Below are 57,671 nucleotides of genomic sequence, written 5' to 3'. Positions count from 1 at the left end.
GTACTGCCGACAGTAACGTAGACGTAGAGCGCGACCGTTTTCAGTTTGTTACCGACAAGGAAATGAACGACCCAATATGGGAAAATGATTACATAGGTATATACAGGGCAAACGTGCTTCTGGAAAACCTTGATAACATAGAATGGGGCGAAGATACTGCGCTACGCACACAATATGAGGCTGAGGCAAAATTCCTTAGGGCTTTTTACCATTTCCGCCTTGCAAGGGTATTTGGCGATATTGTTCCTTTAGACCATACACTTACTGCGGCTGAGTTTGAATCTCCACGCCAGTCAGCAGAGGTTACTTACAAGCTTATTGCAGAAGACCTTAAGTTTGCAGCGGATAACCTGGGAGACGATAACTACTCTACCCCTGCTAATGCTAACTATGGCCGTGTAACTAAATGGGCTGCTGAAGGCTTACTGGCCAAAGCGTTCCTTTTCTACACTACTTATTACGGACAGGCAGATCTTGCCGGTGTAGTAACTAAAGACCAGGCTATAACTTATGTAAATGATGTGGTAAACAACAGTGGCCACGCTCTTGTAGATGATTTTGCAAGCCTATGGCTGGCATCATCAGCATCTGAAGGCGCTACTTATGCAGGCGAAGGTAATACCGAAGCTGTGTTTGCTATCCGTTACAACGGTTCTGGTAATGCTAACTGGAACCTGCACGATGGTAACCGCTTTAAAGTAAACATCTCTGTTCGTGGTGGTGATTTTGGCCCATACGGACAAGGCTGGGGCGGTGGTACAGTAACACCAATGCTATATAATGCTTACGGTGCCGGAGATACCCGCCGTGATGCCACAATAATTGACTTTGTAGGCGAAGGACTTGGCTATGATGCCGATGCTAACGGACAACGTCAATACACTGGCTACGGATGGAAAAAAGGTGCACGTATAGCAGGAGAACAAGGTACAGGCGATATGCAGATAGACAACACAGAGGATATTTATCTTCTTCGTTTCTCTGATGTACTGCTTATGGCTGCCGAGCTTAACCTGGGCACTAACGACACTTTTGCACAAACCTGTTTAGACAGGATACGTAACCGTGCGTACGGAGTTACTGACAACTCGCACAGCGTACCGGCTACACTGGCAAACATTATGAACGAGCGTAGGCTGGAACTTGCTCTTGAAGGCGAAAGATGGTTCGATCTTATAAGACAAGGTATGACAGTGACTGCAGCTGCAGTAAATGCTACTAGCCAAGGAGGTGAATTTGCATTAACTTTCAGGCCAGAAACTCTTGGCTGGTTTGCACTTCCTCAATCTCAGGTACTGGTATCTAACGGTGCAATCACCCAAAATGCCGGTTGGTAATAAACAATAAAAACAATGAGACTCATGAAAAATATGTTTAAAATGATTGTTGCCCTACTGGCTGTAGGAACCATTGTTTCCTGCGATCCGGTAGAAGACCGCGATAGCCTACCGGCTATTACGCTTGATGCTTCGGAGATAAACATCTCTGTTACAATAGATCCTAGCGACCCTAATAAGGTAATTATGACTAACCTTACTGAGGACGTAATACCATACTGGAACTATACTAATGCTGCCGGTGACGACCTGGGCCATAGCAACCTACAAACCACCAGCACTGTATTTCCATTTGCAGGTACTTATACTGTATACTTTACAGCATATACCCGTGGTGGTGCAGTAGCAGCACAACCGGTAAACATAACCATAGCAAACAACGACGAAGATTACTTCAGCGCAGCAGAATGGGGTTACCTTACAAATGGTACTGAAGGAAAAACCTGGGTACTGGATATGGACAGCCCTATAGGCTGGTGTGGTCTTGACTACCCTGCTTCAAGCGGCGATAACTGGGCCTGGTTCCCTACTTACAACGATGCAAGCTGGGCTATGGTTAACAAAGACTGGGGCAGCATGACGTTTAACCTTGATGGTAACTATAACGTAAGCATTAGCCAAACAGCCCTTGCTACTACAGACCAGACTACAAAAACAGGTACTTTCTCTCTAAACCTTGATACAGACAGGCTGATATTTAACGGAGGCCCCGAAATGCTGTATGGCGGAGATTACTACCCTGACTGTAGTAACTGGGTAAATGTACACGTACTGGAAATTACTGAAACATCGCTGCGCCTTGCAGTAGTACGCGACCAAAGCCGTACAGGTGAAGGACAGTGCCAGATAATGTTCCACTACAAACCAGCAGAATAATTTTTCTCATAATTGGGGCCGGTAAGCATGAGGGCTTACCGGCCTTTTTTAAATAACCCGTAATGACTGCACCTTACAAACTAAATCTTATTAAAACCCTGGCGCTTGCCGGTACCATAACCCTGGTAGCTTGCGGTACCCAGGACACTACCCTGCTTGCAAACCGTAAAGTAGATTTTAATACCGGTTGGCAATTTCACCTGAATGATTCTAAAGACCACGATACCATAGGCACAGCCACACAGTGGCGCACCCTTAACCTTCCGCACGACTGGAGCATAGAAGGCAGCTTTGACGAGCACAGCCCTGCGGGAATAGGCGGCGGCGCACTAACCGGCGGCCTGGGCTGGTATAAAAAAACATTCAGCGTACCACAAGCCGACAGCGATAAAATTACCACCATAACGTTTGACGGGATATATAAGAACAGCAGCGTATGGGTAAACGGCCATTACCTGGGCAACCGCCCTAACGGATACATCGGCTTTAGCTATAACATTACCCCCTACCTTAAATTTGGCGAAGACCAAGAGAATGAAATCATTGTAAAGGCCGATAACTCGAAACAGCCTAATTCGCGCTGGTATTCGGGTTCGGGTATTTACCGCAGCGTGTGGCTTACTACCACTGCTAATGTACATGTAGCCGAATACGGTACATACATTACCACACCTAAGGTTTCGGCAGAAAAAGCTACCGTAGCACTTGAAACCACCGTAAAAAATGAAGACAAAGCGGAAAAAACCGCTACCATAACCACCACCATTTATAAAGGCGACAGTGAAATAACAGCTGTTACTGCCGAGCAAAAGATAGGTGCCAATACACAGCAGGAAGTAACGCAGCAAACCGAGATAACTAACCCGGCATTGTGGAGTACCGAAAAACCGGAACTATACCGCGCCGTTACCGAAATAAGTGTAGATGGCAAAGTGGCTGATGTGTATGAAACCACTTTTGGTATCCGTGATTTTAAATTTGACTTAGACAAGGGCTTTATCCTAAACGGGAAGCCTCTGAAAATAAAAGGTGTATGCCTGCACCACGATTTGGGTCCGCTGGGCTCAGCGTTTAATACCCGTGCTATGGAGCGCGAATTGCAGATTATGATGGAAATGGGCGTTAACGGTATCCGTACCAGCCACAACCCTCCTGCCCCGGAACTACTGGACCTGTGCGACAAAATGGGCCTTATTGTTATGGACGAAGCCTTTGACATGTGGGCACAGGCCAAAAACCCTGACGACTACAGCAAAGACTGGGACAAATGGCACAAGAAAGACCTGGAAGACCAGGTACTGCGCGACCGTAACCACCCAAGTGTGTTTATGTGGAGCATAGGGAACGAAATCCCGGAACAATGGAGTGACAAGGGTGCTGATATAGGCCGAGAACTTGCCGCCATTGTAAAAAACCTAGATAAAACAAGGCCGGTTACAGCAGCCATGAACCCACCGGTAGCGGTAGATGCCACCAAAGTAAGCATACAGTTTACAAACACTGCCGATAAGCCGAACAACCTTGCGGCATCAGGAGCGCTGGATATCATTGGCTACAACTATGCCCACCAAACCTGGCCAAAGCACCAGGTAAACTTCCCTAAGGTGCCATTTATTGCTACCGAAACTACTTCGGCACTGGAAACAAGGGGTTATTATGATGCAAAATCAGATACGATAAAAATATGGCCTAAGCGTTGGGACATACCGTTCCACGACGGTAACCCGGGCAATACGGTTTCGGCATACGACCAGGTACAGGCTCCGTGGGGTTCTACCCATGAGGAAACCTGGAAAGTGATGAAGAAATACGATTTCCTTTCGGGGATGTTCATCTGGACAGGCTTCGACTACATTGGCGAACCTACCCCTTACCTGTGGCCGAGTATCAGCTCGTACTTCGGTGTGGCCGACCTTGCCGGTTTCCCGAAAGACGTGTACTACATGTACCAAAGCGAATGGACCGATAAGGACGTGCTGCACGTTTTCCCGCACTGGAATTGGAAAGCAGGACAAGAAGTAGACGTATGGGCCTACTACAACCACGCGGACGAAGTGGAGCTGTACCTTAACGGCAAATCACTTGGCAAAAAAAGCAAGCACGGCGACGATCTCCATATTATGTGGAGGGTAAAATACGAGCCGGGTACGCTAAAAGCCGTATCGCGCAAAGGCGGTAAGGTGGTATTGGAAAAAGAAATAAAAACCGCCGGTGCGCCTGCTGCCCTGAAAGCTACTGCCGACCGCGAAACCATAACTGCCGATGGCACCGACCTAAGCTACATAACCGTAGACATTACCGATGCCAATGGTGTATTTGCCGCAACAGCCGGTAACATGATAAACTTCAGCCTGAAGGGCGACGGTAAAATAGTAGGCGTGTGCAGCGGCGACCCCGTGAGCCACGAACCGTACAAAGCCGAAAAACACAGCGCCTGGATGGGCAAATGCCTTGTAATAGTACAGGCGGGCTCTAAGGCTGGTACGCTGGAACTTACAGCGAGTTCGCCCGGGCTTAAGAGTGCTACAATAACCCTGAATACAAAATAACGGATTGCAAATAACCTCTCGCTTATAACCAAACTATAACCTCATGAACAAACAAAAACTAAGCGTACTGTCGGCCATAGCGGCGCTCTTTATGGGAGGGCACAGCATGCAGGCACAAGTGCAGAATGCCGATGTGCTGAACGGGCCTATCGACATCAGCAAGGATTTTGAGAACTACCTCAACGCCTTCTATTTTGCCGATGAGCTTGCGTCTTTTGACCCGGCTACCGGAAAAGGTACGGTAAAATACATACGCAATACCTACCAGATACGTCACGCATTCGACAACATGCTGATGAAACCGGTAGTAACCCCGCCAAATGAGTTCCCTACCACCGAGTACGAAGTATCGCCGGTACTGCCATTCAGCATACAGTTTGTTTCAGAGCGTGCCGTGAGGATAAAAATGGCTTCGGGGCCGCAGTTCCACCAGCCTACAGAATCGCTGATGCTGGTAAACGGCACGGCACCAAACCACCCTGAACTTTGGAAATACAGCAAAACAACTACCGGGCACAAGTACACCGGCAAGTACGGTTCGGTAGAGATAATAGCCAACCCATGGCACGTAAAAATATACGATGCAGCCGGTAAACTGCTTACCAGCACCATCCACGACAAGGATGTGCAGAATACCTACACCCCTATCCTGCCGTTCAGCTTCGTGCGCCGCACTGCTGATTATTCGCGCAGCATGGCACCGGTATTCAGCCTAGAGCCCGATGAAAAGATATTCGGCTGTGGTGAATCGTTTACCAACTTTAACAAGCGCGGGCAAAAGGTAATCCTGTATACAGATGATGCTAACGGTGTACAGAACGAAACCATGTACAAGCCGATACCTTTCTACATGAGCAGTCGTGGCTATGGTGTGTTTATGCATACCTCATCACCCATTACGGTAGACTTTGGTAAATATGAAGCCAACACCAACAAAATGATGATAGGCGACGACGAGGCCGACCTGTTCCTGTTTATCGGTGAGCCGAAGGACATCCTTGATGAATATACCGACCTTACAGGTAAGGCATCAATGCCGCCACTGTGGTCATTCGGGTTGTGGATGAGCCGTATTACCTATTTCTCTGAAAAAGAAGGCCGTGAGGTTGCCAAAAACCTTCGCAAGAACAAAATACCAAGTGATGTAATCCACTTTGATACCGGCTGGTTTGATACCGACTGGAGGAACAACTACCAGTTTGCCTCTAAGCGTTTTGAAGATCCTGTAAAAATGATGGTCGACCTGAAGAAAGACGGCTTTAATATATGCCTGTGGCAGCTGCCGTACTTCACGCCAAAGAATACGCTTTTTAACGAAATTGTAGACAACAACCTTGCCGTGAAAGACCGTAAGGGCAACCTTCCGTATGAAGATGCCGTGCTGGACTTTACCAACCCGGCTACTATAAAATGGTATCAGGGCAAACTGAAAAACCTGTTTGACCAGGGTGTTGCCGTATTTAAGGTAGACTTTGGGGAGGCTGCTCCGTATGACGGTATTTACAGCAACGGGCGCACCGGTTTTTACGAGCACAACCTGTACCCGCTGCGCTATAACAAGGCTGTTGCCGAAGTTACCCAACGCGAAAAAGGCTATACGCTGATATGGGCGCGCAGTACCTGGGCCGGTAGCCAGCGTTACCCGCTGCATTGGGGTGGCGATGCCGCTACCACTAATGGTGCTATGAGCGCTACTCTAAGGGGTGGGCTTTCACTGGGGCTTTCAGGATTTAGTTTCTGGAGCCACGATGTGGGCGGATTTGTTACCAAATCGCCTGAGCCATTGTACCGCAGGTGGACACCGTTCGGGATGCTTACCAGCCACGTACGCAGCCACGGCGAACCGCCTAAGGAGCCATGGCTGTACAGCAGCGACTTCCTGGAAATGTACCGTAATGCCGATAACATGCGCTACGAGCTGATGCCGTACATCTATGCCCAGGCGAAAGACTGTACCGAACGTGGCCTACCAATGATGCGTGCCTTGTTTGTGGAATACCCTAACGACCCCGGTTCTTGGCTTGTAGACAACGAATACCTTTTTGGGTCAGACATGTTAGTGGCACCGCTATTTGAGGAAGTTACCGAAAGGGATGTATACCTTCCGCCGGGACAATGGATAGATTACCAGACTAAAAAAGTATATGAAGGCGGCTGGCATAAAATCAAGGCCGGAGACCTGCCGATAGTAGTATTGGTTAAGAACGGTACTGTGCTTCCGCACATAAAACTGGCGCAAAGCACCCAGGACATGGACTGGAGCAAGCTTACGCTTAAAGTATATGCTACAGATGCTACTACTGCGGCTACTGGTAAGGTATACCTACCGGGCAGCGATGCAGTACAAACCGTAAGCACTGCCAAAAAAGGCAGCAGCTTTGAGGTAAGCCAGAATCCTTTGAATGGAAAAACCACTTTTAAAACCGAGTGGGTTAAATAATTTAAGTTACTATTTGGGTTAGTTGATTTAGGTTGCCGGGGATCTGCCGGAATCAGGTCCCCGGTTTTTTATCTGCCCATTTACAAAACCAATAATGAAATTTTTAAAACTATACATACTACTACTCATCAGTACCACGGCATTGGCACAGTACAAATACCCTTTCCAAAACCCAACGTTGGACACGGAAAAGCGTATTGACAACCTGCTACAGCTTATGACGCTGGATGAGAAGATACACGCACTAAGCACCAACCCATCAGTGCCGCGCCTGGGCATTAAAGCCGCCGGGCATGTGGAAGGCCTGCATGGACTGGCACTGGGCGGCCCCGGAGAATGGGGTGGCAAGGGCAAAGCGCCGCTGACTACAACCACGTTTCCGCAGGCGTATGGCCTTGGCGAAACCTGGGATACTGAGTTGCTACAAAAAGTGGCAGCCGTAGAAGGTTACGAAACCCGCTATGCATACCAACACTACAACCGTGGTGCACTGGTAGTACGCGCCCCGAATGCCGACCTTGCCCGCGACCCGCGTTGGGGGCGCACCGAAGAAAGCTATGGCGAAGATGCTTTTTTTAACGGTACCATGACCGTGGCTTTTGTAAAAGGGCTACAGGGCAACGATAAAAAATACTGGCAGACTGCTGCGCTGATGAAGCACTTCCTTGCCAACAGCAATGAAGACGGCCGTACCTATACCTCATCTGATTTTGATGAAAGGCTATTTAGGGAATACTATTCGCTTCCGTTTAAAATGGGTGTCGAAGAAGGCGGGAGCCGTGCCTACATGGCGGCTTACAACAAAGTGAACGGCATACCGGCTATGGTGCACCCTATGCTAAAGGACATCACAGTAAAGGAATGGGGTCAGAACGGCATTATCTGTACCGACGGCGGTGCTTTTGGCCTGCTGCTCTCTGACCATAAATATTATGCCGATAAGTTCCTTGGGGCGGCAGCGGCAGTTAAGGCAGGCATCAACCAGTTTCTGGACGATTATGCCGATGCCGTATACGGCGCTGTGGCAAACGGTTACCTTACCGAAAAGGAAATCGATGCCGTTATCCGTGGTGATTACCGCGTGATGATAAAGCTCGGACTGCTGGACAGCGAAACCAAAGCCAACCCGTTTGCAGCCATTGGCACAGAAAAAGATGTCACAGACCCGTGGGCAACCGAAGCCCATAAAAAACTGGCACTGGAAGCTACGCAGAAGTCGATTGTACTATTAAAGAACGCCCCTACTAAGCAGCTGTTGCCATTGGATAAAACCAAGATAAAACGCATAGCCGTAATAGGCCCTCGTGCCGACGAGGTATTGCTGGACTGGTACAGTGGCACACCGCCATATACCGTAACACCACTTGCAGGCATTAAGGCCAAAGCAGGAGAAAACATTGAGGTAACTTACGCCTTAGATAATAAAGATGGTAAAGCCGTAGCCCTTGCAAAAAACGCTGACGTAGCCATAGTGGTGGTGGGTAACCACCCATGGTGCAACGCCGGATGGAACCAATGCCCCGTGCCGAGCAACGGTAAGGAATCGGTAGACAGGCAGTCGCTGGAACTGGAATATGAAGACCTTGTAAAGGTGGTACAGCAGGCCAACCCGAATACCGTGGTTGTACTGATGAGCAGCTTCCCCTACTCCATTAACTGGACACAAGAGCATGTACCTGCCATAGTACACATGACGCACAACAGCCAAGAAACGGGCACGGCACTTGCCAATGTGCTTTTTGGCGATTATAACCCAGCCGGAAGACTTACGCAAACCTGGGTTAAGGACATAACCGACCTGCCGGAACTTATGGATTATAACATCCGCCACGGGAGGACATATATGTATTTTAAAGGAAAATCGCTGTATGCCTTTGGCTATGGCCTTAGCTATACTACCTTTGTATATAAGGCTTTGGAAACCAACACAACTTCGCTAAAGAAAAACGGTACGGTAACGGTTAATGTTACCCTAACCAATACAGGAAGCCGCGATGGCGAGGAAGTGGTACAGTTGTATGTGGCGCATCCGGATTCGAAAATCGAAAGGCCGGTTAAGGAGCTGAAGGCTTTTGCCCGTGTGGCGCTGAAGGCCGGCGAGACGAAAACCGTACCGCTTACACTGCGTGCAAAGGATTTTGAATACTGGAATACGCAAAAACAACGCTTTGAACTGGAACCCGGTACACTAGAACTACAGACAGGCGGAGCATCGGACAACATAGTACTTAAAAAGAATATTAAAACAGAATAGTAACCTGAACCCAAATATGAAGAACAAGTTTTTATGCCTTTCGGCAGCAATGATGCTTGTAATGGTATCTTGCAAAGAAGACAAATCAACAGACAGTACCGAAAGCGGCGCTATTGCCGCCAAGTATGAAGGTACACCTATGAGCGACGAATGGGACGCTGAAATTGACGGAATTGTTAGTAAAATGACCCTTGAGGAAAAAATCGGGCTGCTGCACGGTTACAGTATGTTTACTAACGAGGGCGTGGAGCACCTGGGCATCCCGGAAGTGCACATGGCCGACGGCCCGCTGGGTATCCGCGAAGAACTGGAGCGTATGAGCTGGGCTCCGCTGCACCTGGAAACCGATTATGCCACGTACTACCCTGCCGGTGGTGGCCTTTCGGCTACATGGAATCCTGAAATGGCACACACTTTTGGTAAAAGCATAGGCGAAGAAGCCCGTGCACGCGAAAAAGATGTATTGCTTGCCCCTGCGTTTAACATTATCCGTACTCCGCTGGGTGGCCGTACTTTTGAGTACATGACCGAGGACCCGTTCCTTAACAAAAGCCTTGTAGTACCTTATGTAGTAGGTGTACAGGAAAACAACGTAGCTGCATGTATTAAGCACTATGCCGCTAACAACCAGGAAACCAACCGTGGTACTGTAGACGTGCTTATGGACGAACGTACCCTACGCGAAATTTATCTACCTGCATTTCACGATGCTGTTACTAAAGCTAATGCGTACAGTGTAATGGGTGCGTACAACAGGTTCCGTGGCGATTACCTATGCGAAAATCCATACATGCTGCAAAACATTCTTAGGGATGAGTGGGGCTTTAAGGGTATCGTAATTTCTGACTGGGATGCCGTACATAGTACCAAGAAAGCACTTGAAGCCGGTACCGACCTTGAAATGGGTACCAACAAGCCTTCTTTTGAAGAGTTTTATTTTGCCAAGCCACTTCTTGCCGAAGTAAAAGCTGGTAAAGTAAGCGAGGCTGAAGTGGACAAACACGCAAAAAGGATACTGAAGTTGCTTTATAACCTTAAGGCTATGGGCAAAAAAGAAGGCCGTGCCAAAGGAAGCATTGCTACCGAAGCACACTTTAAAGATGCTTACAGCATAGCTTCAGAATCAATAATACTGCTTAAAAACAGCGAAAGCCTGCTTCCACTAAACACTAACGGTCTTAAGAGCGTAGCTGTTATAGGTGCTAATGCTGACAAGAAGCATGCCCAGGGTGGTTTTGGTGCCGGTGTAAAAACCAAGCACGAAATTACGCCACTTGCAGCACTTAAAGCTAAACTACCTAAATCAGTAACGATAAACTATGCTGAAGGTTATAAAACTGAATTCAAGCCTAAAAAGGAAATGAAATTTGGCGATGTAACCCAGGAAGCAAAAGAAACGGTAAACGACCTTGACCCTAAAATGCTGGCTGAGGCTGTTGAAGCCGCTAAAAAATCAGATGTAGCTATCCTTGTGGTAGGTGCTAACCGCGACTATGAAACAGAAGCTTCTGACCGTACCGACCTTACACTTCCGTTTGGCCAGCAGGCACTTATTTCTGCTGTAACTAAAGCAAATCCTAAAACCATTGTAGTATTTGTAGCCGGTTCTCCGTATGACCTGAACCAGGTGGAAAAAGAAAACTCTACAATAGTATGGAACTGGTATAACGGCTCTGAAAGCGGTAACGCACTTGTAGACGTGCTTCTTGGTAATGTTAACCCATCGGGTAAACTCCCTTGGACCATGCCTAAACGTATAGAAGACTCACCTGCTCATGCTACAAAGAGTTTCCCAGGTGGTGCTACAGAAGAATATAAAGAAGGCATACTTGTAGGTTACCGTTGGTTCGATACTAAAAATGTGGCTCCGCTTTATCCGTTTGGTTACGGACTTAGCTATACTACATTTGATTTTGCCAATGCTAAAACTGATAAAAAAGAGTATGGCAACGACGATACCATTAAAGTTACCGTAGAGGTGAAAAACACCGGTAAAAAAGATGGTAAAGAAGTAGTACAGCTGTATGCAAGTAAAGCCGAAAGCAAAGTACAGCGTGCCGCTAAAGAACTTAAGGGCTTTAACAAGGTAGCTGTAAAATCGGGCAGTAGCCAAAAAGTAACCATTGAAGTTCCGGTTAAAGAACTTGCGTACTATAATGTAGCTTCTAAAAAATGGGTTGTAGAACCGGGTACATACACCTTTAAGCTGGGTAACTCTTCAAGGGATATTAAAGCTGAAGTAAGTGTGACTGTGAAGTAATAAGCCTCACCCCAACCCCTCTCCAAAGGAGAGGGGCTAACAACACTCTTGAAAACAACTCACAGTAATTTTGTCCCTTTGCACAAGGGGATAAACCATAACATGAAAAAAAATACAATAGCAATAGTCGCTTTATTTGCTCTGGCAAGTTGTTCTACCGCTAAAAAAGGCATACCCGAAGTACGCCACTACGAGCCTACGTGGGAATCGCTGGCACAATACGATGAGTCGGCTGAGTGGTTTAAGGATGCTAAATTCGGTATCTATGCGCACTGGGGTGTGCTTTCGGTACCGGCGTATGCCAACGACTGGTACCCACGCAACATGCACGTGGTAGGCACCGACGAAAACAAACACCAGGTAGAAACCTATGGCCCGCTGAATAAATTTGGCTACCATGATTTTGTACCGATGTTTAAGGCTGAGAAATTCAACGCCGACGAATGGGCCGACCTTATGGTGAAATCGGGTGCTAAATTTGGCGGTGTGGTAGCCGAGCACCACGACGGCTGGAGCAACTGGGCCAGTAAAATAAACCCATGGAACAGCCAGGATATGGGGCCACACCGCGACCTTGTGGGTGAACTGGCAAAAGCCATACACGGCCGCGGACTGAAGTTGGTAACCAGCTTCCATAAGGACAGAAACCTACAGTTGTTCCAGGATGAAAAGGACAAGTGGCTGGATGACACCTCTTATTTTCCGTACAACCCTGATATGGCAACTTCGAGCACCGACCCAAAAATCCGTATGATGTACGGTAACATACCGAGGGAGCAGTTTTATGCCAACTGGGTGGGTGAACTGAAGGAGCTTATAGACAACTATTCGCCCGACCTGATTTACTTTGACAGTAAAATGACCAAGATACCCGAGCCGTACAAGCAGCAGTTTTTGGCACATTACTTCAACCATTCTGTAGCGGAGAAAAAGCAGATTGTGGTTACCCACAAGGAAGGTGAACTGCCAAAAACCGTAAGCCTTGAGGATTTTGAAAAAGGCCGCAACAATGCCATTACCAATGATTTTTGGCTAACGGATGAAACCGTATCGGTGGGCAGCTGGAGTTACACGAATAACCTTGGACTGAAAAGCGCTGATGAAATCATTGATCTGCTGGCGGATATAGTGAGCAAGAACGGCGCATTGATGCTGAACATCTCCCCTATGGCCGACGGTACCATACCGCAAAACCAGAAGGACATACTGCTTACTATAGGTAAATGGCTGGAAGTAAACGGCGAGGCCATATACGGCAGCCGTACCTGGAAAACCTTTGGCGAAGGCCCTACCAAAATGGGTAAGGCAGGTATGTTTGCCGATAAGGTAACCTACACCGCGCAAGACATACGCTACACACGTAAAGGCAACACCGTGTATGCCATATTCCTTGGGTGGCCGGGAAGCAATAGCGTGATAACCCTGGAAGCCTTTAGCGGTAAGGTATTTGACTTTATCCCGAAAGTGAAAAAGGTAACCGTACTGGCCTCAGGCGAAAACCTGGACTTTAGTACAGATGACAAAGGCCTGCACTTTAGCACACCTACTAAAGTGATAGACGAAAAGGCTTTTGTGGTAAAAATAGAAACAGAGTAATATTGTACTCTACTCATATTAAGATGGCTGCTGTAAAAGGCAGCCATTTTTATTTGGGTATAACCGAAATAAGAAGAAAGTATTTTCAATATATTTGGATAACAATCCAAAAGCATTTCGTAAAATGCTTTAAGCCAAAACGTAACCAATTATTTTTAAATAACTATGAAAAAGTTTTTATCCCCTTTCGTTGCACTTTTTTGTATAGCAATTGTTTCGTGCAGTAATGATAACGATACTGCTCCACAAACCACAGGCTATAATTCAACACTCAAGGCAGATGATACAGCCTTTGTGCCTGTTACCGCTGAAGATGCCAAAACATCTTGGGCTTATGGATACCCGGATGTACATGAACGCGTTTTTAACCTTACAGACCCAGCCACATCGGCTACAATACAGGTGTATATTATAGCGCACAATACTAATGCCAGTGGCACGTATAGCGCTTCTGCTTCCTACACAGAAAATGCTCTTATGGGGCAATATAAACTTGGTAATCAATCATACACATTTGGCACAAACAGTAAGGTAGTAGTAAAGGACAACGGCAATAATCATTATAAGCTTACTTTTACAAATGTAACCGCAACCGGTATGGTTAATGACGCACCGGTTACTAAAAACATTACCGGCAGCTTTGAGGGGACTTTTACAGATGACCCGTGGCTGCCGTAACAAATTATAGAAGCCCTGTTTTATCAGGGCTTTTTTATGCAGTCTGTGTTAAACAACCTATAAAGTATAATCAACTTTTTAGTAAGTGTTGTACCTTTAAGAATATCTGTGCGATATAGGCCTTAAGACAATGTTTAACTCAAAAAAACTGCACAACTATGAAAAAGGTATTATTACTATTATTATGTGTTGCCACAACATCTATGTGGGCACAAGACCAAAGTAAAGATTATGTAGAGTACATCGTAAAAGGGAAAATGGAAACGGTAACCCTGCACTTTCCGCTTAAAAGCTACGTACATATAGAAGGACACGACACCTGGATGATGGTAAACGAAAAGAAAGTTAAAATTAACGTGGCTGCCGTACCCGATTATGACAACGAAGATGCTGGGCGAAATACCCCTACCGACATCCTGAACAACTACATGATAAAAGACAAAAAACCGGGAGCCTCATTGGCTGAACTGTATACCCGAAAAACGGAAATACTGGCTACAAAAGACAATAAGATAATGGCATTTTGGTACAACGAAAATCCACAAGGACAGTTCCCTTCCGAGATAAAGGTTGCTACTGTAGCCGGGAACTCTATAATACAGTTTACACTACTGGAACCCATGCAGGATATAGTAGCCTACAAAAGGCTGCTTATAGCCATACTGAACACCGCAGATTTACAAGCTGTGGCCGTAAAATAGTAAAATAACAAAAGGGCTATCCTGAAACGGATAGCCCTTTTTGTATATAATAACCGCGCTATTATTGTGCAAATGAAACCTCACTGTTCAGTGCATATTGACTTATAGAAGCACTATTAAGCGTATAGTTGTATACCCCATAATCGCCTACGGCGTACAGTTCATCTCCCCTGATAATAATATCATTGCACTGTTTGTTTATCGTGGTAGCCAAAACAGGCTCTTCAGCATTTGTAATGTCGAATATCTTAATTACATCGTCGCAAACCAGAAGATAGTTGCCGTAAAGGCCAAGCCCCTTAGGCGATACAAGGCCGCGCTGGTGTACCAGTAAAGGCGAATTTACATCGGTAATATCATACACCATAAGGGCATTGTTATTATTACCACACCAGGTATTGGTGTGCAGGGTAACATAAGCATGGGTACCATTTGCAACCACAGGATCGCAAGCAGTAAAGTGCGATACCGCGGCCAGCATTTCAGGATCCTCGGGGTTAGTTATAGAGTACATGTACATACCGCTCTGCGAGCCCACATACAGCATATCGCCATCGGCAAACAGTGTTTCTATATCAAAAGCAATCTGTACGGTATTTACCTGTACAGGGCCTGTAGCGCTGAGTAGCGAAAATACATTAAGATTCCTGTGGTCTACCGTATACAAATAATCCCCCTTAAGGGCAAAAATAGCCGTAGAGCCACCCTGACCATCGGTACCTGGGCTGTTGCTTGTACTTTCCTGGCTGTCGCTGCTGCATGCAATGGCCAGCACAGCGATAATTATAAATAGGTATAGCTTTTTCATTATGATTTCGGTATCCAGTTAACAATTACTTCGTCTTGCGCAAGGTATTTTATACTGTTATCCGGTGCCTGTTTTTGAGGAAAAATATTGCGTACACGTCCGGTAACCGTAATAGCTGAACCGCTGTACGTAAGCGTTACAAGATCTACCGCCTGGTTTATGTACAGGTTGTTGTTCCTTATGGCTACATCGGTAGCACCGGGTACTTCTATAAAAGCTACAGGTGTGGGGTTAGCGGGGTTCTGATAATTGTATACATGGAAACCTTTATTTTTTTCCGTTATATACATCATATCATCTTTAATGTAAATTTTACCTGCATCGGTTACGGCCTGGGCAGGCTTAAGTTTTATGGAAGCTTCTAACTGGGAACGCATCATGGTTACAGCCTTGTATTGTGATGAGTGATTTACAAAATCATCATCGGTGCCGGTTCCCCAACAGCCGTACAGTAACAGGCTGGCAAGAGGTACTGCAAATAATTTAAGATATTTCATAATCAATTGGTTATTATTGGTAAAGATCCCAAGATAATAAAAAGGTTGCGTATGCACGATAAATTTTATTGGCAAAATTCGCACAGAAAAACAATAGGCATGCATACTATTTTTAGTATCTTTACTATAACAAACAAGTAAACAAACCTCATTAAAAAGATGAATTATACCGAAAAAATGCTGCGCGACGATGCCCTTACAGGCAAAGTAATAGTGGTTACGGGCGGCGGTAGTGGCCTGGGCCAAAGCATGACCAAATATTTTTTAGAACTGGGTGCAAAAGTAGCCATTACCAGCCGCGATCTGGAAAAACTACAAAACACTGCCAAAGAACTGGAAGCCGAAACCGGTGGAACCTGCCTGGCTGTGCAATGCGATGTACGCAACTATGAAGAAGTGGAAAGCATGTTGCAAACTGTTTTGACTACATTCGGTAAAGTAGATGTGCTGCTGAATAATGCTGCGGGCAACTTTATTTCGCCTACCGAGAGGCTTTCGGCACACGCCTTTGATACTATTATAGATATAGTGCTTAAGGGCAGTAAAAACTGTACGCTGGCTTTTGGTAAACACTGGATAGACACCAAACAGCAAAATACTGTAGTATTAAATATAGTAACCACATACGCCTGGACCGGTAGTGCCTATGTGGTGCCAAGTGCAACCGCAAAAGCAGGTGTACTGGCCATGACGCGCAGCCTTGCTGTAGAATGGGCCAAGTACGGCATACGCACTAATGCCATAGCACCGGGGCCCTTCCCTACCAAGGGTGCATGGGACAGGCTGCTGCCGGGTGACCTGAAAGATAAATTTGACCTGGCTAAAAAAGTACCGCTAAAGCGTGTAGGCGACCATCAGGAGTTGGCTAACCTTGCAGCCTATCTTGTTTCTGATTTTTCTGCATATGTAAATGGCGAAGTAATAACAATAGACGGCGGCGAATGGCTGAAAGGCGCCGGGCAATTTAACCTTTTGGAAGCAATTCCTGAAGAATTATGGAACCAACTGGAAGCTATGATAAAAGCCAAAAAAAATAAGTAAAAGACCTTTTTTTACTTTAATTCCCCCACTTGTCTCATTTCGTCCTGAAGAGGTAAATAAAAGATTGTAAGAGTTTTAACAAGATAAAAAACTGCCTTCTTATTATTTAAGCTCACAGATGGTCGAAATGAGACAAAATTTCACCTTCCTATTACCTCAAAAAAACAATTATTTTATTTAGACTTATTACAAATAATAATATATTTGCAACACTATTTTTATTTTTATTAAATCTAAATAAAACCATATTATGAATAAATTTTTACTTGCAGCCGGACTTTTGGGTGCGGTATTGAACATGAATGCACAGTGCGAAACCGCTGCAACTTCATTAAGCGAAGATTTTACAAACTTTACAATCGGTACGTCAAATGTATTCCCACAAAACTGCTGGAGCTCTATAGCACTGGGCTACCCTAACGGTGGAATGGTTTACACTGCACAGGCAGGCGACCCTGCTAACCAGTACGCCGTATTTTATGCCAGTACTGCAGTAAACGTAAACAGCTACCTTATTACACCGGAAATTGCTACGATAGATGGCACCCACCAATTATCGTTCAGCACGTGGAAACTTGCCCAAAACGGAACGGTACCTGCAGGTACAGTAACCATACAGGTAGGTACAATAACAGATACAGCAGATGCCGATACATTTGTAGCCGTAGGCGATGCCATTACAGTAACTACAGGTACAGCTGCAACCTTTGGTAACATGATTATCCCTGCTACAACAGGCGCGCATATTGCCTTCAGGATCAGTGCCGATACGGTACACAATGCCATAGCCATAGACGATGTGGTATGGGAAGAAGTTCCTGCTGAAGAATGTGCAGCAGTGACTGAGCTGAATGAAGACTTCAGCACCTTTACTACCGGACAAACCGAAAGTATAGCGCAAAACTGCTGGAGCGGAATAGCAAATGGAATGTATATATACCCGGACACAGACAGCCAAAACAATGCATCTGCTGTATTCTATAGCTTTATGAGCCCGAATACCGCAGCATATCTTGTAAGCCCGGCCGTAAGCAATTTAGACGGTAACCACACCCTTACTTTTGATGCATCGGCTATTGCAGCCATTACACTACAACCGGGCTACCTTACTAATGCTACAGACGCTACAACATTTGTAGCTGTAGGTGATGTTATTACACTTGGTACCACAACAGCTACCTACAGTATAGCGTATCCTGAAGTAGCCGGAATAGCTAACATAGCATTCCTGTTTACTGCACCGGGTGTGCACCAGGTGGCTTACGTAGACAATGTTGTTTGGGCTGAAACACCGGACGCGTGCCCGGCAGTGTCGTCTATAAACGAAAACTTTGACAACTACGCCACAGGACAGGCCGAAGTAATAACACAATACTGCTGGACAGCCATAAGCAATGGCATGTATGTATACCCTGCTACAGTATCGGGTAGCCCTGCAGCACAGTTCTATAGCTTTATGAGCCCTGGTGTTGCTGCTTACCTTGTATCACCAGAGGTAGACAGTTTTGACGGTAACCACACCCTTACTTTTGATGCGTCTTCATCTACAGCAGTTGCTCTGCAACCGGGTTACCTTACAAACCCAGCCGATGCCTCTACATTTGTAGCAGTAGGCGATGAAATAACCCTTGCCGCTGCTCCGGCAACAACGTATACTGTAAGCAGCTTCCCTGCTCTTGAAGCTAATGCTTATATAGCATTCAGGTTTGTAGCAGCGGGTTCACATAACACTGCCAGCGTAGACAACATTATTTGGGAAACAACGGCAGGTACAGATAACCTACAAAAAAACAACTTTACCCTATACCCTAACCCGGTTACTAACGGCATTGTAAATATTGCCAATACCAGCGGAAATGAGGGCTTAGTGAATGTTTATAATCTAACCGGCGCAAAAGTACATCAGGCAAAAGCCGCCACAGGAAACCAGCAGCTAAACCTATCCCATTTAGGTGCAGGTATGTATATTATCCAATTTAGTACAGGAAATTACGTAACCAGTCAAAAGCTTATCATTCAGTAATAATTGCGTCGTTTAGTTTTTTTCGGCCACACCTTTTTGGTGTGGCTTTTTATTTTTGCGGTGTTAACAAATTCCATTTTCAGGTACCATAAATAATTGTATTTTTACGGTTCGAAAATTTCAATCAGAAAATGGGTAAAATCATTGCTATTGCCAACCAAAAAGGCGGCGTGGGTAAAACAACCACATCAGTTAACCTGGCTGCCGCGCTGGGAGTGCTGGAAAAGAAAGTATTATTAATAGATGCCGACCCACAGGCAAATGCCAGTTCAGGCCTTGGCTTGGACGTGGAAACTGTGGAGATAGGTACCTATCAGATACTGGAACACAGCAACACTCCAGACGAAGCTACGGTAGAATGTACCGCGCCAAACGTATGGATAATACCGGCACACATAGACCTTGTGGCCATTGAGATAGAGCTTGTAGACAAGGAAAACCGCGAATACATGCTTAAAACCGCCCTTGAAAGCGTAAAGGACAAGTACGACTATATACTTATAGACTGTGCTCCATCACTGGGATTGCTTACCCTAAATGCACTTACTGCCGCTGACAGCGTGGTGATTCCTATTCAGTGCGAGTACTTTGCACTGGAAGGACTTGGTAAACTACTAAATACCATAAAAAGTGTACAAAAAATACACAACCCTAACCTGGATATAGAAGGGCTGCTGCTTACTATGTATGATTCGCGCCTGAGGCTGAGCAACCAGGTGGTAGAAGAAGTGCAAAAGCACTTTAACGACATGGTATTTGACACCATTATTCAACGTAATATTAAACTGAGTGAAGCGCCAAGTTTTGGCGAAAGCATTATAAACTATGATGCTACCAGCAAGGGAGCTACTAATTACCTTAACCTTGCCGAGGAGATCATTAAGAAAAACAGTAAAGTAGGTTTATGACAAAAGCAATAAAAAAACAAGCCCTTGGACGTGGACTGTCGGCACTTTTAAAAGACCCTGAAAACGACATTAAGTCGGCAGAGGATAAAGGTGCAGATAAGGTTGTAGGAAATATTATAGAGCTTGAAATTGAGTCGATAGAAATAAACCCTTTTCAGCCGCGTACCAGCTTTAACGAGGAAACACTACAGGAACTGAGCACCAGTATTAAAGAACTGGGTGTAATTCAGCCCATTACTGTACGCAAAACCGACTATAACAAATACCAGCTTATAAGCGGTGAGCGCAGGCTACGTGCCAGTAAGCTTGCCGGCCTAACCCATGTACCGGCTTACATTCGCCTGGCGAATGATAACGATTCGCTGGTTATGGCCCTTGTAGAAAACATACAGCGCCACGACCTTGACCCAATAGAAATAGCGATGTCGTACCAGCGCCTTATGGACGAAATACAGCTTACACAGGAGCAAGTGAGTGATCGCGTGGGTAAAAAACGTTCTACTATAGCAAACTATCTAAGGCTATTGAAACTGGATCCGGTAATACAAACCGGTATTCGCGACGGCTTTATCAGTATGGGTCATGGCCGTGCTATTATTACTATAGACGACCTTGATGCCCAGGCCGATATTTACCACAAAATAGTAAGCCAAAACCTTAGCGTTCGCGAAACCGAAGCATTGGTAAAAGAATACCACGAAGGCCCTAAAGAGGATGGTGGTACAAAACCGGCAGAAAATAAAACAAGTGGTTTTATCGTTAATGATGACGAGCGCAAAACATTTACTAACTTCTTCGGATCTAAGGTAGATGTAAAAATAGACGCTAAAGGCAAAGGTAAAATCACGATCCCGTTCCATTCTGAAGAAGATTTTAACAGGATCATTAAACTGATACAAGGTTAGTGAAAAACATATTTTTCATACTTACGGCTTTACTTGTTTTTTCGGTTCCGGCGCTTGCGCAGGATCCTAAAAAGGAACAGACCCCTAAAAAAGAAGTAAAGCCGCTTAACCAGGACTCAATAAACAAGGTACTTGCCAGCACTTATAAATATGACGCCCTTGCACCAAGCAAGGCTGCTTTTTATTCGGCTATGGTGCCCGGCCTGGGACAAATTTATAACAGAAAATACTGGAAAGCGCCTTTAGTATGGGGTGGCCTTGCCATAAGTATGTATTCCTTCAGCTGGAACAATACCCAATACAATATGTACCGCGATGCGTACAAGCAGTTATTAGCAGGACATGAACTTACCGGTAATCTGGAAGGCGTAAGTGGTGACCGCCTTATACGGGCACAAAAATTCCACCAGCGTAACCGCGACCTTTCGGCATTGGTTACCGCGGGTATTTATATCCTTAACATAGTAGATGCTAACGTAGATGCCCACTTAAGGCAGTTTAACGTTAATGAAAATCTTACCTTTACCCCAAGTTTTGAACAGAATAAGATAGACTACCAGTATAACCTGGGGGTAAGCATGACATACCGCTTTTAAATTATGAAAATAGCACTTTTAGGCTACGGCAAAATGGGCAAAGTTATAGAACGGATAGCCCAGGAAAGAGGACACGAAATTGTACTGCGAAAAACAGGCAGTAACAGCTTTGACGGTCTTACCGACGCCGATGTAGCCATAGACTTCAGTATACCCGATGCTGCTGTAGAAAACATATCAGAATGCCTTAACAACAACATTCCCGTAGTAAGCGGCACCACAGGCTGGCTGGAACACTACCACAACATAGCTGCGCTGTGCGAAGAGAAAAAAGGAGCATTTATTTATGGATCTAACTTTAGCCTTGGCGTAAATATTTTCTTTGAGCTGAACAGCCACCTTGCCAAAATGATGAGTACGCTAAAACAGTACAAGGTAACCATGGAGGAAATTCACCATACCCAGAAGTTGGATGCGCCAAGCGGTACAGCTATTTCATTGGCAAAAGACATTATAGCACATTCCGACTACGCAAGCTGGGCTATAGAAGCCCCAAAAGAAGAAGATATATTTATTGATGTAAAACGTATAGAGAACGTACCGGGTACTCATGTAATTACTTACGACTCGGAAATTGACTCTATAGAGATAAAGCACACCGCACACAGCCGCGAAGGATTTGCCCTTGGATCAGTTGTAGCTGCCGAATGGCTGGTGGGCAAAACAGGCATTTACACCATGAAAGATGTACTGGGCCTGTAACATTTTAGCTTAAACACACACATATACCAAAAACATAAGAAGATATGACTTTAGTGCAATGGTTTATATTTTTCCTGGCAGTACAGGTAGTACACTTTGCAGGAACATGGAAACTGTATGAAAAAGCAGGCCACAAACCGTGGGAAGCCGCCGTACCGGTATACAACGCCGTAGTGTTAATGAAAATTATTAACCGCCCGTGGTACTGGACCATACTGCTTTTCATTCCCGTAGTAAACGTAATAATGTTCCCGGTTATCTGGGTACAGATACTGAAAGCTTTCGGAAAAAACACCACTACTGATTATATCATAGGCATACTTACCTGTGGTTTGTACATCTACGCCCTTAACTATTCGGGCAAAGCCGATTATAAAGGCACATCAGAACATACCGAAAGCACACTAAGTTCACTATTGTTTGCCGTGGTAGTAGCTACCATAGTGCATACTTATGTAATACAACCGTTTACCATACCATCTGCTTCACTTGAAAAAACCCTGCTTATAGGCGACTTCCTGTTTGTAAGTAAAGTACACTATGGTGCGCGCGTGCCCGAAACTGCCCTTGCAGCACCTATGGTACACGATACCATTCCATTAGTGGGCGTAAAATCATACAGCAAGTGGCCGCAACTGCCGTATTTCAGGCTGCCTGGCTTTGCAAAACCTCAGAAGAATGATATTGTGGTATTTAACTGGCCAGCAGATACGGTACATAAGTTTTTTGAACAAGGGGTGCCGGGTGTAAGAAAACCTGTTGACAAAAAATCAAACTATGTAAAACGTTGTGTAGCCACTCCGGGTGATGTATTTGAACTAAAAGACGGTATTGTATACATTAATGGCTCTGAACTTAAACTATCAGACAGAGCAAAAGTTCAGTATTATTTTGACGTAGAGGCAAAACAGCCTATAGCTCAGGAATTCCTGGCTAACCGTGGATATAACGGTGGAGCCTGGCGTTTTTACAATATTGCACTATCTAAATGGGATAACAATATCATTAAAGAGCACATTAATGAGTTAAACGAACAATACAACGTATTTATAAATGAAGCTTCAAGAGACAGCGTTAATGCACAGGTATGGGGCTTTATCCCTGAGCAAATAGCAACCGAACTGCAAATGACGCCTATACAAAATCGCATGGCAGTAAACATGACCTTTGCAAATGCCGACGAGCTTCGAAAAGATCAGGGGATAACACACGTAAACAAAACTATTTACACTCCGTTTACACAACCTAAGGTATTTCCTAAAAACAATGCTAAGTGGACAGCGGACAACATGGGGCCAATTACTATACCGCAGAAAGGACAAACGGTACAGTTAACAACAGAAACTCTTCCTTTTTATAAAAGGATAATAAGTGAATATGAGAATAACGAGCTGAAAGTTACCGGTAACGAAATACGCATAAATGGTACTCCGGTCACGTCTTACACCATTAAGCAGAACTACTACTTTATGATGGGTGATAACCGCCATAACTCAGAAGACAGCCGCTACTGGGGTTTTGTACCGGAAGACCACATTGTGGGCAAACCGGTACTTATTTGGCTTAGCCTTGACCAGAACCAGCCGTGGGGCAACATCGGCAAGAAAATCCGTTGGGATCGTATGTTTACCACCGTGGGTGGCGATGGCGAGCCGGTGTCGTACTTCAGGTATTTCATCATAGCACTTATCGGCTATTTTGCACTTGATTTCTTCGTACTTAAGAAAAGGAAGGCACAGAATAGTTAATTTGTTGATTTGTGTATTTGTGTATTCGAAAAACCAGACGATTTGGTAAATTGTTGATTCGTTAAACCGAAAAACCTTATGTATACATTTTCATTTGAAAAATTGGAGGTATGGATTGACGCTAAAGAGTTTACCAAGATGATATACTTTTATACCAACAATTTTCCTGACTCAGAAAAATTTGCTCTAAGCTCTCAACTAAGGCGAGCTTCAGTATCTGTTTGCTCTAATTTGGCTGAAGGCACATCCAGGGCTACTTACAAGGATAAAGCTCACTTTACAACTATGGCTTTCAGCAGTGCTGTAGAAGTATTAAACCAGCTTATCATTTCGTATGAGCTTGGATTTCTGAATGAGCAAGCATATCAGGATTTAAAGTTTAAGCTTGAGAGCATTACTAACAAGCTCAATGCTTTGAAAAAATACCAGTTGGGTCAAACTAACAAATAAACAAATTAACGCATCCACTAAATGGATCTACTTATACACCCTACATATTTCCCTTCAATAAGCCATTTTGTGGCGATGGTAAAGGCTGACAGCATAACGTTTGAGATGGAAGACAACTTCCAGAAGCAAACGAACCGTAACCGTATGTACATTTACAGCCCAAACGGCGTACAGCTGTTAAACATACCTGTAAAACACAATCCGGTTGCAGGGCACCAGAAGTTTAAGGATGTTAAGATAGAACCGGCATTTGACTGGCAGAAACAGCATTTTAAGTCGCTTGAAGCGGCATACCGTACTTCGCCCTTCTTTGAGTATTTTGAAGACGATATACGCCCTGTATTTGAACAAAAGCATAAATACATGATGGAACTGAATTTCCAAATCATGGAAATTGTGTGCCAATGCCTTGGAATGCCTTTTGACTACAAGAAAACGGAAGAATACTTCCACGAAACACCACAATATACCGACCTGCGCCCATTGGCCAACGGTAAAAAAGACACTAACGAGTTTGAACCCTACACCCAGGTTTTTGAAGAAAAACACGGCTTTATAAACAACCTTAGCATATTGGATCTACTTTTTAATGAAGGCAGATACGCGCTGGAGTACCTGAAGAAACAGGCTATTCGTTAGTTTGTTAATTCGTGGATTTGTTTATTTGTCAATTTGGGTTATTCGGTGATGCGGTTATTTGGTTATTCGAAAATTACCTATAAATCATGAACCGTTTTAATCCCACGGGCGCTGCCCGAGGCTAATATGCGCGACCCCTTCAGGGTCATGAAACAGAAACAGACTGAGGCTCATTCTTAAATCTAAAATCTGAATTCTAAACTCCCTTACTCTTCCTCCTTCTCAAAACACAGGCGTGTCATAACCGGAAAGTGGTCAGAGTTTACAAAACTGCTAAACGTTGTATACTCTAAAACATTCAGTTTTTTATCGGTAAATACATAATCAATACGGGCAGGATAGTATTTAAAGTTATACGATTTACCAAAACCCTTGCCTGCTTCCTCAAACGAATCATTCATGGCACCCCTTATACTACGGTACACATAACTGAAGGCACTGTTGTTTAAGTCGCCGCAAATAATCATAGGGTACTTGCATTCACTTTTGTGCTTTTCCATAAGCTCGGCCTGTAGCTGTTGCTTTTGGAACGCCGCCCCAATCCGTTTAAAGATAACCTTACTCTTTTCTTCATCGATGTTATTATCATGGATATCGGGACTTATTTTTATAGATTGCAGGTGTATAGTATATACACGCAGGGTATCTTTCCCTTTTTTAATATCAGCCCAAACGGCATTGTTAGCCGAACCCGGGAACTGTATATCACCCGTATTGATAATAGGGAATTTAGAAAAAACAGCCTGCTCAGTCTGCCCCTTTTCAGAGAATATAAAACGATGCCTGTACTGACGGAATGCGGTGTCGCCTACGGCCTGTTTGCTGTATTCTTGTATACAGAGTATATCGGGATTCTTTTCTTTAACGAAAGCGCTTATTTTAGCCGGAATATCGCGGTCAGGCAGCCATTCGTAAAGATTGAACAGGCGTACATTATAACTCAGCAGTGTAAACTCTCCCTCTTCTTCGGGTTGTGTTTCGGCACTGAATTTAAACATCTTGCTAATAAACGTAATGCCCACAAGTAAAATAATACCCGAAAGCAGCATCTGCTTTTTTGCCTGGAACATCCAGTAGCAAAAGAAAAAGGCATTAAGCACCAGCATCAATGGCATTACAAGCGTAAACACAGCCAGTATGGGTGAAAGCTTAGGTGAAATAAACGGTAACAGGTACGAAAAAACCGTGAGCACCGTAAGCACGATGTTCATGAAGTACATAAACTTATTGAACCACGAAAGTTTTTTCATTTATCTGAGGGGTGCGGTTAACCAAATCTACGGATTATTTACCAACTTTAAACAAAAACTCTTTTTCCTCTTTTGTCAGGCTATCGTAACCGCTTTGGCTTATTTTATCCAGTATATGGTCTATTTGTTTTTGGGTCATATCCTGTGCCTTAGGCGCAGTAGCACGTGGCGGAGTTGAGTTTTTATGAACCTTTTTAAAAGGCGTTGCTTTTTTTGGCTTAAACAAATTAGCAAAAAAGTCGATTACCGCCGAAACACCCTTACTTAAGTCGGTGCCGTTTTGCAGCAGCTTTATGTAAATTAAACCAAACAGTGCACCTGATAAATGTGCTATATGCCCACCGCTATTAGCTACAGAAACGTTAATTAAATCGAGAACAATAAATACTCCGGCTATATGCCATAACCTCACCGTTCCTATAAGCATTAGCCTCACCTCATACTGCGGTGCATAAACAGCCGTAGCTATAAGTACTGCCATAATAGCTGCGGAAGCTCCTACCATAGACACAGTAGTACCAACTAGCATAGGTATCACCTGATAAGAGCCAATAAATATTAACCCCGCAAAAATTGCTGATAGTATATATAACCCGAAAAATTGTTTCTGTGTAAAAAAAGTCAGGAACAGCCTCCCTGCAAAGAACAGCCACAACATATTAAAAAACAAATGCAGGAAACCCTCATGCAAAAAAGCATAGGTAATTAATGTCCACGGTTTCCATAACAAATCGGCTGGATTTGACGAAATACTAAACCAATTTGACGTACCGGGAATAGTCCAATCCAATCCAGGTAATTGCACACCTCCAAGCCTAAGCAGGCTAAATAATATAAGAGGAATAGCAAACAACCCTACATTCCAAAAGATAAGGCGTTGCACAATCCCTCCTATGCGGTATTCCGTTTTAATATCGTCTATAAATCCCATAAAAATTAGTTCCAGCGAGTATGGTTAAAGCGCTTGTTCCTCCAGTACATCATTAGCAAAAAGCCTACCAAAGCACCACCAAGGTGGGCAAAATGCGCCACACCGTCGCCTTGGCCTATTACTGCCTTACCACGTAGTCCCATAATAAGGTCAAACGCTATAAGGCCGGGGACAAACCATTTTGTTTTTATAGGAATGGGGAAAAATATCATCATCATTTCCACCTCAGGGAACATAAATGCAAAAGCCACCATAACGCCATACAAAGCACCTGATGCCCCTACTGCAGTTGTGTTAAAATTCATGGCAAGATTAGCCACACCATCTGTACCAAGTACATCATACCAACGGGTATCAATCTGATTTGAACTTAGCACACTTAATATCTGGTCGTGACTAAAACCTGATGCTGTAAGAGTGTTTAGTGTTTTATAAAAAGTGTAATAATCAATACCAATATAAAAAATTGCCGACCCTACCCCGCACAGCAGGTAGAATGTAACGAACCTTTTGGCTCCCCAAAAATGTTCCAGCGGGCTGCCGAACATCCAAAGGGTTATCATATTAAACAGGATATGGGTTATACCTGCACTGCTGTCAAGTTTAGCATGCATAAACATGCTGGTAAATACCTGCCATACCTTAAAGTTAGGATTGGCCGGAAAATACAGCGATAAATATTCATAAGCCTGCGGTACAAACTGCGAGCATAAAAACACAATAACATTAATAATGATCAACTGCTTAACAGTATCGGTCATCTTCATCATAGGGCAAAACGTTTATCTAAGTCTTCCACACTCATGGTGATGAAAGTTGGTTTATTAAAAGGTGAAACATCGGGCTCTTTGCAGGCAAACAAACTGTTTACCATGGTTTCCTGCTCTTTTTCTGTGAGCATCGTACCCGTTTTTACTGCCAAACTCCGTGCCATAGATTTGGCCAGGCGGTCGCTAAGGCTAAAGCTGTTTTCGGGCACTTCCTGCTGTAGGTCGTTTATCATTTCCTCCAGCAAAATAGACACCTCACTTTCGGCTACGTTTACCGGCAGGCCGTTTACCACTATGTGGTCACTGTGCATTTCTGCAAATACAAAGCCGGTGCTTTCCAGTGAAGGCTCCATCTCTTTTACCAGCGCCATTTCGGCAGGCGTAAAATACAGCACCAACGGAAACAACAGCTGCTGGCTTGGTGCCTGTTGTACTGTAATATTACGCAAAAATTGCTCATATAGTATACGTTGGTGCGCCCTTTTCTGGTCGATAATCACCATACCCGAACGGATGGGGCTTACGATGTATTTTTTATGTATCTGGTAGGTTTTGTATACGGTGGTATCCTCTACCTCGGCATCGTTAAAAAGCGAACCCGTTACCTCTTCCGACTCAAAGCTTATTTCGGCTATCTCCTCGTTAGACGGGCTGGTACCTACATACAGGCTTTCCCAGCTGGGCTGTGTTTCCTTTTTAAACGACGGTATGCTGAAACCGCCTGATGAAGCTTTAGAAGACACACTACCACCAAGGCTGCGCCCACCACCCGAAGATGAAAATGAGCTACTAAACCCACCACCGGGACTGTCGTCGGCAAAGGGGTTATAGTTACGGTCTACCTCTACCGTAGGCATTGTAGCCGATTTACTTTCGTAATCGTACGGGGTATCAAGGTTGGCATCGCGGTCAAAATCCAGCACCGGGGCAATGTTAAACTGGCCCAGGCTGTGCTTTATTGCCGAGCGCAGTATGGCATAGAGCGCGTGCTCGTCGTCAAACTTTATCTCGGTTTTTGTAGGGTGAATGTTTATATCTATGCTGTGCGGCGGCACATCAAGGTACAGGTAGTACGCGGGCTGGCTACCGTCTTTCAGCAGGCCTTCATAAGCCGCCATAACGGCATGATGCAGGTACGGGCTTTTTATAAAACGGTTGTTTACAAAAAAGAACTGCTCGCCCCTGTTTTTCTTGGCAAACTCGGGTTTGGTTACAAAGCCGTTTATGGTAACTATTTCGGTGGTTTCGTTTACAGGAACCAACTTCTCATTGGTCTTGCCGCCAAAAACGCCCACAATACGCTGGCGCATGTTGCCCGCAGGCAGGTTAAACATTTCGCTGCCGTTATGGTACAGCATAAAACTGATGTTGGCATGTGCCATGGCCACGCGTTCAAAATCGTCTACAATATGGCGGAACTCCACCGTGTCACTTTTCAGGAAGTTGCGGCGCGCGGGTATGTTAAAAAATAAATTCTTTATAGAAAATGATGTGCCACGTGGCAATACAGCCACATCCTGGTGGGTAAATTTACTCCCCTCTATAACCAGGTGGGTACCCAGTTCGTCCTGCTCCTGGCGGGTTTTCAGCTCCACGTGGGCCACAGCGGCTATTGATGCCAGTGCCTCCCCTCGGAAACCCTTAGTATGCAACGAAAATAAATCCTCAGCATGGCGGATTTTACTGGTGGCATGGCGCTCAAAGCACAGGCGGGCATCGGTAACACCCATGCCACGGCCGTTGTCTATAACCTGTATAAGGGTTTTTCCGGCGTCTTTTACTATGAGCTTAATTTCAGTAGCACCGGCGTCTACTGCATTCTCCATGAGTTCCTTAACCACAGATGCGGGGCGCTGCACCACCTCACCGGCGGCGATTTGGTTTGCAACATGGTCTGGGAGGAGCTGGATGATACCGGACATTTGAATTTACTGTATTATTAAAAAAGGAAACCAAAGGTACGGAAATTTTGCGGGATGGGGAAAGAGCATGTTTTGTATATTTGAGCACGGACTCCACAATTCCATATTAAATTGTTAATAGATTACTTGTAAAACCAAAGCCCGGGGTCTGCTTATCTGAATTACAATTCAAACAAATCATGAAACCACTGCTATTCGCACTACTTGCAACAACTATTATTTCCTGCCATAAGGAAAAACCTGAAAGCCATATCTACAAAAAAGACTCTCTCACCTATGTAGAACCCGACTCAGTAGCGCTTGAAAAATATTTTAACTGGCAAAAAGGTAAACCCTACCGTGATATAGCCAGGGAGCCCCTTGATACACTTGCCCTGAAACATATTGAAAGCAATCGAAACGAGGTACTACTGGATGATTTCGTGGCCGCTTCAGACTCATTGAAATCAAGGTTTTATGACAACTATACCCCCGAAAAACTTAAGCAGTACCTGTATACTATAGATTTTAATGGCGATACCCTGGACGATATCATATACTACGGACCTTCGGGATCAGAGGGGAGTATCGTACATTTCTTCCTTACAACCCCCGATGGATTTGTAAATGTATTTACACAGCGACAGATACTACAAAAGCCTGTACTAAAAAACGGCAAACTGATAAGCTTTACTATTTATAACCCGGGTTGTTGTGCCGAATTTGAAGTAGCAGAATACAACTATACCATCGATTATAATAACAACACACCTGCTTTCACTCTAAAAAACACCATAGGTTACATCAATTATTATCAGAAGCCTGAAAAGATGTTTTCTAAGGAAATACCATTTTCTGTTAGAACGGCAACGACTATCCTTCGTCCGGAAGGCTATATCTTAAAAGCAGAACATCCTCTATATAGTGAAAACGGAAATGAAATAGCAACCTACCCAAAAGGGCATAAAGGTAAGGCTCTTGCCCGGTTTAGTGAACATGGCATTGACTGGCTTTATGTAAAAATGGAACCTACAAAAGCAGAGAAAGGATATCCAGATACATTTCATCAGCAGCCCACAAGCATCTATGGCTGGATTTTGAAAACTGATACCGACATGAAATGATAGTATAAAATGATGTCACCAACCCATAAATCACTAAATATTGACTACCTTTGATAGTATCAAATGATACTATCATGAAGCCGCCGTATGATATTACGCCTGAAATATTAAACCTTATAACTTCAGTTTCACAAAAGATTGGGGAGGCTAATGCATTATACCTTAACAAACAGTCGCCACAGCTTCGCAAGCAGAACCAGATAAAGACCATACATTCATCGTTACAGATTGAAGGGAATACACTTTCTGAAGAACAGATAACAGCACTTGTGGAAAACAAACGGGTGCTGGGCCCTGAAAAAGATATTAAAGAGGTGCTGAATGCCATAGCGGTATACGATAGGCTGGAAAAATTTAAGGCTACTTCTGAAAAGGATTTCCTGAAGGCACACAAGATGCTTATGGAAGGGCTCGTAGAAAAACCGGGAAGTTACCGAAACCGTGGAGTTGGCATCGTAAAAGGTTCGCAGATTGCCCATCTGGCACCCCCTGCCGGTAATGTTATTTATTTAATGAAAGACCTGTTTGCCTACCTGAAAGATAAACGGGAACTAACACTCATAAAAAGCTGTGTATTCCACTACGAAATGGAGTTCATCCACCCGTTTATGGACGGCAACGGACGTATGGGCAGGTTGTGGCAAACCGTGATTTTAATGGAAGAGTACCCTGTTTTTGGCCACCTGCCTTTTGAAACACTCATCAGCAAAACCCAAGCGGAATATTATGATGCACTTTCTATTAGCGACAAATCGGGCAAATCAACAGCTTTTATAACATATATGCTAGGGGTAATCAATGACTCCCTGGCCGGACTGTTACGATACAATAACAGGACGCTAACTGATACCGAACGGCTACAGTACTTTATACAAAGTGGTATGAAAGTCTTTACCCGAAAGGACTATATGAATACATTTAAGGACATTTCGTCAGCTACAGCAAGCCGCGATTTAAAAAAAGGTATTGAGTTGGAACTATTCACAACATCAGGTAATGGAAACCAAACGCGTTACCACCTGCCCTAACCCACAAAAAACAAAAAACCCCTTCATCGCTGAAGGGGTTTTGCTTTACTAGGCCTGGCCTGCTGGGCCGAATGTTAACGGCAGCTGCGGCTGGTCTGTTTCGCTGATAATGCCGTGGGCACTCTCATAGCGGTGTATGTTCTCGGCAAGGGCCTTTAGCAGCCTTTTGGCATGCTGCGGTGTAAGCACTATACGTGATTTCACCTTGGCTTTTGGCACACCCGGCATTATAGTGATAAAATCTACTATAAATTCGCTCGGCGAGTGGTTGATGATGGCCAGGTTACTGTAGGTACCCTCGGCTGTTTTTTCATCAAGCTCTATGCTTATCTGCCCCTGTTGCGGTTTTTGCTCGCTCATAATTAATAATTATATTCCTCACGCGGAGTTAACAGGTCGTTGTACTCTTCTTTAGAACCTACGATAGTGTTATCATAGTCCCTCATACCTGTACCTGCAGGGATGCGGTGACCCACGATTACGTTCTCTTTAAGGCCTTCAAGGAAGTCTACCTTACCGGCTACTGCAGCCTCGTTTAGTACTTTTGTAGTTTCCTGGAACGATGCAGCAGAGATAAACGACTTAGTTTGTAGTGACGCCCTCGTAATACCCTGAAGTACCGGAGTAGCCGTTGCCGGAACTACATCGCGTGCTACCACAAGGTTTTGGTCGTTACGCTTAAGAATAGAGTTCTCATCGCGTAGCTGACGTGGTGTCACTATTTGCCCGGCTTTCAGGTTTTGAGAATCGCCTGCGTCCTCAACTACCTTCATACCGTATAGTTTGTCGTTTTCTTCAATAAAGTCAGACGTGTGTGCAAGCTGATCTTCTAGGAACAGGGTATCTCCCGGATCCTGGATTTGTACCTTACGCATCATCTGGCGGATTACAACCTCAAAGTGCTTATCGTTGATTTTTACACCCTGAAGACGGTATACTTCCTGAATTTCGTTTACAAGGTACTGTTGTACAGCACTTGGTCCCTGAATCCTAAGGATATCTTCCGGAGTTATAGCACCGTCTGAAAGCGGCATACCTGCACGTACAAAGTCGTTCTCCTGTACAAGGATCTGGTTAGACAGTTTTACAAGATATTTCTTGATTTCACCGAATTTCGACTCAATAACAATCTCGCGGTTACCCCTCTTGATTTTACCGAATGAAACTACACCGTCTATCTCAGAAACCACAGCCGGGTTAGATGGGTTACGTGCTTCAAGAAGCTCAGTAATACGTGGAAGACCACCCGTAATATCGCCCGCTTTAGACGAACGCCTTGGAATCTTCACAAGGATCTTACCTGCTTTAATCTTCTCACCGTTGTCTACCATAAGGTGGGCACCCACCGGTAGGTTGTACGAACGGATAAGCTCGCCATCGTTACCATATATAAGTAGCGTAGGGATAAGCTTCTTGTTACGCGCTTCAGAGATTACTTTCTCCTGGAAGCCTGTTTGTTCGTCAATCTCTACGATGAACGACTGGCCCTGCTCGATGTCCTCATAAGCTACTTTACCGGTAAACTCAGAGATAATAACACCGTTATACGGGTCCCACTTACAGATTACATCACCTTTATCTACAACCTGGCCATCTTTTACAGAAATGCTACTACCGTAAGGAATGTTGTGCGTATTAAGCACTATTCCGGTATTTACATCTACAAGTTTAAGCTCAGTTGAACGAGAAATTACAATATCAATTGCGTTACCATCGTTATCTGTACCTTCAACTGTTTTAAGGTCTTCTATTTCAAGACGACCTGCAAAACGAGCCACAATGCTTGATTCTTCAGAGATACCACCCGCAACACCACCAACGTGGAATGTACGTAGTGTAAGCTGTGTACCCGGCTCACCAATAGACTGAGCAGCAATTACACCTACAGCTTCACCCTTCTGAGTCATTTTGGCAGTTGCAAGGTTACGACCGTAACATTTAGCACAAATACCTTTTTTAGCCTCACAGGTTAGCGGCGAACGTACTTCTACGCTGTCTATAGGAGCAGCGCTAATAAGCCTCATTTCCGCTTCGGTAATTTGTACACCGGCTGCTACAAGCACTTCGCTGGTTAGTGGGTTTACCACATCCTGAAGCGCCACACGGCCAAGAATCCTTTCACCAAGGCTTTCTACAATCTCTTCGTTCTTCTTAAGTGCAGTAACTTCTATACCACGCAGTGTACCACAGTCTACCGAGTTAACGATAACATCCTGCGCTACGTCGTGAAGCCTACGTGTAAGGTAACCGGCATCGGCCGTTTTAAGAGCCGTATCCGCAAGACCCTTACGGGCACCGTGCGTAGAAATGAAGTACTCAAGAATCGAAAGACCTTCCTTAAAGTTAGAAAGAATCGGGTTTTCAATAATCTCACCACCACCAGCAGTTGATTTTTTAGGCTTAGCCATTAGACCACGCATACCGGTTAGCTGACGAATCTGCTCTTTACTACCCCTCGCACCCGAGTCAAGCATCATGAACACCGAGTTGAAACCTTGTTGGTCTTCGCGGATGTTTTTCATGGCCAGCTCAGTAAGCATGGCGTTAGTAGAGGTCCATACGTCAATCACCTGGTTGTAACGCTCGTTGTTGGTGATAAGACCCATGTTATAGTTCATGGTAATACCTTCAACCTGTTCGTTAGCTTCAGCAATAAGTTCTTCCTTACGTGGAGGAATGATAATATCACCTAAACTGAACGACAGACCTCCGCGGAATGCGAAACGGTAACCCATGTCTTTCATGTTGTCAAGGAACGCTGCAGTTGTAGGTACGTCAGTAGCATTAAGAATCCTACCGATAATGTCCCTAAGCGACTTTTTAGTAAGAATTTCGTTAATGTAGCCTGCTGCCTCTGGTACCACTTCGTTAAATAGTACCCTACCTGCAGTTGTTTGTATAATTTGGTAAACAAGTTCACCTTTATCGTTAAAATCTTTAGCGCGTATTTTTACACGTGCGTTAAGATCTAACCTGTCTTCGTTTATTGCAATGTTAACCTCTTCTGCCGAGTAGAACGTAAGTCCTTGCCCTTTTATAGTAAGGGTATCGGTAGAAAGGCGCTCTTTGGTCATATAGTAAAGACCAAGTACCATGTCCTGAGAAGGTACAGTGATAGGAGCACCGTTAGCCGGGTTAAGTATGTTGTGCGATGCAAGCATCAACAGCTGTGCTTCAAGGATAGCCTCTGGGCCTAGTGGTAAGTGAACCGCCATCTGGTCACCGTCAAAGTCAGCGTTAAACGCCGTACATACAAGCGGGTGAAGACGGATAGCCTTACCTTCTATAAGCATCGGCTGGAACGCCTGGATACCAAGCCTGTGAAGCGTAGGAGCACGGTTTAGTAGTACCGGGTGTCCTTTAATTACGTTTTCAAGGATATCCCATACCACCGGCTCTTTTTTGTCGATGATTTTCTTAGCCGATTTAACCGTTTTTACGATACCACGCTCTATAAGCTTACGGATAACAAACGGTTTGTACAGCTCGGCAGCCATATCTTTAGGAAGACCACACTCGTACAGTTTCATTTCAGGTCCAACGACGATTACCGAACGCGCTGAATAGTCAACACGCTTACCAAGTAGGTTCTGGCGGAAACGTCCTTGTTTACCTTTAAGTGAATCTGAAAGCGATTTTAGCGGCCTGTTACTTTCTGTTTTAACAGCAGAAGCTTTCCTTGTGTTATCGAAAAGTGAATCTACAGATTCTTGTAGCATACGCTTCTCGTTACGAAGGATTACCTCAGGTGCCTTAATTTCCATTAGCCTTTTCAGACGGTTGTTACGGATAATAACCCTGCGGTAAAGGTCGTTAAGGTCAGACGTAGCGAAACGACCACCATCAAGTGGCACAAGCGGACGAAGCTCTGGTGGGATAACCGGGATAACTTTAAGTATCATCCACTCAGGGCGGTTTTCCCTGTTTAGGTTACTCTCACGGAACGACTCTACAACCTGTAGCCTTTTAAGGGCTTCAGTTTTACGTTGTTTAGAAGTTTCGCTGTTAGCGCTGTGGCGCAGCTGATAAGACAATGCATCAAGGTCTATCCTGGCAAGCAGGTCCATAATACACTCGGCACCCATTTTAGCGATAAACTTGTTAGGGTCTGTATCGTCAAGGTACTGGTTGTCTACAGGTAGCGTATCGGCTATGTTTATATATTCCTCTTCAGTAAGGAAATCAAGTTCATGTATTGTAGTACCGTCTGTATTTTTAGCAATACCCGGCTGAATAACCACATACCTTTCGTAGTATATGATCATGTCCAGCTTTTTAGACGGAAGGCCAAGAAGGTAGCCTATTTTGTTTGGCAATGAACGGAAATACCATATGTGCGCAATAGGCACCACAAGGTTAATGTGGCCCACCCTGTCACGACGTACTTTTTTCTCGGTCACTTCCACACCGCATCGGTCACAAACAATACCTTTATAACGTATCCTTTTGTACTTACCACAAGCACATTCAAAGTCTTTTACTGGACCAAAGATACGCTCGCAGAAAAGGCCGTCCCTTTCCGGTTTGTGCGTACGATAGTTTATGGTTTCAGGCTTTAGTACCTCACCCCTTGATTCTGCCAGGATAGACTCCGGAGACGCAAGGCCTATCGAAATTTTGTTAAACCTTTTTACGGTATTCTTATCTTTTAATTTTGTCATGATATGTAATCTGCCAATTTATAAAAAAGTATGGAAAAGCAGTGGCGCCGCAGCACCACTGCCGTGTGGTTTTATTCTTCTAATCTGATGTCTAGACCAAGACCTTTCAGTTCGTGCATCAATACGTTGAACGATTCTGGTAAGCCCGGTTCCGGCATGGTTTCACCCTTAACGATAGATTCGTAAGTTTTAGCCCTACCTATAACGTCATCCGATTTAACAGTCAATATCTCCCTTAGTGTGCTCGATGCGCCGTAGGCTTCAAGAGCCCACACCTCCATCTCACCAAAACGCTGGCCACCAAACTGTGCCTTACCACCAAGTGGCTGTTGCGTAATAAGCGAGTATGGACCGATAGAACGCGCGTGCATCTTATCATCAACCATGTGGCCCAGTTTCAGCATGTAGATAACACCTACGGTTGCCGGCTGGTGGAAACGGTCTCCGGTACCACCATCGTACAGGTACGTATGGCCAAAGCGTGGTATTCCTGCCTCATCAGTAAGAGCATTGATCTGGTCAAGCGAAGCACCGTCAAAAATTGGCGTTGCAAATTTCTTGCCCAGTTTAAGACCAGCCCATCCAAGTACGGTTTCATAGATCTGACCGATGTTCATACGCGAAGGTACACCCAACGGGTTAAGAACGATGTCTACCGGAGTACCGTCTGCAAGGAATGGCATATCTTCTGCACGCACTATCCTTGATACGATACCTTTGTTACCGTGACGACCCGCCATTTTATCACCCACTTTCAGCTTACGTTTCTTAGCAATGTAAACTTTAGCAAGCTTAAGGATACCACTTGGAAGTTCGTCACCCACAGTAATAGTGAATTTCTCTCTCCTTAGCGCACCCTGAAGGTCGTTTAGCTTAATCTTATAATTGTGTACAAGGTCGTTCACCATCGCGTTGGTCTCCTCATCGGTAGTCCACTGGCCTTTTGTAAGGTGAGCAAAATCTTCTACAGCATATAGCATCTTTTGGGTAAACTTCTTACCTTTTGGAAGCACTTCTTCGCCAAGGTCGTTCATTACACCCTGAGATGTTTTACCATTTACAATCTCAAACAGTTTTTCGATAAGCCTGTCTTTAAGCTCGTTGAACTTCACTTCAAAGTCCATTTCAAGCTTGGTAAGATCGTCTTTATCTTTAGTACGCTTGCGCTTGTCTTTTACAGCACGTGCAAATAGTTTCTTATCAAGAACCACACCGTGAAGTGACGGAGACGCTTTTAGTGAAGCATCTTTAACATCACCTGCCTTGTCACCAAAAATGGCGCGAAGTAGTTTTTCTTCCGGCGTAGGGTCTGATTCACCTTTAGGGGTAATTTTACCAATAAGGATATCGCCAGGCTTAACCTCGGCACCAATCCTAATCATACCGTTCTCATCAAGGTCTTTAGTAGCCTCTTCAGATACGTTTGGTATATCATTGGTAAGTTCTTCGTTACCCAGTTTAGTATCCCTTACTTCAAGAGAGTAATCATCTACGTGGATAGACGTGAAGATATCATCACGAACTACTTTTTCAGAGATTACGATAGCATCCTCGAAGTTATACCCTTTCCATGGCATGAACGCCACAAGAAGGTTACGACCAAGAGCTAGCTCACCATTTTGTGTAGCATAACCCTCGCACAGTACCTGACCAGGAACTACCCTGTCACCCTTACGAACGATAGGTTTAAGGTTAATGCTGGTACTCTGGTTCGTTTTACGGAACTTGATAAGGAAATATGTTTTTTCGTCCGGATCAAAGCTTACGCTTCTTTCTCGGTCTGTACGGTCATACTTAATAGTAATCTTATCAGCATCTACATACTCTACAGTACCATGGCCTTCGGCGTTTATTAGTACACGAGAATCTGAAGCTACCTGGCGCTCAAGACCGGTACCTACAATCGGAGAATCAGGACGTAACAATGGTACGGCCTGGCGCATCATGTTCGAACCCATCAACGCACGGTTCGCGTCATCGTGCTCAAGGAACGGAATCAATGAAGCCGATATAGAGGCAATCTGGTTAGGAGCTACGTCAGTATAGTGTACTGCAGACGGGTCTACTACCGGGAAGTCACCTTCCTCACGGGCAATAACTTTTTCATCTGTAACAACACCTGTAGCATCCATACCTATGTTGGCCTGAGCTATAAGTTTGCCTTCCTCTTCTTCAGCGCTTAGGTAAATAGGTTCTGTTTCCAGGTCTACTTTACCATCTACAACCTTACGGTACGGAGTTTCAATGAAGCCCATTCCGTTTACCTTGGCATATACACCAAGTGAAGAGATAAGACCAATGTTCGGACCTTCAGGAGTTTCAATAGGACAAAGACGGCCATAGTGTGTATAGTGAACGTCTCGAACCTCGAAACCTGCCCTTTCCCTAGAAAGACCACCCGGACCTAGTGCAGAAAGCCTACGCTTGTGGGTAATCTCAGCCAGAGGGTTAGTCTGGTCCATGAACTGAGAAAGCTGGTTAGTACCAAAGAATGAATTGATAACCGATGAAAGTGTTTTGGCATTGATAAGGTCTATCGGGGTAAATACCTCGTTATCCCTTACGTTCATACGCTCGCGGATGGTACGTGCCATACGGGCAAGACCTACGCCAAACTGTGCCGAAAGCTGCTCACCTACCGTACGTACACGACGGTTAGAAAGGTGGTCAATATCATCAATCTCAGCTTTAGAGTTAATAAGCTCTATAAGGTACTTAACTATTGTAATGATATCCTCTTTGGTAAGCACCTGCTTATCCATAGGGATGTCAAGGTTAAGTTTTTTGTTCATCCTGTAACGACCTACATCACCAAGATTGTAACGTTGGTCTGAGAAGAACAGTTTATCTATAATGCCACGAGCCGTTTCCTCATCAGGTGGTTCTGCGTTACGCAGCTGACGATAAATGTGCTCTACAGCTTCTTTTTCTGAGTTTGTAGGGTCTTTTTGAAGCGTGTTGTGGATAATAGCGTAATCAGCCTGGTTGTTGTCTTCCTTGTGTAGAAGGATAGACTTAACGTTAGCTTCGATGATTTCCTCTACGTTGTCCTTATCAAGAAGGGTGTCACGGTCAAGGATGATCTCGTTACGCTCAATAGATACCACTTCGCCTGTATCCTCGTCCACAAAGTCTTCATGCCACGTGTTAAGTACACGCGCAGCAAGCCTGCGGCCGATATATTTTTTAAGGCTGCTTTTAGACACTTTAATTTCTTCCGCAAGGTCAAAGATTTCAAGGATATCCTTATCCCTCTCAAAACCTATAGCACGGAAAAGAGTAGTAACCGGAAGTTTTTTCTTACGGTCAATATACGCGTACATAACATTGTTAATGTCTGTAGCAAATTCTATCCAAGAACCTTTAAAAGGAATTACCCTGGCAGAATATAATTTTGTTCCGTTTGCGTGGAACGACTGGCCAAAGAATACGCCCGGCGACCTGTGTAGCTGAGATACTACAACGCGCTCGGCGCCGTTGATAACAAAAGTACCACTTGGAGTCATGTACGGGATAGTACCCAGGTACACGTCTTGTACAATCGTTTCAAAATCTTCATGTTCGGGGTCAGTACAGTACAGTTTAAGGCGGGCTTTTAGAGGCACGCTATATGTAAGTCCCCTGTCTATACACTCCTCGATTGAGTACCTTGGTGGGTCTACAAAATAATCAAGGAACTCCAGTACAAACTGATTGCGGGTATCAGTGATCGGAAAGTTTTCCATGAAGGTGTTATAAAGACCTTCATTGCCCCTTTCATCCGACTTGGTTTCAAGCTGGAAGAAATCCCTGAACGATTTTATCTGGATGTCAAGGAAATCCGGGTAGCTCGGGATATTTTTTGTCGAAGCAAAGCTTATTCTTTCAGTCTGATTTGTTATCATCAATGGACAAAATTTATATTAAAGTAAAGTAATAAGGCCGTATAAAAGTTTATTATACGAAAAATGGTTTAGGCCATTGAGATTCCTCTCAAGGCCTAAACCTTAGGTTTTATATGCCGTACGCTTATTTAAGCTCAACTACTGCACCAGCTTCCTCAAGGGCTTTCTTAAGGCCTTCAGCCTCATCTTTAGAAACAGCCTCTTTTACGTTAGCAGGAACACCGTCTACAAGGTCTTTAGCTTCTTTAAGACCTAGGCCAGTAAGTTCTTTTACAGCTTTAACTACAGCTAGTTTAGAAGCACCAGCATCTTTAAGAACTACAGTGAATTCTGTTTGCTCAGCAGCAGCCGGAGCATCAGCAGCAGGACCAGCAGCTACAGCTACAGCAGCAGCAGCAGGCTCAATACCGTACTCTTCTTTAAGTATGTTAGCTAGTTCGTTAACTTCTTTAACAGTTAGGTTAACTAGTTGTTCAGCGAATTGTTTAAGATCTGCCATTTTTTCTATCGTTTTAAACAGTTTGTAAAATATAATTTATTATGTGCGTTCTGCGATTAACCTTCTTTTTCAGAAAGTGTTTTAAGGATACCTGCAATTTTGCCACCACCTGATTTAAGTGCGCTAACAACGTTTTTAGCAGGAGATTGAAGTAGGCCGATGATTTCGCCGATAACTTCTTCTTTAGATTTAAGAGCAACAAGAGCATCAAGCTGGTTGTCACCAATAAATACTGCTTCGTGTATATAAGCACCTTTAAGTACAGGCTTGTCTGATTTTTTACGGAATTCCTTAATTACTTTTGCAGGAGCATTACCGTTATCAGATATAAGTATTGCAGTGTTACCTTTTAGTATTGTAGGAAGTTCGCTGTAGTCATTTTCAGCGATTTCCATTGCTTTTTCAAGCAGGGTATTTTTAACTACCTCAAGCTTTATACCGGCTTTAAAACAAGCCCTCCTAAGATCTGAAGTAGTAGCTGCATCAAGACCAGAGATATCTGCCACGTATACTACGTTAGCTTCGGTTAACTGAGCAGTTAAGTCTTGAATTACGCTTGATTTTTGTTCTTTTTTCATGGTAAAAACTTTTTAACTACCAATTATACCGCTTTAGGATCTAAAGCAATAGCCGGGCTCTGAGTGCTAGAAAGGTGGATACCTTTTATGTAAGTACCTTTAGCCGCAACTGGTTTTAGTTTAATTAATGTTTGGATAATCTCGTGAGCGTTCTCTGCGATCTTGTCAGCATCAAAAGATACTTTTCCGATACCAGCGTGAACGATACCTGTTTTGTCAACTTTAAAGTCGATTTTACCAGCTTTTACTTCCTGAACCGCTTTACCTACTTCCATAGTTACAGTACCAGTCTTAGGGTTTGGCATAAGGCCACGAGGACCAAGAATCCTACCTAGAGGACCTAGCTTACCCATAACAGCAGGAACAGTGATGATAACATCAACATCAGTCCAGCCGTCTTTGATTTTTTGAAGATACTCATCAAGACCTACAAAGTCTGCACCGGCAGCTTTAGCTTCAGCCTCTTTATCAGGAGTTACAAGAGCAAGAACCCTTACATCTTTACCTGTACCATGAGGAAGAGATACAACACCCCTTACCATTTGGTTTGCTTTACGCGGGTCTACACCAAGGCGTACTGCGATATCTACTGACTCATCAAATTTAGCAGAGGCTACAGTCTTTATAAGAGCAGATGCATCTTTAAGAGAGTATAGCTTACCTTTTTCGATTTTAGCAGCAGCTTCTTTCTGTTTTTTTGTCAATTTTGCCATTCTTTCTTGTCTTTAACGATTAAAAAGGAGCTGCGCCTGTTACTGTTATACCCATAGACCTTGCAGTACCTGCTACCATGCTCATAGCTTTCTCAATTGTGAAAGCGTTAAGATCCGGCATTTTGTCTTCTGCAATAGTCCTGATTTGATCCCAGGTAACGCTTGCTACCTTCTTACGGTTAGGCTGCCCTGAACCTCCTTTTAGTTTAGTAACCTCAAGAAGCTGGATAGCCGCCGGCGGCGTTTTAACAACGAAATCGAACGACTTGTCTTTGTACACGGTAATTTGTACCGGTAATACTTTGCCTGGCTTATCCTGAGTCCTAGCATTAAACTGCTTACAGAACTCCATGATGTTAACGCCAGCAGCTCCCAAAGCAGGTCCAACCGGTGGCGACGGATTCGCAGCACCTCCCTTAACTTGTAGTTTAACTACTTTACTAATTTCTTTAGCCATTTCTTTAAAAAAGATTTAGCACATCTTCAATTGGAAGCGAGGATGTGATTTATAAATAATTGAATAATTATACTTTTTCAACCTGCATAAAGCTAAGTTCAAGCGGCGTCTTCCTTCCGAAGATTTTCACCATCACTTCAAGCTTACGCTTTTCTTCGTTAACCTTTTCAACCGTGCCGTTAAAGCCATTGAAAGGTCCGTCGATTACTTTTACTGTTTCACCCACAGCATAAGGTATGTTTCCGTTGTCAGTTTTCACTGCAAGCTCATCCACCTTACCTAACATCCTGTTTACTTCAGCAAGCCTTAAAGGCACAGCATCACCGCCTTTGGTTTCTCCAAGAAAACCAATAACACCGGTGATAGATTTTATTATGTGAGGCACTTCGCCGGTTAGGTTAGCCTCAAGCATTACATAACCAGGAAAGTAAACCCTGTCTTTGCTGATTTTTTTACCATCACGTACTTGTACAACTTTTTCAGTTGGCACCAGTACCTGAGATACGTAATCAGAAAGGCCGGCTTTACTTATTTCTGTTTCTATGTAGTTTTTAACTTTATTTTCCTGACCGCTTACCGCTCTAACCACATACCACTTTTTGACACTGTTATCAGTCATCGCAATAAAATTAGTTTTTTAAGAAAGCATACAACTTAGCCATGATAGCCTCAAAGCCTTTGTCTACACCGAAAGTAATCAGGGCAAACAGTAGCGAAAATACAGCTACAATAATAGTAAGGCGCTGTACCTCTGCCCACTCAGGCCACGATACATTCTCTTTAAGCTCTGTAAATGCCTCCGATATATAGTTAGTTACTTTCATATTATATCTTTTATGCTTCTGCACGGGTGGAGGGATTCGAACCCCCATCAACGGTTTTGGAGACCGCTATTCTACCCTTGAACTACACCCGTTTGATTAAAAACCGGCCGGTACAAAAGCACCGGCCGGCTTTCTATATTTAAACTATAATTAGTCTAGTATTTCAGTTACCTGACCAGCACCTACTGTACGACCACCCTCACGGATAGCGAAACGTAGACCTATGCTTAGTGCGATTGGGCTAAGTAGTTGAACCTCGATAGTAAGGTTATCACCAGGCATAACCATCTCAACACCTGCAGGTAGAGAAATTGTACCAGTTACGTCAGTTGTACGTACATAGAACTGAGGACGGTAGTTATTATGAAATGGAGTGTGACGTCCACCTTCTTCTTTCTTAAGGATATAAACCTCAGCTTTGAAGTGAGCGTGTGGCTTAACAGACCCTGGCTTGATAATAACCATACCACGACGGATATCAGCTTTATCAATACCACGAAGTAGAAGACCTACGTTATCACCAGCTTCACCACGGTCAAGGATTTTACGGAACATCTCAACACCTGTAATAGTAGATGTAAGTTTTTCAGCACCCATACCAATGATTTCAACCGGATCACCCGTGTTAGCAACACCAGTTTCGATACGACCTGTAGCAACAGTACCACGACCAGTGATAGTGAATACATCTTCAACAGGCATAAGGAATGGCTTCTCAACGTCACGAACTGGAAGTTCGATCCACTCATCAACTGCATTCATAAGTTGCATTACAGTATCAACCCATTTTGGCTCACCGTTAAGCGCACCTAGAGCAGAACCTTGGATAACTGGACCATTATCACCATCATACTGATAGAATGAAAGTAGATCACGGATTTCCATTTCAACAAGCTCAAGAAGCTCAGCATCATCAACCATATCCACTTTGTTCATGAATACTACGATACGAGGCACACCTACCTGACGACCAAGAAGGATGTGCTCACGAGTTTGTGGCATAGGACCATCTGTAGCAGCAACTACAAGGATAGCACCGTCCATCTGAGCAGCACCAGTAACCATGTTCTTAACGTAGTCAGCGTGACCTGGACAGTCAACGTGAGCATAGTGACGGTTTTGAGTAGAATATTCTACGTGAGATGTATTAATTGTAATACCCCTTTCTTTTTCTTCAGGAGCGTTGTCAATTTGATCGAAAGATTTAGCTTCAGAAAGACCAGCATCTGACAATACTTTAGTAATAGCAGCAGTCAAAGTAGTTTTACCGTGGTCAACGTGCCCGATAGTACCTATATTAAGGTGCGGCTTCGACCTGTCAAAATTTATCTTTGCCATGATTTAATAATTTAATCTTAGTTTATAATTAGTGTTCAAATTCTTTTAAACCTTGAGCCAATGACGGGATTTGAACCCGTGACCTCTTCCTTACCAAGGAAGCACTCTACCCCTGAGCTACACCGGCGGTCTGCTTATCCTGAAATCGCTTCCGTGAATCGCGGCGCAAAACTACAATTCAATTTTCAATATTCAAAATAAATTTTAGTGGGGAGAGCAGGATTCGAACCTGCGAAGGTTTCCCAACGGATTTACAGTCCGTCCTCGTTGGCCGCTTGAGTATCTCCCCTAACCTTGTTTTTACTTTTCAGTCTTTCAAAAAAAGAACGTTACCAGAGCCGATGGAGGGACTCGAACCCACGACCTGCTGATTACAAATCAGCTGCTCTAGCCAGCTGAGCTACACCGGCAACTTTCCATAAAAAAGTCCGCTATTTCTAACGGACTGCAAATGTAGAGAAATTATTTTTTAATCAAAACTTTTTCTAAAAAAAATTTAAAATCACGAATAAGCCCTGATTTTCTGCTTTCTTTTCATTAGTAAACGCTCCATAGAATCGGCCGCAAGCTCTACCGCCTCCTCAAATGATTTACATTGCTTCTTTACAACAAACTCATCTCCCGGTACGCTTATTTTTACTTCGGCAATCTTATTGAGCTTAGCATTTGTATTGTCTACCTTAAAAAAAACATCCGAACAAACCACTCTGTCATAGTACTTTTCAAGCTTATCAAGCCTGTCTTGCACAAAGCCTACCAACTTCCTGTCAACTGTAAAGTTAACCGCATGAACGTTCACTTTCATAATAAAAAAATAATTAGGTTAAACAAATCAGGAACCATTATTGCTACGCGGATGAGCATCTTTATATACCGACTTTAGCTCTGCGAGGCTACTGTGGGTATACACTTGCGTAGATGCCAGGCTTGCGTGCCCTAACAATTCCTTAACTGAATTTAAATCGGCCCCGTTATTTAACAAGTGGGTGGCAAAGGTATGCCGCAATACATGCGGACTCTTTTTCACCTTAGCGGAGACAACACTAAAGTAACGATTTATTAACCTATACACAAAAGTTTCGTTGATTTTTTTACCCTTATCCGTCAGTATTAACATTTCAGGGTTGACAATTTCTTCTAAACCTGCCCGTTTTTCAAAGTATTGCTGCAATACAGCCGCGGTACAGGCCAGAACCGGTACAAACCGTTCTTTATTCCTTTTACCCAATACTTTAAGAGTACCATTTGCAGCATCATAGCTATTTACATTCAAACCAATAAGTTCCGCCCTCCGGATTCCGGTTGTATAAAAAAGCTCCACTATAAGACGATTTCTTACCCCTTCAAAATCATCTGCATATTCTTCAAGAGCAACCACATCCTGCATCTCTTTTTCATTGAACGGAACCTGGACTTTTTTCTCGGTTTTTAACGCCTTGTGCTTTTGTAGCGGACTTACCGCTATTTGTTTACTTTTCAGCAGAAACTTATAAAAAGCTTTAAGCGAAGATATTTTTCGGTTTACAGACCGATTACTCACCCCTTGCTGCTCTACCAAATGAATAATCCACCCACGCACCTGCCCGTACACCACTTCTTCAAGCAGCGCATTACTTTCTTCCTCTTTTACAAAAGCCTCAAAAGCACAAACATCATCAAGATAAGCCCTAACTGTAAGCAGGCTATAATTTTTCTCCTTAAGAAGATAATCACGAAAAGCATCTTTATTATCAACCATATACAAACAAAAAAAACCGCTAACAGCAAAGATATACTTTAGCTGCTAACGGCTGCTATTTAAAGCCCCAAAAAATTATCTTAAGCTTCAAGTGCGTCGCGAAGACCTTGAATGTAAGCTGCTTTTTGAATTTCAGCACGCCTTTTTACAGATGGCTTAGTGAAAGCCTGGCGAGCCCTTAACTGACGTACAGTTCCGGTTTTGTCGAATTTACGCTTATAACGTTTAAGCGCCCTATCGATGTTTTCTCCGTCTTTAATAGGTATTATTAACATATGCGATACACCTCCTCTCGTTTACGGGGCAAACTTACATTAATAATACCTATCCTGCAAATAAATATTACAATTATTTAACAGACCAAATTGTATAACCGTGCGGTGGCGCCTGAATTTGTACCCACTTGCCGCTCTGCGTAGTAGGCTCCCAGGTAGAATTTCCGGTATAGTCCTTAATAACAGTACTTGCCCAGTTTGTTTCTACCCAGCGCTGCTGCCAACTGTCACTATTATTAATGTACACTACTAATCCCGGAGAACCATTTCGCTTAGCCACATACTCATCATTATCAGCATATAAATAAGTGGTACTGCCACTTGCCTTATTATTGTGTATCCAAATAAGGTTATTTAACTTGTTTTTATCGAGCCACTCCTCATAATCACGATAAAAAATACATGGATATCCTTCATGTGTTAATATATAGGCATATGCCAGCATCTTGCCATTATAGATCTCATTAGTATCGTGATTACTAACAAAAGTTACAGCGTTATACGGCTTGCGCTTAAATAACATATCTGCATTAAGCTTTGTAAGGTCATTTGCCGCCAGTGCATCCCTCATGGCAAAATAACACGGAAAGTCAAAAGCCCGCATATCTGCAGCCACAGTCCATGTATCAAGGTTGGCCGCTGATTCCCATAACTCCCCTACTGCAAAACCACCTACAGCATCCCTGAAGTTTTTGCATACCGACGGAGCATATCCCGCTACGTAATCAAACCGCCAGCCGTCAAATCCCATGGTATTCTTATAATATTTAGCAACCGAATTGCTGTTGTTATACAGCCAGCCCTGCACGTAGGTTTTATCATGGCAAAGATCCGGATACGAACCAAAAGTGCCGGCATCTGAAGCATGTTCGTTATTAGGATGGAAATCGAGCAGCGTACGCGAAAACATGCCCGAAGCCGGGTTAAAATTAGTATACGTATTGCCACCGGTATACGGGTTATATTCTGAAGAACCGCCACCATTATGGTTAATAACAATATCTGCTATAACATACAGGTCGTTATTATGTGCAGTAGTAATAAGGTTCTGTAATTCAGACTTTGATCCAAAGCGTGTTTCAGTTGAACCCATCTGGTTATAGTCGCCAAAATCGAAATAATCAAACGGGTCATATCCCATGCTATACCCCCCGCTGGCACCTTTGGTGGCAGGCGGCAACCATATAGCATCTACACCTGCATTATGCCAGTCGGCCACCTTAGCAGCAATAGTGTTCCACCATGTGCCGCCGCTTGGGCAGTCCCAGTAAAAGGCCTGCATCATTACAGTCCCTCCTGCCGAACGCGCCGTACTATTCGATGGCTGCGCACCCTCCTGCGGTGCAATTGTCGTAGTTTCTTTTACCGCATCCATTTCAGTACTACAGCCATATAACAATATCGCTGCAGTAAAAATTATCAGATATTTTTTCATACTAAACAATTATTTAACAGACCAAATTGTATAACCGTGCGGAGGCGCCTGAATTTGTACCCACTTGCCGCTCTGCGTAGTAGGCTCCCAGGTAGAATTTCCGGTATAGTCCTTAATAACAGTACTTGCCCAGTTTGTTTCTACCCAGCGCTGCTGCCAACTGTCACTATTATTAATGTACACTACTAATCCCGGAGAACCATTTCGCTTAGCCACATACTCATCATTATCAGCATATAAATAAGTGGTACTGCCACTTGCCTTATTATTGTGTATCCAAATAAGGTTATTTAACTTGTTTTTATCGAGCCACTCCTCATAATCACGATAAAAAATACATGGATATCCTTCATGCGTAAGTATATAGGCATACGCCAATATCTTATTATTATATATTTCATCGGTATCGTGGTTAGCCACAAATGTAACCGCGCGGTAAGCATTACGCTTCAACAGCATATCATTATTCAGCTTAGTAAGATCGTTCCCCTGCAAGGCATCACGCATGGCATAGTAGCACGCAAAGTCAAACGCACTTGATTCGGCACTGTTTGCCCAGGTTTCCAGTGTAGCAGCATTACCGTCCCAGTACTCCCCTACTGCAAATCCGCCTACGGCATTCTTAAAGTTTTTTACCACCCACGGCTCAAAGCCTTTAACCATATCAAAACGCCAGCCATCAAAGCCCATAGTATTTTTATAATATTTGGCTATAGAGTTTGTGTTGTTGTAAAGCCAGTCCTGCACATAGGTTTTATCATGGCAAAGATCCGGATATCCTCCAAAAGTGCCTACATCTGAAGCATGTACATCATTCGGGTGGAAATCATAATACGAACGCGCAAACAACCCCGAAGCCGGTGTAAAATTAGTATAAGTACTACCTCCGGTAAAAGGATTAGATTGTGAAGCTCCACCACTGCAATGGTTGATTACAATATCGGCAATCACACTCAGGTCGTTGTTGTGGGCCGTTGTAATAAGACTCTGGATTTCGGCAAGCGACCCAAAGCGGGTTTCTGTATTCCCCATTTGGTTATAACTTCCAAAATCAAAATAATCGAAAGGGTCGTATCCCATACTGTAGCCTCCGCTTGACCCCTTGGTAGCAGGAGGCAGCCAAATAGCATCGATACCCGCGCTGGCCCAAGAAGGCACTTTACCGGAAATGGTGTTCCACCAAGTACCACCACCAGGACAGTCCCAGTAGAAGGCCTGCATCATTACCTTGCTGCCCGTAGAGCGCGCAGTAAGGTTACTTGGAGTAGCCGCAGGTGCGGCTGCCTCAGTTACAGTTGACTTTTGAGCATCTTCTGTGGTACAGGCACTGAGCGCCAGCAATGCGCCTGCAACAATTGTAATTGTTTTTTTCATAAAATAGAGGTTTGTATTTTATCGAATTTACAAAAGGACAGCTTCGATTTTAACCAATCACCAACCACACAACCACTATAACGTTATAGTGTTAATAAATAAAACACAAATCTCAGACAAATTGCAAATATCATCGATGACTGAAAAACAAACATTTACGCCTTCCTAATTTAACAGACATATTTACATTTTTAAGCAACACACTTAAAATGACAAACAAAAAAGAGGCCTCCATATGGAAGCCTCTCGCGTTTTTGGTTAAGTATAATAAGTAGTGCTTATTTCAAAATATTACGTGAAATCACCAGTTTCTGAATTTCCGTAGTACCTTCACCTATAGTACATAGTTTGGCATCGCGGTAGTATTTCTCTACAGGAAAATCTTTGGTATAACCGTAGCCTCCATGTATCTGCACAGCCTCATTGGCTATACGTACACAGGCTTCGCTGGCATACATTTTGGCCATAGCCCCGGCAGTAGTTACCGGCTCATGGTTGTTTTTAAGGTGTGCAGCTTTATGCAGCAGCAGCTCACTCGCCTCTATCTCGGTAGCCATATCGGCAAGCTTAAAGGCTATCCCCTGGAAGCTGCTTATCGGTTGCCCAAACTGGTGGCGCTCTTTACTATATTTAAGTGCTGCTTCGTAAGCGCCTTTAGCTATACCCAATGATAGCGCACCTATAGATATACGGCCGCCATCGAGTATTTTCATGGCCTGTATAAAGCCTTCGCCTACTTCACCCAGCCTGTTTTCATCCGGTATACGACAGTTGTCAAAAACCAGCTCGGCAGTTTCGCTGGCACGCATGCCCAGCTTGTTCTCTTTTTTACCTGAACTAAAGCCCGGAGTACCTTTCTCTATAACAAAAGCGGTCATGCCACGGCTATCGCCCTTAGCACCGGTACGCACTATCACTACAGCCACGTCGCCACTTTTGGCATGGGTTATAAAGTTCTTGGCACCATTAATCACCCAATGGTCACCGTCTTTAATAGCTGTAGTATTCATACCGCCCGCATCGCTTCCGGTATTATGCTCTGTAAGCCCCCAGGCACCTATCCATTCGGCAGTAGCCAGTTTAGGTAGCCAACGAAGCTTCTGTTCTTCATTGCCAAAGGTAAGAATGTGATTTGTACACAAAGAATTGTGCGCCGCTACCGAAAGCCCTATCGAAGGATCGGCTTTAGAAAGTTCTTCCACAACGGTAATGTATTCGTGGTAACCCAGGCCACTGCCACCATATTCTTCGGGTACTAAAACCCCCATATAGCCCATATCGCCCAATTTTTTAAAGAGCTCTACAGGAAAATACTGGGTTTCGTCCCACTCCATATAATATGGCAGGATGTTAAACGCTGCAAACTCTCTAATAGAGGCAGCAATCATGGCTTGCGTTTCGGTCATTTCAAAAACCATAGAATTATCGCTTAAATTTCAGTATTCCAAATATAAGCTAATTATTTTTGATTTAACAACAAAAATTTCGTTTATTTTTGATAATTCGTCAAAATTGTCGATTTTACCATTCATACTGCGTTCGGTTATTATAGTCCGAGCCACATCTTTATTAAGGTAAGGAAAACGGCTCAGTTGCTGTAGTGACGCGGTGTTTACGTTAATCTTATTCACCTGCGGATTTGCCCCTACTTTAAATAGCTTCTTAAGCCCTGCAACAGCCTCAGGTGAAAACTCCTTGAAGTCATCCATCTGCTCCATGCTTACAAAAGCCCCCAGGTCGGCACGGCGGCGCAGTATTTTTTTTGCAAATGCAGGCCCTATACCATATACACTAACCAGGTCTTCTTCTAATGCTTCATTAATATCAAGCTGCTTTACCTCCGTCGCTTTCTTTTCGGTTTTATACGGCTTCTCATTATAATCACCAGGTTTAGCAACTACTGCAGTGACTTGCTGCTTAAAGTTAGTATTATTTTTCTTATTAACCCAATCAGGAAACTTAAAATAAGGTGAAATTACCACCAGCAAACTATCTGAAACACCGGTAACTTTCTTAAAATCATCTGCTGAATTGATCCATTGGTTTTTAGCCCGGAATGCCTTAAGCTTATCGATTTGTAAGGAAGTCATGCCCAAAGTATAGCCTTTATAATCGCTTATAAAGTTAGGATTGAAGGGATATATTTTATGCGAAGTACTGTCAGCCTTAGCTTTAAGAGCGTCAAGTTTTACCTGTTGGGCAAGCCATTGCTTTTCCTCATTTGAAACTTTTGATGCTGATGGAGACACCCTGCCTATAAAAAACCATACTCCCTGAACTACAATAATCAGTAATACAAGCGTAAGTATGCCTTTTCGCTGGCCGGAAGTAAAACGGTAAGGTAAGGTTGGTTTTGGTTTTGTCATGGGCTCTAGTGATTACAAAGCTATAAATCGAACACCGAACTGCGCTTAGTATACACCATATCCTTTAACCGCAACCAAAATGCCAATGTAAGGTATACCCCAAACCAAAGACCTGCCGTTACAAAAGTGATATAAATAAAAAACAGACGCACGTTTGTGGCACGCATCCCTAAGCGGTCGGCAAGGCGACTGGCAACTTCAAAACCGTGTTTTTCAAAGTAATGACGAATATTAGTTACTAAAGGCATAGAAAATTCTGTTTCAGGTGTAAAGTTACTACTGTTTAGCTCCTCAAAGTTAATAAAAAATCTCAGCTTTTTAAAAGACTGATTCCCACTGCACACTGCATACAACGATGGTTGTTACAGTATTCGTTTTTAAGTTGCAGCAATGCCTGGCTATCATAAGCTGAAGATACATTCACTTTATAGTATTTAAACTTATCTACCACAGCATTGCTTTCAGGCTCCAGCTGTTGTAGCAGGCTTATCAATTCCTCAGTGTTGTCTTTAGCAAGACTTTGTACATACGCAAACTTTACAGGAACGATACTATTAATTATCAAAAGATCTACAAACGATACCGACAAGCCTTTGCGTTTCGGCGTACTTTCTTTATCAAAACGGTAATGAGAATGCCAATACTCACTTACCTGTACCGAAAACAATTTCCTCAACTCCGGCAAATCATTACAATGTATAATCTTAGAAAAAAGGTTTTGATGCGTGTGGTATAAAGCAGCAAGTTGTGCCAAACGAATTGTAGGAAAGTTATCGGGCCGGTGCCTGAAAAATTCCAATGGTATACCAGTATATGGTTTTAACTGGTATTTATGCTGAATGTAGGCATGCTGCTGTTGTAGCGCCTTAGGATACACTTCCTCAAAATCACCCATAAGTAGTGAAGCCCTGCCAAATAAAAGCGCCTCTAAATTTTGCAGTTCAAACATTTCTTTACGAACAACTCCAAAGGGCAGTGATTTAGCCAGGTTAAAAAATGCCTCGCCATTAGTATTCAACCCGAAATTCTTTGCCAGAAAACAAAAAAGTACAGCCTCCCAGTCGCCTGAAGTTTCTTTGGCCAACTGCATTACCGGAAGTGCTTTACGTTCCAGCCGTTCAAAGAAAAGCCGCTCTTTCCAATTCCCCAGGAGAAAACCGTCTGCGACACCAATCTCTTTCTCACAGTTAATCCAGGTCTTGGCAGAAAGCAACGCTTTATAACTATTTACCAAATCGTTGTCTACAACACGCCACAGTTCCAGCACCGGTATTTCACTGCCATTTGGCCGTAATACCTCTGTATCGTGCTCCCAAACCACATGAAGAATTACTGTATCATAATTAGAATCGGTTTCATGCCGATGGGCATACCAATCTGAACTTTTTAGATGTATCTCAACATTGCCCGCCCAACGCTGGCTCCCAATAACGATCTGCGCATTGAAGAAATCGGGGCCGGACTGTTGCAGATACTGGCCGGTATTGAGCACCTGCACAGAATCTCCGGAAACGGTTTTAAGAGCGCCTTGGTCAAACTTTTTATGCTGCCAGATATAATGTAAAAAATCTTCTCTCATTTTTTCGGTTGGGATGGATACAGCAAGATAAAAAATTCCGGGCAAAAATTTAAACTCCCATCGTTGAAAAAAAACCTTACAAGTGACCGGCAATAAAAAAACCACGAACAATTGTCCGTGGTTCTATTTTTCTAAAGCGTGCACTAAAGCAAACTATCCTTTTTTAAGCAGTACCTTTTCCTGAGTAAACTGGTAGGCTTCCTCTACAAAAGCCGCCATATCTTTCCAGTTAGCTACCGGTTCATAATAATGGGTATAGTACTTATACGCATCTATAACAAGCTTGTTACCTTCTACCTTAGCCGTGCTTATAAAGCCTCCTGTAGCTTTCTCAACTTTTTTATTCAGTTTATCAAGACCCGATACCGTATACCCTTCCGGAATGTTTACCACTATACTCTCTTTGTACGAGCGCGGGTAAGGCATATAAATATTATTAGTACGGTTCATCTCTTTTTCTTTAAGGTCTACCTGCTGGCCTATCATCTTGCCTACCTCTACCACGTAGTTAGGCCCCGCCTTTTTTATAAAGTTTTCCTTAATGGTAAACTTCTCTTTAACGGTAAACGGGCTGGTAGCACCAAAACGGCCTGTAGACACTATTTCCAGCGAGTGGCCGTCTACAGTACAAGCAAGCTCATCTTCTAAATCCGCTTTAAAACGCTCTTTGCGCTTGTCCTTTATCTTGTTCTTCAGAGCCTCATATTCCTTCACATACTGTGCGCGCTTGTCCTTATTCTTTACCATATCGATTAAGCGCTTGGTTTCATATTTATTGTAGTCTTCATCTACATAATCATAAAACATCATTTTTTCCTCCTGGTCGTCGTCTTTATTATGACCGTACATAGACTCTTCGCGTTCGGCAACCACATCGGTAAATTCAGGCGAAAATGTAAGCGTAAGGGTGCTTTCGGTACGGTTGTCCTGGTATGTAGACACCGGCATTTTTATAGTTGTTACCTTACGTTCTGCTTTTGGCACGTATACCTTCATCTTATAGGCATCGCTGTTCTCTATATCGTAATCTACCTGGTCTACGTTACTGAAAGGACTGAAAAACTGCAGGTACACAGGGTTTTCTGTATTTACCCTAAGCAGCAGTTTAAGGTTTTCTTCCAGCAGCAGGTCTTTAATACTCCCATTAGCACGCGGGGTGGCAGCTATAATATCAAAGTCTATTTTAGCATCGCGCAGGAATGCTATGTAAAAGTTAATAAAATCACGCTCATTGGAAAAGAATATCGGGTTTGTCCCATAAAGATAGAACGGGAATTGCATAATATTAGCCTCCCTAACTACAAACGCCTCTACATAACGGGTATAAAACATGTGACGGGTATAATAGTACACTGCCTTTACTTTTTCTTCTTCGGTAGCAAAAGTATTATTCCTTAAAAACTTTTTCAGGCTTCCCAAATCACCGTACGCCTTAAACTTACCATCGTAGTAATCCTGAATATCGTAAGGAGTTACCAAGCTTTTAATAATGCTTTCCTTTTTAGGAAGGAATGCCGCAGCCATATCTTCAAACTTACCCGAACGGGCAAAATAAACCTGGAACTTGTAGCAAGGCACCTCAGCCAATGGGTAGAACCAACGCGGAAAATCAAACTTTTCCACATCCTTAGCCACCAGTTCGTATTTATATTCACTATCGTCTTCTTTCGAAATTTTCTTTAGCTCAGGTGCACCATTATAAGTGGCAAAGTTTACAAAAAAGTCGTTCTCTGTAGTAAACAGCAGCCTGCGCTCCATAGTAGGATACTCATCGCTGATGGTGTTTTCTACAGCATCAAAACCATAAGCACCTACACTCTTAAACGGCTCTACAGAATATACATAGTAGTCTATAATATCACCTATTTCCAGGTTAGAAACGGCTATCTTCTTCTTATCATCAGCAGTAATAGCCTCGGCATCTACATTAACTTCTTTTTCGGTGCCATCGGGCTTAATCACCTTTACGCCTATGGTATTCTCGGCATGGCTTCTCGCTCTGTCACCTCGTTCTGAGCGAAACTTATCACGGAACGAAAACTCCGAATACTCGGTTACAGCAGCCTGATCCTGCAGCTTTACCCTTTTACGAAATGCTGTGGTATACGTAACCCTGGCGCCAAATTTATGATAATCAAAATCCTCGCTTTTGTATATTATTACAGCGCTTTCCTTTTTCCATTTTTCGGGTACGGTAAGCATTTTTTTTGCCGGGTCGTTAGCTCCCCAAAAGCGTTCTTTAATTTCGGCCTTGTCCTGAGCAAAGGCCATACCGCCACACAGCAGTAGTAATAGCAAGAGTTTTTTCATCTTATTTGGTTAATGTAATCTGGTCGTTATAAAGGGCTTTTAGTTTCCCTATGGTTTGGTTCCACTGCGCAAAATCGGATTTTTTAATCACTTCCGATTTTATGACAAAATGCTTTTTGTATATTATGGTAGTACCTTTCTGCTCATAAGAAACGTTAAAGCTGTACTGAGGCGCATCGGCTACAAGCGGCTCAGGCAGGTGGGTTACCTTATATCCGGCAGGAATATCAAGTACTACCTCAGATAAATATTCCTGACGGTAGCCGAACTCATAGTCGGTTTTGCGTTCCTTAAAATCAAGGCCTGAATATTCTTCTTCAAGATCAAGGTCTATGTACATTTCATTATCAAATGACGATACGCGGTTTTTAAGCGCAGCATCATACGACAGTGTAAGGGTAATATCCCTGTTTGAAAGATCAGACGTTACAATATTACTGATACCAAAGTTTTTATCATCACCCGAAAGATAGCGTTGCAGGGCATTGTCTTTTTTATCGTTCTTTATATGGTTATAGCCATATAAAAATGCGGCGCGGTTTTCCCCTTTCTGCGTACCTGAAATTTTACCTACAAGCTGCTCACCATCTACCTTCAGCATCGCATTATAAGTTTCTAAATTTGCTGCGGGGGCTACCACAGGTACTTTTTCTATAATATATTTGTCGCCGTCTTCTATCATTACCTCTTTACCCTGTATACGCCCGGCATACTCCCCAAAGGAGTTGTACTTCTCTGTTCCGTCCAGGTATATTTTTTTGCCGCCTTTTATCAGCGTACATATCATGTGATTGTCTACGCAAAGCGACGGCAGTGTATAGTCATACGCTATGTGGCGGGTACCTATCCAGGTAAGGCGCGCATCGTATCCTGCTTCACGCAGCATACGGCAAATAAGGTTTGCCATACCCTTACAGTCGCCATAGCGCTTGGTAAACACATTAGCTGCGCTTTCGGGTTTAAAGCCGGCGATACCGTCTTCAAAGGCTATGTAGCGAATGTTATCCTGAACCCAGTAGTAAATATTCTTTATCTTCTGTTCATCTGTCGTGCCCTTTGCGGTAAGCTCCTTTACCTTGTCTTTCAGTACTGCCGGGTTTTCCTCTATGCTGCTCACCAGCGAGTGGTACCAGCTATACAGGTCGGCAGTGTTGTTAAACAGAGTTTTCTTTGGTCCGCCTTTGGTAAAAGAATGCGCCACAAATACCAGGTGTGGGTACAAGTAGCTGGGGCCGGGCATATGGCTTTCATCGACACGGGCCGGGGCGTTTTCCAGCACATAGCTGTAAGTAGTGCTACCTCCGTTTTTAGTTACGGTCTTTTTAATGTCGTTTCCGGCAAAGTTGAACTCGCGTATTTCAAGTTCCAGCCATTCAGGTACGGTAACCGTTATCTCTTTTTTAAGGTTAGGATATTCGTCCTGAAAGTACAATGCTGTAAAATACTTTACATCGTCATACCTTTTATCCAGCTGGTAGTTATAAGTATACCCCTGCACCGGGAAATCGATGGTAGCATATTTTACGCGGGCATCGTTATAAAACAAATCCTCGCTGGTGTAAAACTCGTCTTTTATGGCAAAGGGCGCCATACGGTCGTTACGGTATTTAAGGCTAAAGGTTTGTATG

Annotated in this window: 47 protein-coding genes and 4 tRNA genes (2 of these 51 running past the window's edge); 20 read left to right on the top strand and 31 right to left on the bottom strand. The window is 43.8% G+C overall.

Annotated elements, in window-relative coordinates; translation table 11 throughout:
• From ACLI1A_RS13070 to ACLI1A_RS13030, 9 genes are all read left to right on the top strand, one after another.
• A protein-coding gene (locus ACLI1A_RS13070; protein ID WP_411409113.1) for a RagB/SusD family nutrient uptake outer membrane protein crosses the window boundary here: on the top strand, positions 1–1,337 show its 3' portion. It extends 235 nt beyond the left edge of the window; only the last 1,337 of its 1,572 coding nucleotides appear in the window; the start codon falls outside the window, past its left edge; it ends in the stop codon at positions 1,335–1,337.
• A gap of 24 nt (positions 1,338–1,361) precedes the next feature.
• On the top strand, positions 1,362–2,213 hold the full coding sequence (locus ACLI1A_RS13065) for a hypothetical protein (protein ID WP_411409112.1): 852 nt from the start codon (positions 1,362–1,364) through the stop codon (positions 2,211–2,213).
• A 62-nt stretch (positions 2,214–2,275) separates the two neighbouring features.
• Positions 2,276–4,762 carry a glycoside hydrolase family 2 TIM barrel-domain containing protein gene (locus ACLI1A_RS13060; RefSeq protein ID WP_411409111.1) on the top strand — a complete coding sequence of 829 codons (2,487 nt, stop codon included), beginning with the start codon at positions 2,276–2,278 and terminating at the stop codon, positions 4,760–4,762.
• A 91-nt stretch (positions 4,763–4,853) separates the two neighbouring features.
• On the top strand, positions 4,854–7,202 hold the full coding sequence (locus ACLI1A_RS13055) for a TIM-barrel domain-containing protein (protein ID WP_411409117.1): 2,349 nt from the start codon (positions 4,854–4,856) through the stop codon (positions 7,200–7,202).
• A 94-nt stretch (positions 7,203–7,296) separates the two neighbouring features.
• Complete coding sequence (locus tag ACLI1A_RS13050) at positions 7,297–9,456, top strand: glycoside hydrolase family 3 C-terminal domain-containing protein (RefSeq protein ID WP_411409110.1); 2,160 nt, start codon at positions 7,297–7,299, stop codon at positions 9,454–9,456.
• 16 nt (positions 9,457–9,472) lie between these two features.
• Positions 9,473–11,716, top strand: a complete 2,244-nt coding sequence (locus tag ACLI1A_RS13045) for a glycoside hydrolase family 3 C-terminal domain-containing protein (protein ID WP_411409109.1) — start codon at positions 9,473–9,475, stop codon at positions 11,714–11,716.
• A 102-nt stretch (positions 11,717–11,818) separates the two neighbouring features.
• Positions 11,819–13,312, top strand: coding sequence for an alpha-L-fucosidase (locus ACLI1A_RS13040; protein WP_411409108.1), 1,494 nt, complete (start codon positions 11,819–11,821; stop codon positions 13,310–13,312).
• Positions 13,313–13,477: 165 nt separating this feature from the next.
• Entirely contained in the window at positions 13,478–13,990 is a 513-nt protein-coding gene (locus ACLI1A_RS13035) for a hypothetical protein (RefSeq protein WP_411409107.1), read from the top strand.
• Between the two features lie 158 nt (positions 13,991–14,148).
• Positions 14,149–14,691: a hypothetical protein gene (locus ACLI1A_RS13030; RefSeq protein WP_411409106.1), complete on the top strand. Its 543-nt coding sequence runs from the start codon at positions 14,149–14,151 to the stop codon at positions 14,689–14,691.
• A gap of 61 nt (positions 14,692–14,752) precedes the next feature.
• Here the strand turns inward: ACLI1A_RS13030 and ACLI1A_RS13025 are convergent, their stop codons facing one another.
• Entirely contained in the window at positions 14,753–15,499 is a 747-nt protein-coding gene (locus ACLI1A_RS13025) for a hypothetical protein (RefSeq protein WP_411409105.1), read from the bottom strand.
• Positions 15,499–15,996: a hypothetical protein gene (locus ACLI1A_RS13020; RefSeq protein WP_411409104.1), complete on the bottom strand. Its 498-nt coding sequence runs from the start codon at positions 15,994–15,996 to the stop codon at positions 15,499–15,501. The genes ACLI1A_RS13025 and ACLI1A_RS13020 overlap by 1 nt, the downstream gene beginning before the upstream one ends.
• A 159-nt stretch (positions 15,997–16,155) precedes the next feature.
• Here ACLI1A_RS13020 and ACLI1A_RS13015 point away from each other — a divergent pair, with 159 nt between their 5' ends.
• From ACLI1A_RS13015 to ACLI1A_RS12975, 9 genes are all read left to right on the top strand, one after another.
• On the top strand, positions 16,156–17,037 hold the full coding sequence (locus ACLI1A_RS13015) for an SDR family oxidoreductase (RefSeq protein WP_411409103.1): 882 nt from the start codon (positions 16,156–16,158) through the stop codon (positions 17,035–17,037).
• A 250-nt stretch (positions 17,038–17,287) separates the two neighbouring features.
• Positions 17,288–19,060 (top strand): T9SS type A sorting domain-containing protein, encoded by a 1,773-nt coding sequence (locus ACLI1A_RS13010; protein ID WP_411409102.1) that lies wholly within the window; start codon positions 17,288–17,290, stop codon positions 19,058–19,060.
• 131 nt (positions 19,061–19,191) lie between these two features.
• Positions 19,192–19,968: a ParA family protein gene (locus tag ACLI1A_RS13005; RefSeq protein ID WP_411409101.1), complete on the top strand. Its 777-nt coding sequence runs from the start codon at positions 19,192–19,194 to the stop codon at positions 19,966–19,968.
• Complete coding sequence (locus ACLI1A_RS13000) at positions 19,965–20,873, top strand: ParB/RepB/Spo0J family partition protein (RefSeq protein WP_411409100.1); 909 nt, start codon at positions 19,965–19,967, stop codon at positions 20,871–20,873. The genes ACLI1A_RS13005 and ACLI1A_RS13000 overlap by 4 nt, the downstream gene beginning before the upstream one ends.
• Positions 20,873–21,469, top strand: coding sequence for a DUF5683 domain-containing protein (locus tag ACLI1A_RS12995; RefSeq protein WP_411409099.1), 597 nt, complete (start codon positions 20,873–20,875; stop codon positions 21,467–21,469). The genes ACLI1A_RS13000 and ACLI1A_RS12995 overlap by 1 nt, the downstream gene beginning before the upstream one ends.
• A gap of 3 nt (positions 21,470–21,472) precedes the next feature.
• Positions 21,473–22,171 (top strand): 4-hydroxy-tetrahydrodipicolinate reductase, encoded by a 699-nt coding sequence (dapB, locus tag ACLI1A_RS12990; RefSeq protein ID WP_411409098.1) that lies wholly within the window; start codon positions 21,473–21,475, stop codon positions 22,169–22,171.
• A gap of 44 nt (positions 22,172–22,215) precedes the next feature.
• Positions 22,216–23,919 carry a signal peptidase I gene (gene lepB / locus ACLI1A_RS12985; protein WP_411409097.1) on the top strand — a complete coding sequence of 568 codons (1,704 nt, stop codon included), beginning with the start codon at positions 22,216–22,218 and terminating at the stop codon, positions 23,917–23,919.
• 78 nt (positions 23,920–23,997) lie between these two features.
• Complete coding sequence (locus ACLI1A_RS12980) at positions 23,998–24,369, top strand: four helix bundle protein (protein WP_411409096.1); 372 nt, start codon at positions 23,998–24,000, stop codon at positions 24,367–24,369.
• A 21-nt stretch (positions 24,370–24,390) separates the two neighbouring features.
• Entirely contained in the window at positions 24,391–25,008 is a 618-nt protein-coding gene (locus ACLI1A_RS12975) for a WbqC family protein (RefSeq protein ID WP_411409095.1), read from the top strand.
• Between the two features lie 206 nt (positions 25,009–25,214).
• Here ACLI1A_RS12975 and ACLI1A_RS12970 read toward each other — a convergent pair whose 3' ends face one another.
• Genes ACLI1A_RS12970 through mutL form a run of 4 tightly spaced genes read right to left on the bottom strand, consistent with a single transcriptional unit; the run spans position 25,215 to position 29,881 of the window.
• The gene (locus ACLI1A_RS12970; protein WP_411409094.1) at positions 25,215–26,258 is read right to left on the bottom strand and encodes an endonuclease/exonuclease/phosphatase family protein; all 1,044 of its coding nucleotides are present in this window, start codon (positions 26,256–26,258) and stop codon (positions 25,215–25,217) included.
• Positions 26,259–26,292: 34 nt separating this feature from the next.
• Positions 26,293–27,189 (bottom strand): rhomboid family intramembrane serine protease, encoded by an 897-nt coding sequence (locus ACLI1A_RS12965; RefSeq protein ID WP_411409093.1) that lies wholly within the window; start codon positions 27,187–27,189, stop codon positions 26,293–26,295.
• Between the two features lie 5 nt (positions 27,190–27,194).
• On the bottom strand, positions 27,195–27,959 hold the full coding sequence (locus tag ACLI1A_RS12960; RefSeq protein ID WP_411409092.1) for a rhomboid family intramembrane serine protease: 765 nt from the start codon (positions 27,957–27,959) through the stop codon (positions 27,195–27,197).
• A complete protein-coding gene (gene mutL, locus ACLI1A_RS12955; protein ID WP_411409091.1) occupies positions 27,956–29,881 on the bottom strand; it encodes a DNA mismatch repair endonuclease MutL in 1,926 nt (641 codons plus the stop codon). The genes ACLI1A_RS12960 and mutL overlap by 4 nt, the downstream gene beginning before the upstream one ends.
• A 179-nt stretch (positions 29,882–30,060) precedes the next feature.
• Between mutL and ACLI1A_RS12950 the strand changes: the two genes are divergently transcribed.
• On the top strand, positions 30,061–30,984 hold the full coding sequence (locus ACLI1A_RS12950; RefSeq protein WP_411409090.1) for a hypothetical protein: 924 nt from the start codon (positions 30,061–30,063) through the stop codon (positions 30,982–30,984).
• 74 nt (positions 30,985–31,058) lie between these two features.
• Positions 31,059–32,012 carry a Fic family protein gene (locus ACLI1A_RS12945; RefSeq protein WP_411409089.1) on the top strand — a complete coding sequence of 318 codons (954 nt, stop codon included), beginning with the start codon at positions 31,059–31,061 and terminating at the stop codon, positions 32,010–32,012.
• Positions 32,013–32,060: 48 nt separating this feature from the next.
• Here ACLI1A_RS12945 and ACLI1A_RS12940 read toward each other — a convergent pair whose 3' ends face one another.
• The 25 genes from ACLI1A_RS12940 to ACLI1A_RS12820 all read right to left on the bottom strand — a co-directional run.
• On the bottom strand, positions 32,061–32,372 hold the full coding sequence (locus tag ACLI1A_RS12940) for a DUF3467 domain-containing protein (protein WP_411409088.1): 312 nt from the start codon (positions 32,370–32,372) through the stop codon (positions 32,061–32,063).
• Positions 32,373–32,374: 2 nt separating this feature from the next.
• Positions 32,375–36,673: a DNA-directed RNA polymerase subunit beta' gene (gene rpoC, locus ACLI1A_RS12935; RefSeq protein ID WP_411409087.1), complete on the bottom strand. Its 4,299-nt coding sequence runs from the start codon at positions 36,671–36,673 to the stop codon at positions 32,375–32,377.
• A gap of 71 nt (positions 36,674–36,744) precedes the next feature.
• Positions 36,745–40,557 carry a DNA-directed RNA polymerase subunit beta gene (gene rpoB, locus ACLI1A_RS12930; RefSeq protein WP_411409086.1) on the bottom strand — a complete coding sequence of 1,271 codons (3,813 nt, stop codon included), beginning with the start codon at positions 40,555–40,557 and terminating at the stop codon, positions 36,745–36,747.
• Positions 40,558–40,681: 124 nt separating this feature from the next.
• A complete protein-coding gene (rplL, locus tag ACLI1A_RS12925; RefSeq protein WP_411409085.1) occupies positions 40,682–41,056 on the bottom strand; it encodes a 50S ribosomal protein L7/L12 in 375 nt (124 codons plus the stop codon).
• A 56-nt stretch (positions 41,057–41,112) separates the two neighbouring features.
• On the bottom strand, positions 41,113–41,634 hold the full coding sequence (rplJ, locus tag ACLI1A_RS12920; protein WP_411409084.1) for a 50S ribosomal protein L10: 522 nt from the start codon (positions 41,632–41,634) through the stop codon (positions 41,113–41,115).
• 23 nt (positions 41,635–41,657) lie between these two features.
• On the bottom strand, positions 41,658–42,347 hold the full coding sequence (gene rplA / locus ACLI1A_RS12915; RefSeq protein WP_411409083.1) for a 50S ribosomal protein L1: 690 nt from the start codon (positions 42,345–42,347) through the stop codon (positions 41,658–41,660).
• A gap of 19 nt (positions 42,348–42,366) precedes the next feature.
• On the bottom strand, positions 42,367–42,804 hold the full coding sequence (rplK, locus tag ACLI1A_RS12910) for a 50S ribosomal protein L11 (protein WP_411409082.1): 438 nt from the start codon (positions 42,802–42,804) through the stop codon (positions 42,367–42,369).
• Positions 42,805–42,871: 67 nt separating this feature from the next.
• The gene (nusG, locus tag ACLI1A_RS12905) at positions 42,872–43,423 is read right to left on the bottom strand and encodes a transcription termination/antitermination protein NusG (protein ID WP_411409081.1); all 552 of its coding nucleotides are present in this window, start codon (positions 43,421–43,423) and stop codon (positions 42,872–42,874) included.
• Between the two features lie 10 nt (positions 43,424–43,433).
• On the bottom strand, positions 43,434–43,628 hold the full coding sequence (gene secE / locus ACLI1A_RS12900; RefSeq protein WP_411409080.1) for a preprotein translocase subunit SecE: 195 nt from the start codon (positions 43,626–43,628) through the stop codon (positions 43,434–43,436).
• Between the two features lie 21 nt (positions 43,629–43,649).
• A tRNA-Trp gene (locus ACLI1A_RS12895) sits at positions 43,650–43,720 on the bottom strand.
• A 58-nt stretch (positions 43,721–43,778) separates the two neighbouring features.
• Positions 43,779–44,966: an elongation factor Tu gene (gene tuf, locus ACLI1A_RS12890; protein WP_411409079.1), complete on the bottom strand. Its 1,188-nt coding sequence runs from the start codon at positions 44,964–44,966 to the stop codon at positions 43,779–43,781.
• A 55-nt stretch (positions 44,967–45,021) separates the two neighbouring features.
• Positions 45,022–45,093 (bottom strand) — tRNA-Thr (locus tag ACLI1A_RS12885).
• A gap of 81 nt (positions 45,094–45,174) precedes the next feature.
• Positions 45,175–45,255 (bottom strand) — tRNA-Tyr (locus tag ACLI1A_RS12880).
• 47 nt (positions 45,256–45,302) lie between these two features.
• Positions 45,303–45,376, bottom strand: a tRNA-Thr gene (locus tag ACLI1A_RS12875).
• 92 nt (positions 45,377–45,468) lie between these two features.
• On the bottom strand, positions 45,469–45,771 hold the full coding sequence (gene hpf, locus ACLI1A_RS12870; protein ID WP_411409078.1) for a ribosome hibernation-promoting factor, HPF/YfiA family: 303 nt from the start codon (positions 45,769–45,771) through the stop codon (positions 45,469–45,471).
• Between the two features lie 27 nt (positions 45,772–45,798).
• Positions 45,799–46,704 (bottom strand): tyrosine-type recombinase/integrase, encoded by a 906-nt coding sequence (locus tag ACLI1A_RS12865; protein ID WP_411409077.1) that lies wholly within the window; start codon positions 46,702–46,704, stop codon positions 45,799–45,801.
• A gap of 80 nt (positions 46,705–46,784) precedes the next feature.
• Entirely contained in the window at positions 46,785–46,979 is a 195-nt protein-coding gene (gene rpsU, locus ACLI1A_RS12860) for a 30S ribosomal protein S21 (protein ID WP_411409076.1), read from the bottom strand.
• A 73-nt stretch (positions 46,980–47,052) separates the two neighbouring features.
• Positions 47,053–48,414, bottom strand: a complete 1,362-nt coding sequence (locus ACLI1A_RS12855; RefSeq protein WP_411409075.1) for an alpha-amylase — start codon at positions 48,412–48,414, stop codon at positions 47,053–47,055.
• Positions 48,415–48,423: 9 nt separating this feature from the next.
• Positions 48,424–49,788 (bottom strand): alpha-amylase, encoded by a 1,365-nt coding sequence (locus tag ACLI1A_RS12850; protein ID WP_411409074.1) that lies wholly within the window; start codon positions 49,786–49,788, stop codon positions 48,424–48,426.
• A 278-nt stretch (positions 49,789–50,066) separates the two neighbouring features.
• Complete coding sequence (locus ACLI1A_RS12845; RefSeq protein WP_411409073.1) at positions 50,067–51,206, bottom strand: acyl-CoA dehydrogenase family protein; 1,140 nt, start codon at positions 51,204–51,206, stop codon at positions 50,067–50,069.
• An 18-nt stretch (positions 51,207–51,224) separates the two neighbouring features.
• Entirely contained in the window at positions 51,225–52,154 is a 930-nt protein-coding gene (locus ACLI1A_RS12840) for a ComEA family DNA-binding protein (protein WP_411409072.1), read from the bottom strand.
• Between the two features lie 20 nt (positions 52,155–52,174).
• Complete coding sequence (locus ACLI1A_RS12835) at positions 52,175–52,402, bottom strand: PspC domain-containing protein (protein ID WP_411409071.1); 228 nt, start codon at positions 52,400–52,402, stop codon at positions 52,175–52,177.
• 62 nt (positions 52,403–52,464) lie between these two features.
• Entirely contained in the window at positions 52,465–53,733 is a 1,269-nt protein-coding gene (locus ACLI1A_RS12830) for a DUF2851 family protein (RefSeq protein WP_411409070.1), read from the bottom strand.
• 153 nt (positions 53,734–53,886) lie between these two features.
• Positions 53,887–56,043 (bottom strand): hypothetical protein, encoded by a 2,157-nt coding sequence (locus ACLI1A_RS12825; RefSeq protein ID WP_411409069.1) that lies wholly within the window; start codon positions 56,041–56,043, stop codon positions 53,887–53,889.
• A 1-nt stretch (position 56,044) separates the two neighbouring features.
• Positions 56,045–57,671, bottom strand: partial view of a transglutaminase-like domain-containing protein gene (locus tag ACLI1A_RS12820; protein WP_411409068.1) — the 3' portion only. The gene runs 272 nt beyond the window's last position; 1,627 of the gene's 1,899 nt are visible here — the last part of the coding sequence; its start codon lies beyond the right edge, outside the window; the stop codon is at positions 56,045–56,047.

The sequence above is a fragment of the Flavobacterium sp. RHBU_3 genome (genome assembly GCF_046613565.1).
GTDB lineage: Bacteria > Bacteroidota > Bacteroidia > Flavobacteriales > Flavobacteriaceae > Flavobacterium.
The sequence above is the reverse complement of the archived record's forward strand: the minus strand, read 5'-3'. Positions and strand labels throughout refer to the sequence as shown.

What these genes read in the sequence shown, in the direction of transcription:
- ACLI1A_RS13010 (WP_411409102.1), top strand. Translation starts at nt 17,288, where the DNA reads ATGAATAAATTTTTACTTGCAGCCGGACTTTTGGGTGCGGTATTGAAC.
- nusG (WP_411409081.1), bottom strand. Translation starts at nt 43,423, where the DNA reads ATGACTGATAACAGTGTCAAAAAGTGGTATGTGGTTAGAGCGGTAAGC.
- mutL (WP_411409091.1), bottom strand. Translation starts at nt 29,881, where the DNA reads ATGTCCGGTATCATCCAGCTCCTCCCAGACCATGTTGCAAACCAAATC.
- dapB (WP_411409098.1), top strand. Translation starts at nt 21,473, where the DNA reads ATGAAAATAGCACTTTTAGGCTACGGCAAAATGGGCAAAGTTATAGAA.
- rpsU (WP_411409076.1), bottom strand. Translation starts at nt 46,979, where the DNA reads ATGTTAATAATACCTATTAAAGACGGAGAAAACATCGATAGGGCGCTT.
- ACLI1A_RS12945 (WP_411409089.1), top strand. Translation starts at nt 31,059, where the DNA reads ATGAAGCCGCCGTATGATATTACGCCTGAAATATTAAACCTTATAACT.
- ACLI1A_RS12845 (WP_411409073.1), bottom strand. Translation starts at nt 51,206, where the DNA reads ATGGTTTTTGAAATGACCGAAACGCAAGCCATGATTGCTGCCTCTATT.
- rplA (WP_411409083.1), bottom strand. Translation starts at nt 42,347, where the DNA reads ATGGCAAAATTGACAAAAAAACAGAAAGAAGCTGCTGCTAAAATCGAA.
- ACLI1A_RS12965 (WP_411409093.1), bottom strand. Translation starts at nt 27,189, where the DNA reads ATGGGATTTATAGACGATATTAAAACGGAATACCGCATAGGAGGGATT.
- lepB (WP_411409097.1), top strand. Translation starts at nt 22,216, where the DNA reads ATGACTTTAGTGCAATGGTTTATATTTTTCCTGGCAGTACAGGTAGTA.
- ACLI1A_RS12960 (WP_411409092.1), bottom strand. Translation starts at nt 27,959, where the DNA reads ATGATGAAGATGACCGATACTGTTAAGCAGTTGATCATTATTAATGTT.
- ACLI1A_RS13015 (WP_411409103.1), top strand. Translation starts at nt 16,156, where the DNA reads ATGAATTATACCGAAAAAATGCTGCGCGACGATGCCCTTACAGGCAAA.
- ACLI1A_RS13030 (WP_411409106.1), top strand. Translation starts at nt 14,149, where the DNA reads ATGAAAAAGGTATTATTACTATTATTATGTGTTGCCACAACATCTATG.
- ACLI1A_RS12970 (WP_411409094.1), bottom strand. Translation starts at nt 26,258, where the DNA reads ATGAAAAAACTTTCGTGGTTCAATAAGTTTATGTACTTCATGAACATC.
- rpoB (WP_411409086.1), bottom strand. Translation starts at nt 40,557, where the DNA reads ATGATAACAAATCAGACTGAAAGAATAAGCTTTGCTTCGACAAAAAAT.
- ACLI1A_RS12835 (WP_411409071.1), bottom strand. Translation starts at nt 52,402, where the DNA reads ATGCCTTTAGTAACTAATATTCGTCATTACTTTGAAAAACACGGTTTT.
- tuf (WP_411409079.1), bottom strand. Translation starts at nt 44,966, where the DNA reads ATGGCAAAGATAAATTTTGACAGGTCGAAGCCGCACCTTAATATAGGT.
- rpoC (WP_411409087.1), bottom strand. Translation starts at nt 36,673, where the DNA reads ATGACAAAATTAAAAGATAAGAATACCGTAAAAAGGTTTAACAAAATT.
- ACLI1A_RS13050 (WP_411409110.1), top strand. Translation starts at nt 7,297, where the DNA reads ATGAAATTTTTAAAACTATACATACTACTACTCATCAGTACCACGGCA.
- rplJ (WP_411409084.1), bottom strand. Translation starts at nt 41,634, where the DNA reads ATGAAAAAAGAACAAAAATCAAGCGTAATTCAAGACTTAACTGCTCAG.
- ACLI1A_RS12865 (WP_411409077.1), bottom strand. Translation starts at nt 46,704, where the DNA reads ATGGTTGATAATAAAGATGCTTTTCGTGATTATCTTCTTAAGGAGAAA.
- ACLI1A_RS13035 (WP_411409107.1), top strand. Translation starts at nt 13,478, where the DNA reads ATGAAAAAGTTTTTATCCCCTTTCGTTGCACTTTTTTGTATAGCAATT.
- ACLI1A_RS12825 (WP_411409069.1), bottom strand. Translation starts at nt 56,043, where the DNA reads ATGAAAAAACTCTTGCTATTACTACTGCTGTGTGGCGGTATGGCCTTT.
- ACLI1A_RS13000 (WP_411409100.1), top strand. Translation starts at nt 19,965, where the DNA reads ATGACAAAAGCAATAAAAAAACAAGCCCTTGGACGTGGACTGTCGGCA.
- ACLI1A_RS12975 (WP_411409095.1), top strand. Translation starts at nt 24,391, where the DNA reads ATGGATCTACTTATACACCCTACATATTTCCCTTCAATAAGCCATTTT.
- hpf (WP_411409078.1), bottom strand. Translation starts at nt 45,771, where the DNA reads ATGAAAGTGAACGTTCATGCGGTTAACTTTACAGTTGACAGGAAGTTG.
- rplL (WP_411409085.1), bottom strand. Translation starts at nt 41,056, where the DNA reads ATGGCAGATCTTAAACAATTCGCTGAACAACTAGTTAACCTAACTGTT.
- ACLI1A_RS13045 (WP_411409109.1), top strand. Translation starts at nt 9,473, where the DNA reads ATGAAGAACAAGTTTTTATGCCTTTCGGCAGCAATGATGCTTGTAATG.
- ACLI1A_RS13020 (WP_411409104.1), bottom strand. Translation starts at nt 15,996, where the DNA reads ATGAAATATCTTAAATTATTTGCAGTACCTCTTGCCAGCCTGTTACTG.
- ACLI1A_RS13065 (WP_411409112.1), top strand. Translation starts at nt 1,362, where the DNA reads ATGAAAAATATGTTTAAAATGATTGTTGCCCTACTGGCTGTAGGAACC.
- ACLI1A_RS12940 (WP_411409088.1), bottom strand. Translation starts at nt 32,372, where the DNA reads ATGAGCGAGCAAAAACCGCAACAGGGGCAGATAAGCATAGAGCTTGAT.
- ACLI1A_RS13055 (WP_411409117.1), top strand. Translation starts at nt 4,854, where the DNA reads ATGGGAGGGCACAGCATGCAGGCACAAGTGCAGAATGCCGATGTGCTG.
- ACLI1A_RS13005 (WP_411409101.1), top strand. Translation starts at nt 19,192, where the DNA reads ATGGGTAAAATCATTGCTATTGCCAACCAAAAAGGCGGCGTGGGTAAA.
- ACLI1A_RS12840 (WP_411409072.1), bottom strand. Translation starts at nt 52,154, where the DNA reads ATGACAAAACCAAAACCAACCTTACCTTACCGTTTTACTTCCGGCCAG.
- ACLI1A_RS12855 (WP_411409075.1), bottom strand. Translation starts at nt 48,414, where the DNA reads ATGAAAAAATATCTGATAATTTTTACTGCAGCGATATTGTTATATGGC.
- ACLI1A_RS12830 (WP_411409070.1), bottom strand. Translation starts at nt 53,733, where the DNA reads ATGAGAGAAGATTTTTTACATTATATCTGGCAGCATAAAAAGTTTGAC.
- rplK (WP_411409082.1), bottom strand. Translation starts at nt 42,804, where the DNA reads ATGGCTAAAGAAATTAGTAAAGTAGTTAAACTACAAGTTAAGGGAGGT.
- ACLI1A_RS12950 (WP_411409090.1), top strand. Translation starts at nt 30,061, where the DNA reads ATGAAACCACTGCTATTCGCACTACTTGCAACAACTATTATTTCCTGC.
- ACLI1A_RS13060 (WP_411409111.1), top strand. Translation starts at nt 2,276, where the DNA reads ATGACTGCACCTTACAAACTAAATCTTATTAAAACCCTGGCGCTTGCC.
- ACLI1A_RS13040 (WP_411409108.1), top strand. Translation starts at nt 11,819, where the DNA reads ATGAAAAAAAATACAATAGCAATAGTCGCTTTATTTGCTCTGGCAAGT.
- ACLI1A_RS12980 (WP_411409096.1), top strand. Translation starts at nt 23,998, where the DNA reads ATGTATACATTTTCATTTGAAAAATTGGAGGTATGGATTGACGCTAAA.
- ACLI1A_RS13025 (WP_411409105.1), bottom strand. Translation starts at nt 15,499, where the DNA reads ATGAAAAAGCTATACCTATTTATAATTATCGCTGTGCTGGCCATTGCA.
- ACLI1A_RS12850 (WP_411409074.1), bottom strand. Translation starts at nt 49,788, where the DNA reads ATGAAAAAAACAATTACAATTGTTGCAGGCGCATTGCTGGCGCTCAGT.
- secE (WP_411409080.1), bottom strand. Translation starts at nt 43,628, where the DNA reads ATGAAAGTAACTAACTATATATCGGAGGCATTTACAGAGCTTAAAGAG.